This is a genomic window from Acidithiobacillus sp., assembly GCF_023229925.1.
GTDB lineage: Bacteria > Pseudomonadota > Gammaproteobacteria > Acidithiobacillales > Acidithiobacillaceae > Acidithiobacillus.
Genome location: NZ_JALNYM010000003.1, coordinates 56074 through 111423, shown reverse-complemented (window position 1 = coordinate 111423; position 55350 = coordinate 56074). Strand labels below are relative to the sequence as shown.

The 55350-nt window shown below is 59.5% G+C and carries 62 protein-coding genes (3 of these 62 running past the window's edge); 31 read left to right on the top strand and 31 right to left on the bottom strand.

Features of this window, described 5'->3' with window-relative positions:
* The 15 genes in view from rsmH to ftsZ are tightly spaced (at most 58 nt apart) and all read left to right on the top strand, a layout consistent with a single transcriptional unit that may run on beyond the window.
* Window positions 1-623, top strand: partial view of a 16S rRNA (cytosine(1402)-N(4))-methyltransferase RsmH gene (gene rsmH, locus M0P56_RS10585; RefSeq protein WP_291509997.1) — the 3' portion only. The gene continues 343 nt to the left of window position 1, outside the view; 623 of the gene's 966 nt are visible here — the last part of the coding sequence; its start codon lies beyond the left edge, outside the window; it ends in the stop codon at window positions 621-623.
* Entirely contained in the window at window positions 613-876 is a 264-nt protein-coding gene (ftsL, locus tag M0P56_RS10580; protein WP_291509996.1) for a cell division protein FtsL, read from the top strand. Before rsmH ends, ftsL begins: the two co-directional genes overlap by 11 nt.
* Window positions 873-2657, top strand: a complete 1785-nt coding sequence (locus M0P56_RS10575; RefSeq protein WP_291509995.1) for a penicillin-binding protein 2 — start codon at window positions 873-875, stop codon at window positions 2655-2657. The genes ftsL and M0P56_RS10575 overlap by 4 nt, the downstream gene beginning before the upstream one ends.
* The gene (locus tag M0P56_RS10570) at window positions 2644-4092 is read left to right on the top strand and encodes a UDP-N-acetylmuramoyl-L-alanyl-D-glutamate--2,6-diaminopimelate ligase (protein ID WP_291509994.1); all 1449 of its coding nucleotides are present in this window, start codon (window positions 2644-2646) and stop codon (window positions 4090-4092) included. The genes M0P56_RS10575 and M0P56_RS10570 overlap by 14 nt, the downstream gene beginning before the upstream one ends.
* Window positions 4089-5444: a UDP-N-acetylmuramoyl-tripeptide--D-alanyl-D-alanine ligase gene (murF, locus tag M0P56_RS10565; protein WP_291509993.1), complete on the top strand. Its 1356-nt coding sequence runs from the start codon at window positions 4089-4091 to the stop codon at window positions 5442-5444. Before M0P56_RS10570 ends, murF begins: the two co-directional genes overlap by 4 nt.
* Window positions 5444-6526, top strand: a complete 1083-nt coding sequence (gene mraY / locus M0P56_RS10560) for a phospho-N-acetylmuramoyl-pentapeptide-transferase (RefSeq protein WP_291509992.1) — start codon at window positions 5444-5446, stop codon at window positions 6524-6526. The genes murF and mraY overlap by 1 nt, the downstream gene beginning before the upstream one ends.
* Window position 6527: 1 nt before the next feature.
* A complete protein-coding gene (murD, locus tag M0P56_RS10555; RefSeq protein ID WP_291509991.1) occupies window positions 6528-7874 on the top strand; it encodes a UDP-N-acetylmuramoyl-L-alanine--D-glutamate ligase in 1347 nt (448 codons plus the stop codon).
* On the top strand, window positions 7871-9043 hold the full coding sequence (gene ftsW / locus M0P56_RS10550; protein WP_291509990.1) for a putative lipid II flippase FtsW: 1173 nt from the start codon (window positions 7871-7873) through the stop codon (window positions 9041-9043). Before murD ends, ftsW begins: the two co-directional genes overlap by 4 nt.
* Entirely contained in the window at window positions 9036-10118 is a 1083-nt protein-coding gene (gene murG / locus M0P56_RS10545) for an undecaprenyldiphospho-muramoylpentapeptide beta-N-acetylglucosaminyltransferase (RefSeq protein ID WP_291509989.1), read from the top strand. Before ftsW ends, murG begins: the two co-directional genes overlap by 8 nt.
* Entirely contained in the window at window positions 10111-11505 is a 1395-nt protein-coding gene (gene murC / locus M0P56_RS10540; RefSeq protein WP_291509988.1) for a UDP-N-acetylmuramate--L-alanine ligase, read from the top strand. The genes murG and murC overlap by 8 nt, the downstream gene beginning before the upstream one ends.
* On the top strand, window positions 11502-12389 hold the full coding sequence (gene murB / locus M0P56_RS10535; protein WP_291509987.1) for a UDP-N-acetylmuramate dehydrogenase: 888 nt from the start codon (window positions 11502-11504) through the stop codon (window positions 12387-12389). Before murC ends, murB begins: the two co-directional genes overlap by 4 nt.
* A complete protein-coding gene (locus M0P56_RS10530; protein ID WP_291509986.1) occupies window positions 12382-13308 on the top strand; it encodes a D-alanine--D-alanine ligase in 927 nt (308 codons plus the stop codon). Before murB ends, M0P56_RS10530 begins: the two co-directional genes overlap by 8 nt.
* Entirely contained in the window at window positions 13301-14143 is an 843-nt protein-coding gene (locus M0P56_RS10525) for an FtsQ-type POTRA domain-containing protein (RefSeq protein ID WP_291509985.1), read from the top strand. Before M0P56_RS10530 ends, M0P56_RS10525 begins: the two co-directional genes overlap by 8 nt.
* Before the next feature lie 30 nt (window positions 14144-14173).
* Window positions 14174-15442, top strand: a complete 1269-nt coding sequence (ftsA, locus tag M0P56_RS10520; protein WP_291509984.1) for a cell division protein FtsA — start codon at window positions 14174-14176, stop codon at window positions 15440-15442.
* Window positions 15443-15500: 58 nt separating this feature from the next.
* Window positions 15501-16664 carry a cell division protein FtsZ gene (gene ftsZ / locus M0P56_RS10515; protein ID WP_291509983.1) on the top strand — a complete coding sequence of 388 codons (1164 nt, stop codon included), beginning with the start codon at window positions 15501-15503 and terminating at the stop codon, window positions 16662-16664.
* Window positions 16665-16679: 15 nt separating this feature from the next.
* Here ftsZ and M0P56_RS10510 read toward each other — a convergent pair whose 3' ends face one another.
* Window positions 16680-17105 carry a hypothetical protein gene (locus tag M0P56_RS10510; RefSeq protein ID WP_291509982.1) on the bottom strand — a complete coding sequence of 142 codons (426 nt, stop codon included), beginning with the start codon at window positions 17103-17105 and terminating at the stop codon, window positions 16680-16682.
* A gap of 53 nt (window positions 17106-17158) precedes the next feature.
* The gene (locus M0P56_RS10505; protein WP_291509981.1) at window positions 17159-18016 is read right to left on the bottom strand and encodes a ferritin-like domain-containing protein; all 858 of its coding nucleotides are present in this window, start codon (window positions 18014-18016) and stop codon (window positions 17159-17161) included.
* A gap of 235 nt (window positions 18017-18251) precedes the next feature.
* On the opposite strand from M0P56_RS10505, the gene aroQ reads away from it, so the two are divergent.
* From aroQ to M0P56_RS10475, 6 genes are read left to right on the top strand one after another with little or no spacing between them, the layout of a single operon-like run.
* Window positions 18252-18713 (top strand): type II 3-dehydroquinate dehydratase, encoded by a 462-nt coding sequence (gene aroQ / locus M0P56_RS10500; RefSeq protein WP_291509980.1) that lies wholly within the window; start codon window positions 18252-18254, stop codon window positions 18711-18713.
* Window positions 18714-18732: 19 nt separating this feature from the next.
* Window positions 18733-19209: an acetyl-CoA carboxylase biotin carboxyl carrier protein gene (accB, locus tag M0P56_RS10495; RefSeq protein ID WP_291509979.1), complete on the top strand. Its 477-nt coding sequence runs from the start codon at window positions 18733-18735 to the stop codon at window positions 19207-19209.
* A gap of 1 nt (window position 19210) precedes the next feature.
* Entirely contained in the window at window positions 19211-20557 is a 1347-nt protein-coding gene (accC, locus tag M0P56_RS10490; protein WP_291509978.1) for an acetyl-CoA carboxylase biotin carboxylase subunit, read from the top strand.
* The gene (gene prmA / locus M0P56_RS10485; RefSeq protein ID WP_291509977.1) at window positions 20554-21432 is read left to right on the top strand and encodes a 50S ribosomal protein L11 methyltransferase; all 879 of its coding nucleotides are present in this window, start codon (window positions 20554-20556) and stop codon (window positions 21430-21432) included. Before accC ends, prmA begins: the two co-directional genes overlap by 4 nt.
* 2 nt (window positions 21433-21434) lie before the next feature.
* Complete coding sequence (locus tag M0P56_RS10480; RefSeq protein ID WP_291509976.1) at window positions 21435-22067, top strand: zinc-ribbon and DUF3426 domain-containing protein; 633 nt, start codon at window positions 21435-21437, stop codon at window positions 22065-22067.
* 11 nt (window positions 22068-22078) lie between these two features.
* Window positions 22079-22321, top strand: a complete 243-nt coding sequence (locus tag M0P56_RS10475; RefSeq protein ID WP_291509975.1) for a helix-turn-helix domain-containing protein — start codon at window positions 22079-22081, stop codon at window positions 22319-22321.
* On the opposite strand, the gene M0P56_RS10470 is transcribed toward M0P56_RS10475, so the two are convergent.
* The 15 genes from M0P56_RS10470 to M0P56_RS10400 form a co-directional block, all read right to left on the bottom strand.
* Complete coding sequence (locus M0P56_RS10470; RefSeq protein WP_291509974.1) at window positions 22303-22971, bottom strand: transglycosylase SLT domain-containing protein; 669 nt, start codon at window positions 22969-22971, stop codon at window positions 22303-22305. The two genes, M0P56_RS10475 and M0P56_RS10470, sit on opposite strands and share 19 nt — an antisense overlap.
* Window positions 22968-23384: a ClpXP protease specificity-enhancing factor gene (locus tag M0P56_RS10465; RefSeq protein ID WP_291509973.1), complete on the bottom strand. Its 417-nt coding sequence runs from the start codon at window positions 23382-23384 to the stop codon at window positions 22968-22970. The genes M0P56_RS10470 and M0P56_RS10465 overlap by 4 nt, the downstream gene beginning before the upstream one ends.
* A 340-nt stretch (window positions 23385-23724) precedes the next feature.
* Window positions 23725-24729: a class 1 fructose-bisphosphatase gene (locus M0P56_RS10460; protein ID WP_291509972.1), complete on the bottom strand. Its 1005-nt coding sequence runs from the start codon at window positions 24727-24729 to the stop codon at window positions 23725-23727.
* A 33-nt stretch (window positions 24730-24762) separates the two neighbouring features.
* Window positions 24763-25515, bottom strand: a complete 753-nt coding sequence (locus tag M0P56_RS10455; RefSeq protein WP_291509971.1) for a cell division protein ZapD — start codon at window positions 25513-25515, stop codon at window positions 24763-24765.
* Between the two features lie 134 nt (window positions 25516-25649).
* Window positions 25650-26252, bottom strand: a complete 603-nt coding sequence (coaE, locus tag M0P56_RS10450) for a dephospho-CoA kinase (RefSeq protein WP_291509970.1) — start codon at window positions 26250-26252, stop codon at window positions 25650-25652.
* Entirely contained in the window at window positions 26253-27053 is an 801-nt protein-coding gene (locus M0P56_RS10445) for an A24 family peptidase (RefSeq protein WP_291509969.1), read from the bottom strand.
* Window positions 27050-28408: a sigma-54 dependent transcriptional regulator gene (locus M0P56_RS10440; protein ID WP_291509968.1), complete on the bottom strand. Its 1359-nt coding sequence runs from the start codon at window positions 28406-28408 to the stop codon at window positions 27050-27052. Before M0P56_RS10440 ends, M0P56_RS10445 begins: the two co-directional genes overlap by 4 nt.
* A complete protein-coding gene (locus tag M0P56_RS10435) occupies window positions 28405-30003 on the bottom strand; it encodes an ATP-binding protein (protein ID WP_291509967.1) in 1599 nt (532 codons plus the stop codon). Before M0P56_RS10435 ends, M0P56_RS10440 begins: the two co-directional genes overlap by 4 nt.
* 123 nt (window positions 30004-30126) lie before the next feature.
* Entirely contained in the window at window positions 30127-31836 is a 1710-nt protein-coding gene (gene pilB, locus M0P56_RS10430) for a type IV-A pilus assembly ATPase PilB (RefSeq protein WP_291509966.1), read from the bottom strand.
* The gene (gene aroE, locus M0P56_RS10425) at window positions 31806-32705 is read right to left on the bottom strand and encodes a shikimate dehydrogenase (protein ID WP_291509965.1); all 900 of its coding nucleotides are present in this window, start codon (window positions 32703-32705) and stop codon (window positions 31806-31808) included. The genes pilB and aroE overlap by 31 nt, the downstream gene beginning before the upstream one ends.
* Entirely contained in the window at window positions 32683-33846 is a 1164-nt protein-coding gene (locus tag M0P56_RS10420; protein WP_291509964.1) for an anhydro-N-acetylmuramic acid kinase, read from the bottom strand. Before M0P56_RS10420 ends, aroE begins: the two co-directional genes overlap by 23 nt.
* Before the next feature lie 67 nt (window positions 33847-33913).
* Window positions 33914-34402, bottom strand: a complete 489-nt coding sequence (locus M0P56_RS10415) for a peptidylprolyl isomerase (RefSeq protein ID WP_291509963.1) — start codon at window positions 34400-34402, stop codon at window positions 33914-33916.
* Between the two features lie 68 nt (window positions 34403-34470).
* Window positions 34471-35478, bottom strand: a complete 1008-nt coding sequence (gene hemH, locus M0P56_RS10410) for a ferrochelatase (RefSeq protein ID WP_291509962.1) — start codon at window positions 35476-35478, stop codon at window positions 34471-34473.
* On the bottom strand, window positions 35475-36248 hold the full coding sequence (gene xth / locus M0P56_RS10405; protein ID WP_291509961.1) for an exodeoxyribonuclease III: 774 nt from the start codon (window positions 36246-36248) through the stop codon (window positions 35475-35477). Before xth ends, hemH begins: the two co-directional genes overlap by 4 nt.
* Window positions 36249-36253: 5 nt before the next feature.
* A complete protein-coding gene (locus M0P56_RS10400; RefSeq protein ID WP_291509960.1) occupies window positions 36254-36856 on the bottom strand; it encodes a glutathione S-transferase N-terminal domain-containing protein in 603 nt (200 codons plus the stop codon).
* Between the two features lie 92 nt (window positions 36857-36948).
* Here M0P56_RS10400 and M0P56_RS10395 point away from each other — a divergent pair, with 92 nt between their 5' ends.
* From M0P56_RS10395 to M0P56_RS10365, 7 genes are all read left to right on the top strand, one after another.
* Entirely contained in the window at window positions 36949-37785 is an 837-nt protein-coding gene (locus M0P56_RS10395; RefSeq protein WP_291509959.1) for a 23S rRNA (adenine(2030)-N(6))-methyltransferase RlmJ, read from the top strand.
* A gap of 74 nt (window positions 37786-37859) precedes the next feature.
* Window positions 37860-38144 (top strand): DUF2322 family protein, encoded by a 285-nt coding sequence (locus M0P56_RS10390; protein WP_291509958.1) that lies wholly within the window; start codon window positions 37860-37862, stop codon window positions 38142-38144.
* 12 nt (window positions 38145-38156) lie between these two features.
* Window positions 38157-38918 (top strand): exodeoxyribonuclease III, encoded by a 762-nt coding sequence (locus tag M0P56_RS10385; protein WP_291510160.1) that lies wholly within the window; start codon window positions 38157-38159, stop codon window positions 38916-38918.
* Window positions 38919-39830, top strand: coding sequence for a 50S ribosomal protein L3 N(5)-glutamine methyltransferase (prmB, locus tag M0P56_RS10380; protein ID WP_291509957.1), 912 nt, complete (start codon window positions 38919-38921; stop codon window positions 39828-39830).
* A 74-nt stretch (window positions 39831-39904) separates the two neighbouring features.
* Window positions 39905-41524 carry an MFS transporter gene (locus M0P56_RS10375; protein ID WP_291509956.1) on the top strand — a complete coding sequence of 540 codons (1620 nt, stop codon included), beginning with the start codon at window positions 39905-39907 and terminating at the stop codon, window positions 41522-41524.
* A gap of 52 nt (window positions 41525-41576) precedes the next feature.
* Complete coding sequence (gene argS, locus M0P56_RS10370; RefSeq protein WP_291509955.1) at window positions 41577-43316, top strand: arginine--tRNA ligase; 1740 nt, start codon at window positions 41577-41579, stop codon at window positions 43314-43316.
* A gap of 6 nt (window positions 43317-43322) precedes the next feature.
* Window positions 43323-44126 carry an SPOR domain-containing protein gene (locus tag M0P56_RS10365; RefSeq protein WP_291509954.1) on the top strand — a complete coding sequence of 268 codons (804 nt, stop codon included), beginning with the start codon at window positions 43323-43325 and terminating at the stop codon, window positions 44124-44126.
* Here the strand turns inward: M0P56_RS10365 and M0P56_RS10360 are convergent.
* Window positions 44092-44559: a YbjN domain-containing protein gene (locus M0P56_RS10360; RefSeq protein ID WP_291509953.1), complete on the bottom strand. Its 468-nt coding sequence runs from the start codon at window positions 44557-44559 to the stop codon at window positions 44092-44094. The two genes, M0P56_RS10365 and M0P56_RS10360, sit on opposite strands and share 35 nt — an antisense overlap.
* Window positions 44556-45362 (bottom strand): 16S rRNA (adenine(1518)-N(6)/adenine(1519)-N(6))-dimethyltransferase RsmA, encoded by an 807-nt coding sequence (gene rsmA / locus M0P56_RS10355; RefSeq protein WP_291509952.1) that lies wholly within the window; start codon window positions 45360-45362, stop codon window positions 44556-44558. The genes M0P56_RS10360 and rsmA overlap by 4 nt, the downstream gene beginning before the upstream one ends.
* A 62-nt stretch (window positions 45363-45424) precedes the next feature.
* Here rsmA and M0P56_RS10350 point away from each other — a divergent pair, with 62 nt between their 5' ends.
* Entirely contained in the window at window positions 45425-45979 is a 555-nt protein-coding gene (locus M0P56_RS10350) for an HNH endonuclease (RefSeq protein WP_291509951.1), read from the top strand.
* Between the two features lie 26 nt (window positions 45980-46005).
* On the opposite strand, the gene pdxA is transcribed toward M0P56_RS10350, so the two are convergent.
* From pdxA to M0P56_RS10310, 8 genes are read right to left on the bottom strand one after another with little or no spacing between them, the layout of a single operon-like run.
* Window positions 46006-47007: a 4-hydroxythreonine-4-phosphate dehydrogenase PdxA gene (gene pdxA / locus M0P56_RS10345; protein ID WP_291509950.1), complete on the bottom strand. Its 1002-nt coding sequence runs from the start codon at window positions 47005-47007 to the stop codon at window positions 46006-46008.
* Window positions 47004-47267 carry a S4 domain-containing protein gene (locus M0P56_RS10340; protein WP_291509949.1) on the bottom strand — a complete coding sequence of 88 codons (264 nt, stop codon included), beginning with the start codon at window positions 47265-47267 and terminating at the stop codon, window positions 47004-47006. Before M0P56_RS10340 ends, pdxA begins: the two co-directional genes overlap by 4 nt.
* Window positions 47268-47269: 2 nt before the next feature.
* Window positions 47270-48190, bottom strand: coding sequence for an ABC transporter ATP-binding protein (locus M0P56_RS10335; RefSeq protein ID WP_291509948.1), 921 nt, complete (start codon window positions 48188-48190; stop codon window positions 47270-47272).
* Window positions 48183-48500 (bottom strand): STAS domain-containing protein, encoded by a 318-nt coding sequence (locus M0P56_RS10330; RefSeq protein WP_291509947.1) that lies wholly within the window; start codon window positions 48498-48500, stop codon window positions 48183-48185. The genes M0P56_RS10335 and M0P56_RS10330 overlap by 8 nt, the downstream gene beginning before the upstream one ends.
* Window positions 48497-49135, bottom strand: coding sequence for a phospholipid-binding protein MlaC (locus M0P56_RS10325; protein WP_291509946.1), 639 nt, complete (start codon window positions 49133-49135; stop codon window positions 48497-48499). The genes M0P56_RS10330 and M0P56_RS10325 overlap by 4 nt, the downstream gene beginning before the upstream one ends.
* Before the next feature lie 12 nt (window positions 49136-49147).
* On the bottom strand, window positions 49148-49609 hold the full coding sequence (gene mlaD / locus M0P56_RS10320) for an outer membrane lipid asymmetry maintenance protein MlaD (RefSeq protein WP_291509945.1): 462 nt from the start codon (window positions 49607-49609) through the stop codon (window positions 49148-49150).
* 14 nt (window positions 49610-49623) lie between these two features.
* Window positions 49624-50406, bottom strand: coding sequence for a lipid asymmetry maintenance ABC transporter permease subunit MlaE (mlaE, locus tag M0P56_RS10315; RefSeq protein ID WP_291509944.1), 783 nt, complete (start codon window positions 50404-50406; stop codon window positions 49624-49626).
* Window positions 50407-50409: 3 nt separating this feature from the next.
* Window positions 50410-51234, bottom strand: a complete 825-nt coding sequence (locus tag M0P56_RS10310; protein WP_291509943.1) for an ABC transporter ATP-binding protein — start codon at window positions 51232-51234, stop codon at window positions 50410-50412.
* Window positions 51235-51544: 310 nt separating this feature from the next.
* On the opposite strand from M0P56_RS10310, the gene speD reads away from it, so the two are divergent.
* Both speD and speE read left to right on the top strand, forming a co-directional pair.
* Window positions 51545-51946, top strand: coding sequence for an adenosylmethionine decarboxylase (speD, locus tag M0P56_RS10305; protein WP_291509942.1), 402 nt, complete (start codon window positions 51545-51547; stop codon window positions 51944-51946).
* 119 nt (window positions 51947-52065) lie between these two features.
* A complete protein-coding gene (gene speE, locus M0P56_RS10300; protein ID WP_291509941.1) occupies window positions 52066-52902 on the top strand; it encodes a polyamine aminopropyltransferase in 837 nt (278 codons plus the stop codon).
* 15 nt (window positions 52903-52917) lie between these two features.
* Here speE and M0P56_RS10295 read toward each other — a convergent pair whose 3' ends face one another.
* The gene (locus M0P56_RS10295; protein ID WP_291509940.1) at window positions 52918-53523 is read right to left on the bottom strand and encodes a histidine phosphatase family protein; all 606 of its coding nucleotides are present in this window, start codon (window positions 53521-53523) and stop codon (window positions 52918-52920) included.
* A 130-nt stretch (window positions 53524-53653) separates the two neighbouring features.
* Window positions 53654-55033 carry a sigma 54-interacting transcriptional regulator gene (locus tag M0P56_RS10290; protein WP_291509939.1) on the bottom strand — a complete coding sequence of 460 codons (1380 nt, stop codon included), beginning with the start codon at window positions 55031-55033 and terminating at the stop codon, window positions 53654-53656.
* 6 nt (window positions 55034-55039) lie between these two features.
* A protein-coding gene (locus tag M0P56_RS10285) for a hypothetical protein (RefSeq protein WP_291509938.1) crosses the window boundary here: on the bottom strand, window positions 55040-55350 show its 3' portion. Its footprint extends 1 nt past the window's final position; 311 of the gene's 312 nt are visible here — the last part of the coding sequence; its start codon straddles the right edge of the window (only 2 of its three bases are visible, at window positions 55349-55350); it ends in the stop codon at window positions 55040-55042.
* A protein-coding gene (locus M0P56_RS10280; protein WP_291509937.1) for an ATP-binding protein crosses the window boundary here: on the bottom strand, window positions 55341-55350 show its end. 1505 nt of this gene lie beyond the right edge of the window; 10 of the gene's 1515 nt are visible here — the last part of the coding sequence; its start codon lies beyond the right edge, outside the window — the gene reads right to left on this strand; it ends in the stop codon at window positions 55341-55343. The genes M0P56_RS10285 and M0P56_RS10280 overlap by 11 nt, the downstream gene beginning before the upstream one ends.

Sequence of the window (55350 nt, the reverse complement as noted above, 5' to 3'; positions counted from 1 at the left end):
CCCCACAACTGGATGAGGCAGACCGCGGCTTCAGCTTCCTGCGCGACGGCCCTCTCGATATGCGCATGGACCCCGAGGCAGGCATGAGCGCCTCCGAATGGCTGGCCATCGCACCCGAAACGGAAATAACGCAAGTGTTGCGCGAATATGGCGAGGAACGTTTTGCCCGCGCCATTGCCCGCGCCATCCTGCGGGCACGGGAACAATCCCCCATCACCAGAACCTTGCAACTGGCGGACCTGATCGCCGAGATACTGCCCCGTCACGAAATCGGGCAGCATCCGGCCACCCGCAGTTTTCAGGGCATCCGCATTTTCATCAACCGCGAACTGGAGGAACTGGAAACATTTCTCCCCCAGGCCATGAATGCGTTGCGCGCGGGTGGACGACTGGCGGTGATCAGCTTTCACTCTCTGGAAGATCGATTGGTAAAACGTTTTTTCCGCGCTGACGATTATCGTATCAGCACGGATATACCCCTGCGTGCCAGCGAGCTCCCGCCCCTGCCATGGCATCCTGTCGGTAAAGCCCTGCGGGCTGGCATCCGGGAAATTCGCGACAATCCCCGTTCCCGCTCGGCCGTGCTGCGGACTGCCGAAAGGAGTGAACGCCATGCGGCGTAGCACCATTATTTTCGCCCTGCTGATTACCGCCACGCTGTTCGGCATCGTCGCGGCTAGAGAGAATACCCGTAGCCAATTCATCGCTTTACAGAAAGCCCAGGCCAGACATTTCGCCCTTGACAACCGTTGGGGCCAACTCCAACTGGAACAGGCCACGCTCGCTTCCAATGCCCGCGTGGGAGATATCGCGCGCCAAAAACTCGGGCTCTCAGCCCCCAAAAACGATCAAATTGTCATGGTCAGAGCACCATGATCTATCCCGGCGCCTCCTTCCTCTCGCCGCCACCCGCCACGCTTCCCGCATGGCGGGCGACTGCGGTGTGGGCAGTGCTTGCGTTGGGTTTGGCGGCGATCATGGCGCAAGCCTGGCGCGCGCAGGTGGAGCACGGTCCGTTCCTACGCGATCAGGGCGCGCAACGTTATCTGCGACACTTTGCCTTACCGGCGCAGCGCGGCCCCATTCTCGATCGTTCCGGTAAGGCGCTCGCGCTGTCCGTCCCAGTGCAAACCCTCTGGGTAGACCCCCGGTTGTTTAACCCACAGCAGGCACGCTGGCCACAAATTGCCGAAGACCTAGGGATCAGCGCAACCGCCCTTGCCGCACGGATCCATAGCGGTGGCAGTCGGTTCGCGTTCCTCGCCCGCCAGATTGCACCGGAACGCGCCGCGACCATTCTCGCCCTGCATGTGCCCGGTTTATACAGCCTTAACGAAAACAGGCGTTACTATCCCTCCGGCAGCATAGCCGCGCCATTACTCGGTTTTACCAATGTAGACGGGCGCGGCATTGAAGGGCTGGAGATGGCCTATAACCAGTGGCTGCAAGGGAAGGCGGGGGAAGAAACCGGGTTGCGCGATAACCTGGGACATCCGCTGGCGATCCTCGGCACTGCCAGGCTGGCACAGCCCGGTCAGACACTGACCCTGAGTATTGACCGCAACATCCAGTATGTGGCATATACCGCCCTCGCCTCTGCCGTACAGCGTTTTCAGGCGCATTCCGGGGCAGCGGTACTTATGAATGTGCACACTGGCGAAATCCTCGCCATGGTCAGTTATCCCTCTTTCAACCCCAATGAGCGTACGGATTATCAACCCAGTCTTTACAACAACCGTGCCGTCGCCGACACTTTCGAACCAGGCTCGGTGATGAAACCTTTTACCATCGCAGCAGCTTTGGATGACGGCAGCATTCAGCCGAATTCCACGTTTGATGTGAACACCAACTGCTTTCGGGTGGCCCATTACTGCATTCAGGACGATATTCGCCACGGCGTCCTCGACCTCGCTCAGGTGCTCAAGTATTCCAGCAACATTGGCGCGGCGAAGATTTCCTTGCAGACGCCGCCTGCCGATCTATACCAGATGCTGCGCAACGTCGGCTTTGGGCAAGTGAGCGGCTTAGAACTGCCAGGGGAGACGGGCGGCACGGTTCCCGCATGGCGGGGTTGGGATGTGGCGCGGCGTGCCGCCATGGCTTACGGTTATGGTCTCTCCGTCACACCTTTGCAGCTAGCGGCGGCTTATGGCGCCATTGCCAATAACGGCGCCTATGTCCAACCCACCTTACTGCGCAAGATCAGCACCCACCCCCCGCACAGTCAACAGGTTATCCCGGTCGCCACTGCGGCGCGACTGCGCGACTGGCTCGCCGGGGTGACCAGTCGGGGCGGCACCGGTTTCCTTGCTGCGATTCCTGGCTATTCGGTAGCCGGGAAAACCGGCACGTCCATCATGGCTAATGGCAAGGGCGGCTTTCATAAGCATAAGGTGAATACCACCTTTGTCGGCTTCGCGCCCGCTAACCATCCGCAATTCGTCATGGCCGTGGTGGTGCGTGGGCCAACTCAGGGCTGGCGTTATGGCGGGGTAGTCGCCGCCCCGGTATTTCGGGTAACCATGAGCGCTGCCCTGCATCAAATGGGCGTACAACCTGATGTCAGCGTCAGCGCCTGGAATGCTGCGACGGGGAAAGCCATGACTGCAGACCAGGAGCGGCGTTGGGCCGAGGGGGCTGGCGATGCTGCACACTGAGACACTCGCCAGCCTGTTGCCCACCACTCCGGCTGCCATGGCAGGGATTGCCTTGCATGGTATTGAAACCGATACCCGCCGCCTGCGGCCGGGCATGCTCTACGTCGGATTGAACACCAACCATGGTGATGGCCGGCAATTTTTGGCACAGGCTTGGGCGGCAGGTGCAGTCGCAGCTCTGTTAGAGAGCGGTGAAGAGAGCACTTACACTGAACAGAATCACCTCGTCTGGCAAAGCCCGCAGGCACGGGCTCTGCTCGGTAGGTCACTGCGCCGCTGGCATCGCTGGGACGAGGGTCAGGCGCCCGTCATCATTGGTGTTACCGGCACCAATGGCAAGAGCAGCGTCACCCGCCTCATTGCCGAACTCGCGCCGCAGCCCGCAATGGTCATCGGCACCCTCGGCTACGGCCGCGTGGATGCGCTTATCGCCCACGCCAATACCACACCGGACCCAGTCCCTTTGTGGCAGACCCTGGCCACGCTGCGCGATCAGGGTGCCAAGGTCATCGCCATAGAAGTCTCCTCCCATGCGCTCGCACTGGAACGGATTGCAGCAGTACCCTTTGCCGCTGCCGTATTCACCAATCTTAGTCGAGACCATCTTGATTTTCATGGGGACATGGCGCACTACGGCGCAACCAAAGCCCGCCTCTTCCAGACGCCAGGCCTCCAGTTGGCCGTAGTAAACAGCGACGACCCATTCGCTCGACAGGTCGCTGCCGCTGTGGCACCGGAAGTCCGGCAACTGCGCTTCGGGGTAAAGAGCGGAGATTACCAGGCTGTCGAGTTGCATCCCGGTGCCAGCGGTACCCTGCTCGACCTGCATACCCCTACCGGCCCGCGGCGCCTGCGCAGCCCCCTCATCGGCAACAGCAATGTCCAGAATCTGCTGGCCGCGCTGGCCACCGTCGAAGGTATGGGCTGGCCGGTCAGTGACACCGCTATCGCCGGACTCGACTTGCCGGAAGGTCGTTATCAGCGCTTGGCTCCGGTCCCCGGCAGGGCACAGGTGATGATCGACTATGCCCACACCGCCGACGCACTGCAGCGGGTGTTGACCGACCTGCGCGAAATCGCTAAAGGTACCGTGACCGTGGTCTTTGGCTGCGGTGGTAATCGGGATCGCGGCAAACGTCCAGAAATGGGGCGGGTAGCCGAACGCCTTGCCGACCGCGTCATTCTCACCGACGATAACCCACGCAGCGAGGCGCCCGAAGCTATCGTTAACGACATCCTGGGCGGTATGGAATGGCCCGATCGGGCTATCGTGATTCATGACCGCGCGGCGGCCATCCGCACCGCCATCACTGCATCACGGGCAGGAGATTGGGTGCTCATCGCCGGTAAGGGACACGAGCGCATCCAGGAGATATTGGGGCAACGTTTACCCTTTCAGGACCGCAGCGTTGCCGCGGAGGTGCTCCGCACATGATCCGCTATTCACTGAAAGAAATCGCTGAAATAACTGGGGGCAAGCTGTTGCCCGGCAGCAATGGCCGCAAAGAAATTCAGGGCATCGCTACGGACAGCCGTCAGCCGATGACGGGACAACTTTTTGTAGCATTGCGCGGCGACCGCTTCAATGGCGAGGACTTTGTGCCTGATGCTCTTGCTCAGGGCGCCGGTGCCGTGCTGACGGGCACCCCTGTCGCAGCACCCGGCGTCTTGGTAGGGGATGCCCTGATAGCGTTGCAGACACTGACCACTCACTGGCGGCAGCGTTTCAGCCTGCCGCTGTTGGCAGTGACCGGCTCCTGCGGCAAAACAACGGTCAAAGAAATACTCACCGCTATCCTTAACGAGTCAGGCCCGGTACTCGCCACACGCGGTAATCAGAACAATCACGTGGGTGTGCCTCTGACGCTTGCTCGGCTCGGCCCGGAGCATCGCTACGCGGTGCTGGAAATGGGCATGAATCACTCCGGCGAACTCACCCTCCTCAGCAAGCTGGCGCGGCCCACCCTGGCCCTGATCAACAATGCAGCCCCCGCGCATCTGGAAGGCCTTGGCAGCGTTGCCGCCATTGCTGCTGCCAAAGGCGAAATTCTCTCCGGGCTCGACGACCGCGGTCTCACCATCCTCAATGGCGATGATCCCTTTGCGGGTTTCTGGGCGGAACGGGCGCCGGGCGAGGTTTGGCGCTTCAGCTTAGAGCATCGTCCGACGCGAGTGCGCGGGCACTGGCGCGCCCACGAACAGGGTGGCGGACATCTGGAGGTGCATGCTCCACAAGGTCAATTCACACTGGAGATTCCCTTGCCCGGTCAACACAATGGCCGCAATGTCCTGGCGGCCACGACCGCGGCGCTAGCGCTCGACATTCCCATTCCGCAGATTCAACGGGCGGTGGCCGCACTGAAGGCCATCCCTGGACGTTTGCAGTGGTGCTCCGGCCCCCATGGCAGTCGAGTTCTGGATGACACTTACAATGCCAATCCTGCCTCCCTGGAAGCCGCTCTGCGCGTGCTCGCCGCGCAGAGCGGCCAACGCGTTCTGGTCCTCGGTGACATGGGTGAACTGGGTCCCGAAGCGGCACTTTACCACCGGCAGGCGGGGACGCTGGCGCAGCAACTCGGTATTGAGCGGCTTTACGCACTTGGCCCGCTGGCGGCGGAAGCAGCCGATGCCTTTGGCGTCAACGCCGACGCCTTTTCCGAATTGCCCCCTTTACTGGTCGCCCTGCAAAGTCGCCTGGACGAAGACACCGTGGTGCTGATCAAAGGCTCTCGCGCCGCCCGCATGGAGCGTGTTGTCCAGGTCCTAACCGGGGGGGGGGATGCCTGATGCTCTACGCCCTCTTTATTCAACTCGGCAGCCTTTATCACGGATTTTACGTTTTTCAGTATCTGACCCTGCGCGGCGTATTGGCCATCCTGACTGCATTGATACTCTCGTTGCTCATCGGTCCTTTTTTTATCGCCCGCCTGCGCCAGTACAAAATCGGCCAGATGGTCCGCAACGACGGCCCCGAAACCCACCTGAGCAAGCAAGGGACACCCACCATGGGCGGAGCCCTGATCCTGCTGGTAGTCATCCTGACGACGCTGCTCTGGTCAGATTTGAGTAATCCGCTGGTCTGGGTGGCGGTCTTCACTACCCTGGCCTTTGGTGCCATCGGCTTCATCGACGACTGGCGCAAGCTGCGGCGCAAAAACACCAAGGGACTCTCAGCGCGAGCCAAATATGGTTTACAGTCGCTGGTGGCCTTCGCCGCAGCGGGGGTGCTCTACACGCTGGCCAGCAGGCCGGTAGAGACCAGCCTGATCCTGCCTTTCATACCGCATGTGCTGATTCCGCTGGGCATCGGTTTCATCCTGTTCAGCTATTTCGTGATTGTCGGCACCTCCAATGCCGTCAATCTGACCGACGGACTGGATGGCCTAGCCATTGTACCAACAGTCATGGTCTCAGCGGCTTTAGGAATATTTGCTTACGTGTCCGGCAACGCGGTCTTCGCCCACTACCTGGATGTGCCCTGGGTGCCGGGCTCCGGCCAGATGCTGATTTTCTGCGGAGCACTGGTGGGTGCGGGGCTCGGTTTTCTTTGGTTTAACACGTATCCGGCCGAGGTTTTTATGGGCGATACCGGCGCCCTCGCGCTGGGCGCGGCACTGGCCATCGTCGCCATCGTCGCCCGTCAGGAACTCGTGCTGGTCATTATGGGCGGCGTTTTTGTGGTAGAAACCTTATCCGTCATCATCCAGGTGGCCTCCTTCCGGCTCACCGGCAAACGGGTCTTCCGCATGGCGCCCCTGCACCATCATTTTGAGAAAAAAGGCTGGCCCGAACCCCGGGTGGCGGTCCGTTTCTGGATCATCACCGTGATTTTGGTCCTCGTCGGTCTTTCCAGCCTGAAGATACGCTGACATGGACTTCAACGGCAAAGAGGTATGCATCGCTGGCATGGGCAAGACGGGACATTCCCTCCTGCGCACTGCGTTGCGCCTGGGCGCCCATTGCCGGGCCGCGGACACCCGCCTGCTAAAAGACGCCGCCGATATGCGGCAACGATACCCAGACGTCGATTTCCATTTTGGCGGCCTTCCCGAAGACATGTTCCTGGGTGCAGATATCATCCTGCTCAGCCCCGGGCTGACGCCGACATTGCCCGCCCTGCTCCGCGCCAGACAAGCAGGTATAGAGATCATGGGCGATATCGAACTTTTTGGCCGGATCGCCCAAACGCCCATCGTCGCCATCACCGGCAGCAATGGCAAAAGCACGGTCACCACTTTGCTTGGCGAGATGGCACAAGCCGCCGGACTACGCGCCGCCGTCGGTGGCAACCTCGGCACCCCCGCCCTCGACCTTTTGCCGGAAACAGGTCCCGAGCCGGAGCTCTATGTGCTGGAACTGTCCAGCTTTCAGCTCGCGGCCTGCCAGCGCTTTCACCCACGCGTCGCCGCCATCCTCAACCTGAGCCCCGACCATCTCGACTGGCACGGAGACTATACGGCCTATGGTGACGCCAAGGCGCGCATTTTCCAGGCGATGGGGGCGGGAGATACCCTGGTACTGAATGCCGAAGACCCCTTTACCGCCACGCTCCCCGCCCAGGTTCCGGCAGGGTTGCAGCTGCAGTTCTTTGGACAGACAGGCGATCGCGACGCCTATACTGCCGATGATCAGCTCTGCCTGCGCGCCGACGGTCCGTTGCTGGCCTTGGATCAACTCCTGCTACGCGGTGGGCATAACACCGAAAATGTGTTGGCGGCGGCTTTGCTCGCTCGTGCCGTAGATATTCCACTGACCGCCATTCGGCAGGCCTTGCGCAATTTCTCCGGTTTGCCCCACCGCCTCGCCTGGATCGCTGAGGTGAACGGCGTGAACTACTACGACGATTCCAAGGGTACCAATCTGGGCGCCACCCTCAAAGCCATGTCCGGCTTGCCGGGACCCCTGGTGATGATTTTGGGCGGCGATGCCAAGGGAGCCGACCTGAGCCCGCTGCGGGAGGCTTGCATCGGTCAACGGGGGGCCATTGTCATAGGTAAGGATGGCTGGCAAATAGCCGCGCTACTGGCAGACGTGTTACCGGTGCAAGCCGCTGACAGTATGCCAGCAGCGGTGCTGGCGGCCGCAGAGATGGCGCAAAGTGGCGATCAAGTGCTGCTCTCGCCTGCCTGCGCCAGCACGGACATGTTCACCGATTATCAGGATCGCGGCCGCCAGTTTGCCGCGGCCGTGCAGACCGTGACGGGGAGAGTGGCATGACCAGGCCAAGCTGGTGGTTAGCGGAAGACGGACTTGCCGACACGGTTCTCTGGTGGATCATACTGGCCCTGCTCGGCTTCGGCTTCATCATGGTCTACTCCGCCAGCGCTCCGATCGCCCAACACGATACCGGCAATCCCTTCTTTTTTGCCGAGCGGCAGGGCCTCTACGGTATTTTTGCCGCTGCGATACTCTATTACGCCAGCCGCATTGATCTGGATTTCTGGGAGCGCATCACTTTCCCGCTGATGGGCCTTTCCATAATCTCCCTGATCATTGTTTTCATACCATTTATCGGCGTATCGGTGAATGGTTCCCATCGCTGGATCAACTTCCTCATCGTCCGCCTGCAACCTTCTGAGCTGCTGAAATTTGCCTTGCTGCTTTTCCTCGCCCGCTATGTGGTACGTAAGGGGGAGTTGCTGGGCCGCTTCAAAGAGGGGCTCTGGCCGATTTTTGTGGTACTCGGTCTGCTGGGTGTGCTCTTGCTTCTGCAACCCGATTTCGGCTCTTACGCGATGGTGGTGCTCCTCACGGGAGTGATGCTCTTTCTGGGCGGCTTGCCCTTGGGTTACGTCATCCTGGCCGGTGCCGTATCGGTTAGCGCGCTCGGTATTCTGGCCGTATCAGCGCCTTATCGCCTAGCCCGCATCACGACCTTCCAAGACCCCTGGGCAGATCCTTACGGGGCCGGATTCCAGTTGGTGCAATCTCTCATTGCCTTTGGGCGTGGCGGCATCTTCGGCGTCGGTCTGGGAGACGGGGTAATGAAATATTTCTACCTGCCCGAATCCTATACAGACTTCATTCTGGCAGTGATCGGCGAAGAACTCGGCATGATCGGAGTGTGGTCCCTGGCGATTCTCTATGGCATCGCCTGCTGGCGGATCTACCGCATCGGCCACCGTGCTGCTGCCGCCGGTGATGCATTCTTCGCTCTTTTCTGTTACGGCACCCTGACCTGGTTCGGGGGCGAAGCGGTCATGTCCATGGGGGTGAACCTCGGTGCCTTGCCCACCAAGGGCTTTGCCCTACCGCTGATCAGTTACGGTGGCAGCGCCCTGGTCTTTCTCTGCGCAGCCTTGGGTGTCGTCCTCGGCGTCAGTCGCCGTTATCCGGCCGTGCCCAAAAACGAAATCGCCGTCCGGGGGAAACTCCAGAATGGCTGACAGCGTCCTGATCGCAGCAGGCGGCACCGGCGGCCATGTCTTCCCGGCCCTGGCGGTCGCCGACGCACTGCGCGCTCGAGGCGTGGAGGTCGCTTTTGCAGGAACAGCCGCCGGGATGGAAGCACGTCTGGTGCCGGAACGCGGCTATCCACTGCATACCCTGGACATGCAAGGCCTGCGCGGCAAAGGCATCGGGCGCTGGTTGGGTGCACCCTGGCGGGTGAGCAAGGCCATTCTGCAGGCACGGCAGATTTTGCGGCAGACCCGGAGCCACATGGTCCTGGGCATGGGCGGTTACGTCGCCGCGCCCGTCGGCATCGCCGCCTGGACTCTGGGACGCCCACTTTGCCTGCACGAACAAAATGCCATCGCCGGCCTCAGCAATCGTTTTCTCGCTCCGCTGGCCAGGCATATCTTTCTCGGTTTTCCCGACGCCCATCTGGCCCACGGTGAGTGGGTGGGGAATCCGGTGCGCGAGTCTATTCGCGCCTTGCCCACACCGCAAGAACGCTTTCACAACCGTAAAGGGCCGACACATCTGCTCATCATGGGCGGCAGCCAGGGCGCCAAGGTGCTCAATGAAGTCAGTGTCGCCGCGCTGAGTAGCATGACTGCCGCCGAGCGCCCTGTCATCTGGCATCAGGCAGGCAAGAATCACGTGGAAAGCACGCGGGCGGCTTACGCGCAGGCAGGCATTGACGCCCGAGTAGAACCCTTCATAGAGGATATGGCGGCGGCACTGGGTTGGGCCGATCTCGCCCTCTGCCGCGCGGGCGCCGCCACCATCGCCGAGCTCGCCGCTGCAGGTATCGGCGCCGTCCTGATCCCTTTCCCCTTCGCAGTAGACGACCATCAAGCCGCCAACGCCCGTTTCCTGGAAGAGGCGGGTGCAGCCAGGATGCTGCGCCAGGAGGGCCTGGACGCCATACAATTGCGCAACGTGTTGAGTCCCTTGCTCACCGACGCCGCACTCCGCCTGCGCTGGGCAGAAGCCGCGCGCGCTCAGAACAGGGGCGACGCCGCCGCCACCGTTGCGACAGCGTGCATAGAATGTGCGGGAGGTAAAAATGCGTAACTGGGTCCGCCAAATCCACATGGTCGGCATCGGCGGCAGCGGCATGCGCGGCATCGCCGAAGTGCTGCTGAATCTCGGCTATGCCGTCTCCGGTTCCGATTTACGCCCCGGCAGTTCTACCCTGCGCCTGACGGACTTAGGTGCGCGGATCTTCGGCGGCCACGAAGCGGCCAATGTGCGCGGCGCCGATGTGGTCGTGATTTCTTCGGCCATTCCCGAAAGCAATCCAGAGGTGCAAGCCGCCCGCGAACTGCGCATCCCCATCATCCGCCGCGCCGAAATGCTGGCAGAGCTGATGCGCTTCAAGCAGGGCCTCGCCATCGCCGGCACCCACGGCAAGACCACCACCACGAGCCTGGTGGCCAGCATTCTCGGCGCTGGCGGGCTGGACCCCACCTTCGTCATCGGTGGCCGCTTGAAGAGCGCCGGTACCCATGCCGCCCTTGGCAGTGGCGAATATCTGGTGGCAGAAGCGGACGAATCTGATGCATCCTTCCTTTATCTCTCGCCAGTCATGGCCGTCGTCACCAATATCGACGCCGACCACATGGAAACCTACGGTGACAGCCTCGACAATTTGCGTGATGCCTTTCTGCAATTTCTTCAGCGCCTGCCCTTCTACGGCCTCGCCGTCCTCTGCACCGATGAACCCGTTGTCGCTGGCCTCATCCCCGAATTGCGCACCCCCGTACTGCGCTACGGCTTCAGTGACGATGTGGATTTGCAAGCGCGTGACGTCACCGTGCACGGCATCGGTAGTCGCTTCGCCGTATGGCGGCGGGTGGACAGCGACTATGTTCACTGGCTGGACGTAGAACTGGGCATTCCCGGTCGGCACAACGTCCTCAATGCCCTCGCCGCCATCGGCATCGCCAGCAAGGTGGGCATACAGGAATCCACTATTGTTACTGCTCTGGCGGATTTCCGTGGGGTCGGCCGGCGTTTTGAGCTGGTTGGTACATTCAATGGAATTACCGTGGTGGATGATTACGGCCATCACCCCCGGGAAATCGCTGCCACCATCGCCGCAGCCCGTTCCGTATGGCCGGAGCGGCCCCTGGTGGTGGCCTTCCAACCCCACCGCTACAGCCGCACGCAAGCGCTCTTCGATGATTTCGTCAGCAGCCTGGCGACAGCGGATCGGGTGATATTGACGGACATTTACAGTGCTGGCGAAAAGGCCCTGCACGGTATCAGCAGCCGCGCCCTCGCCGACGCCATGGGCACGCAAGGCATAACCGTCCGTTTCCTGCCTGATTTACTCACAGCGCCGCAACAAATCCGCGCCGAACTCCCTGCCGGAGCCGTACTGCTGACCCTGGGCGCGGGCAGCATCGCCAGTCTGGCGGCACAGTGGCCGCAGGTCTTCGGGGAGGATCCCGCATGACGCACGCTATTGGGGGTCGCCTGCGCCTGGGAGAACCCATGCACCGCCACACCAGTTGGCGGGTCGGTGGCCCGGCCGACCGCTTCTATCTGCCCGGCACGCTGGAAGATCTGCAGGCCTTCCTGCAGCGTTTCGCCATCGGCCCGCTCACCTGGCTCGGGCTGGGCAGCAATGTGCTGGTACGCGATGGCGGTCTGCGCGGCACCGTCATTTGCCTGGCCAACGCCCTGGATGAAATCACCATCGACGCATCCGGCCTGATCCGTGCCGGAGCGGGCGCGGGCGCCGTCAAAATCGCCCATTTCGCTGCCAAAGCTGGGCTCGCGGACGCCGAATTTCTGGCTGGCATTCCTGGCACCCTGGGCGGCTGTCTCAGTATGAACGCCGGCGCCCACGGTGGCGACACTTGGAACTTGGTGGAATGGGTCGAGGTATTACATCCTGATGGCCAGGTGCAACGTCTGTCCCGTGCCGAGTTCCAGATTGGCTATCGCGAGGTGCAGGGTCAGGATGATGCCTGCTTCATTGCCGCCGGATTACGCCTGACCCCCGAAGACAGCGACAGCGTCATGCAGCGCCTGCGCGCCGGGCAGGAACGCCGCGCCGCCACCCAGCCTCTGGAATGGCCGAGCTGCGGTTCCGTCTTCCGCAACCCCCCTGGCGATCACGCCGCCCGGCTCATTGAAGCAGCAGCACTCAAGGGCATGCGTTATGGCGATGCCGAAGTTAGCTCTCAGCATGCCAATTTCATTATCAACCGCGGTGCTGCCCGCGCCGAGGAGATTGAAACACTGGTGGCCAACGTACAACGAGAGGTTCTCAGTCGCTTTGGCATCGCACTCCAGCCGGAGATGCGTGTCATCGGGGAGGTGGCCGATGTCTGATTTACCCCGCATAGCCGTACTTTATGGTGGTCCCTCTGGCGAGCGCGAAGTTTCCCTCGACAGCGGTCGCGCCGTATTGCAGGCGCTGCAAGGATTGGGTCTGGATACCGTCGGCATTGATATCCAGCCGGCCATCCTTCAGCAGCAAGTAGCAGACAGCAAGGCGCACATTGTCTTCAACGTCTGCCATGGCGCAATAGGCGAAGACGGCCTGCTGCAGGCCTGTCTGGAGACTCTGAATATCGTTTACACCGGCAGCGGCGTCCTCGCTTCTGCCCTCGCCATGGATAAATGGCGCAGCAAGCAGCTCTGGCGAGCAGCCGGTTTACCGGTGACCGACGGCATCCTGCTGCGCCGCGGCGAGAATGCGCCCGATCTCGGCGCCCGTTTCGGCTGGCCGCTGTACGTCAAGCCCAACCACGGCGGCTCCAGCCTTGGCGTCAGCAAAGTTGCGGGTCCAGCAGAACTGGATGCGGCCTTACAAAACGCCTTTGCGATGGAAGACGAAGTCCTCTGTGAGGGTGCCATCATCGGCCATGAAGCCACCGTCGGCATCCTCGACGGCCATGCACTGCCGCCCATTGTCATCGAAACACCCCGCGCCTTCTACGACTACACCGCAAAGTATCTCGCCGACGATACCCGCTACCTTTTGCCCTCCGGCCTCGGTACCACACTGGATCAGCGGTTACAGACACTTGCGCTCAGAGCCTTTGCCGAGCTGGGCGGCCGCGACTGGGGACGGGTCGACTTCATGATCAGCTACGACGGCCAGGCCCATCTCCTGGAAGTCAACAGTGTACCCGGCATGACCAGCCACAGCCTGGTCCCCATGGCCGCCAAAGCGGTCGGCATGGATTTCCCGGAGTTATGCAACGCCATACTGCGCACTGCGCAGAGGAGAGTGAAACATGGTTAGCGTCATGCGCGATTACCGCCATGGGCAGAACCCGCAGCGGTCTGCCGCCACCATCAAGGAGCCGCCCAAACGCAAAATCGAGGCCGCCCCGCCCAAAGTACGTCGGCCCATTCCGTGGCGACTTTACGGTAATGTGTTGGTCAGCGGTATCGGCCTCGGCGCCCTCGCCTGGGGGGGCTGGATGGGCTGGAACTGGGTGCGCGAGCCGCAACTCATGCCCATCAGCACCCTGGCCATTACCGACACTTCAGCACATATCCCTCTGCCCGAGGTCAACGCTGTCCTCAAACCTTATGCGGATCAGGGCTTTCTCTGGGTCAATCCGGATCAGGTGCGGCACGCTCTCGACACTTTACCCTGGGTGGCTGATGCCGAAGTGCGCCGGGTCTGGCCCGACCGGCTACAAGTCAATATCAAGCCCTACACCCCAGTAGCCCGCTGGTTAGGTGGTGCCGGACAGATGGTGGATGGGCTAGGTCAGGTGTTCAGCGTCCCTTCTAGTCAGGTACCCGCTGATCTGCCAAATCTCGAAGGACCGGCGAACAGTGGCGCCAAGCTGGTTGCACAAATGGCCAACTTCAACCAAATCCTCGCCCCCCTGGGCGTCAAGGTGCTGGATTTGCAGGAGGATCAACGCGGCGGCTGGCGTTGCATTCTCAGCAATAAGGTGCGCCTGGTGTTGGGCAGTGAAGACCTCCTTCCCGCCTTAAAACGCTGGGTGGTTATTGCCCCCCAGGTCAAGGAATACCTCGTGCCGGGGGCCACCATGGACCTGCGCTACACCAACGGCTTTGCGGTCGCCATGCCCGCGGCGGCCACCGTCAGTAGTCAGTAACGGATCACTGATCCGAAGGAGCGAAACAAAATGAAACGCAGCAATCCAGAACTCATCGTCGGTTTGGACATCGGCACCTCCAAGGTCGCCTGCATCGTCGCCCAGTCCAGGGGCGGCCGCGAGGCAGAAATCATTGGCGTCGGTCAACATCCTTCCCGCGGTCTCAAAAAGGGTGTGGTGGTCGACATCGAATCCACCGTTCAGGCCATCACCCGCGCCGTGCAGGAAGCGGAGCTGATGGCCGGCGTGCAAATTCACGGCGCCGTCGTCGGCATTGCCGGCGGCCACATCCGCGGCTATAACAGCCACGGCATCGTCGCCATCAAGAACAAGGAAGTCAGTAATGACGATGTCGGTCGGGTCATGGACGCCGCCCGTGCCATCGTCATTCCCCAGGATCAGAACGTCATCCACATCCTCCCCCAGGAATTCATGATCGACAGCCAGGAAGGCGTCCGTGAACCCGTCGGCATGTCCGGCGTGCGCCTGGAGGCACGGGTGCACATCGTCACCGGTGCCGTCAGCGCCGCGCAAAACATCACCAAGTGCGTCGAACGCTGCGGCTTGCAGGTACAGGATCTGGTCCTCGAACAACTGGCTTCCGCCGATGCCGTCCTCACCGCTGATGAGAAAGAACTTGGTGTCTGTTTGGTAGACATCGGCGGTGGCACCACGGACATCGCCATCTTCCGCGATGGCGCCGTTCGCCATACCGCCGTCATCCCCATTGCCGGCGACCAAGTCACCAACGACATCGCCCTTGGCCTGCGCACTCCGCCCGTCGAGGCCGAACAGATCAAAAAGCTCTATGGCTGCGCCCTCGGCGACCTGATCGAGCAGGACGACGAAATACCCGTCCCCAGTGTCGGCACTCGCCCGCCCCGGACCATTTCCCGGCGTATTCTCGGCGACATCATCGAGCCCCGTATCAAAGAACTCTTTGAACTGATCCAGGCCGAACTGCGCCGCACCGGCTACGAAGATCTGGTCGCGGCAGGGGTGGTCGTTACTGGCGGCTCCAGCAAGCTGGAAGGCATGGCCGAGCTGGCGGAAGAAATCCTCCACCTGCCGGTGCGCGTTGGCGAACCCATGCATTTACCCGGCATGGAAACCGTCGTCCGCACTCCGGGCCATGCCACGGGTGTCGGCCTGGTTATGTATGGCCTCCACAATCAAGTGGCGAGTCAGGCCGAGCCACTTCAAAACCCGGCCATCGCGGCCCGGGAAAATCATATGGATACCAGCTTCGGCGGCGTTTTCCGCAAGATGCGCTCCTGGGTACAGACGAGCTTTGGCTGACTCCTGCTTGCAGGGCCGAAGCACACCATTTTGCAGGACTTCAAGAAGGGGAAAGACCATGTTTGAACTCAATGAATGTGAACAGGACGGCGCTGTCATCAAGGTTATCGGCGTCGGTGGCGGTGGCGGCAACGCCATCAACAACATGTGCGCGGCGGGCCTGGAAGGCGTGGAATTCATCACCGCCAATACCGATGCCCAGGCTCTGCGCCATTCCCAGGCCAGCCACACCATCCAACTCGGCGCCCAGATCACCCGCGGCCTCGGTGCGGGCGCGGATCCCGAAGTCGGCCGCAAGGCTGCCGAAGAAGGCCGTGACGAAATCCGCGCGGCACTGGAAAAAGCCGACATGGTCTTCATCACCACCGGCATGGGCGGCGGCACCGGCACCGGTGCCGCCCCCGTGGTGGCGGCCATTGCCCGCGACATGGGCATCCTCACCGTCGGCGTGGTCACTAAGCCCTTCAACTTTGAAGGCAAGAAGCGCCAGCAACACGCCCTCTCCGGCATCGACGAACTCTCCCAGTATGTGGACTCGCTGGTCATCATCCCGAACGAAAAGCTGTTGTCCGTCCTCGGCAAGAACATCAGCCTCAAGGACGCCTATCAGGCCGCCGACAACATCCTCCTCGGCGCCGTGCAGGGTATTTCCGAGCTGGTCACCCGTCCCGGCCTGATGAACCTGGATTTTGCCGACGTCCGCACCGTCATGTCCGGCATGGGCCTAGCGATGATGGGTGCCGCCAGCGGTCGCGGCGAAAACCGCGCCAAGGACGCCGCCACGCGTGCTGCTTCCAGCCCGCTGCTGGACGACATCAACCTCGCGGGTGCCCGCGGCATTCTGGTCAACATCACCGCCGGCATGGACCTGACTTTGGGCGAGTTTGAAGAAGTCGGCGAACTGATCCGCGGTTATGCGGCGGATGACGCCAACGTCAAGGTCGGCACCGTGCTGGATCCGGAACTGGAAGGGGAACTGCGGGTTACGGTGGTCGCTACTGGATTACAACGGGAACCCGTGCGTCTGGCGGTCGAAAATATTCGCACCCGCCCGGCAGCGACACCAGCCACTGCCGCAGACTGGCGCAATCTCGACAAGCCCACCGGTATGCGTCAGGCCGAACGCTCCGCCGCCTCGGTTGCCCCCGCCCGCGGCGGCAATAACACCCCGAACTACGCCGATCTGGACATCCCCGCCTTCTTGCGCCGCCAGGCGGACTAAGGCCGGTAAACCGGGTCAGCGCAATAACGGCGCTTGACCTGGACGGCAGCGTTCTTTGCTCGGCCGCGGCCCCTTAGCCGCTGCCTGTCGCACCAGCTCGTCTGCATCCGTCAGCAACTGCATACGCTGAACTTGCGTCAGCAATGGATTGCGGGCGATGGCATAGCGCACGTTAGGGGCGTGATCCTGACAAAAAACCCCCACCTGTTCTGCCGTTAAATCCGGCCTTTTCGCAATACACAGGCGGATAACGTAGTCCCCATCCGCTGCCAGCACCGCTACCTCATCCAACCGCAGGTCCGCACGGCGGGCAAAATAGCAGCGGGTCTGCATCCACTGCTCCGTCAACAGAAACGGCCGGTACACTTCTGGCAATTCCGGACTCAATGCCCACTGCAACCGGGCATCCAGGGTAAGGGTCCACCATGGATCTTCCGTCATTTTTCTCTTATACCTGGTAACACAGCCCTCGTCGCCAAAGCGCTACAGCGTGATCAGCCCACAACCAGATGCCCAGAAGCATCACGGTCGGCGGCGCTTATCACCTTGCGGTAACGGCTGAGGTCCCTGACACTCTGAATGGGTGTTTCGAGCAAAGCAGAAAGGTTGCGCAAAATGCCATTGACCACCTTGCCCTCCCAAATCGCGTCGAAATGAATCTGGGTATCCAGCCATTGCTCCAGCCAACCTGGGTCCGGAAGATGACTCTGCACGCTATCCTCGGGATACATCGCCTTGTTCACATGGAGATTGGTGGGATGCAATGCCTTCGCCGTCTTGGTGTTAGCCATGAGCACACCGATCTTGGCAAAAGCCAGACGCGCACTATCTCCAAGGCGGTCAATGGCGCGCCGCATATATTTCAGATAAATACCCGCGTGCCGCGCCTCGTCCTTGGATAGCACCTCATAAATCGAGCGGATCACCGGCTCGCTATGCCACTGCGCCGCACATTTATACCAGTGTGTCAGGCGGATTTCGCCGCAAAAATGGAGCATGAGGGTTTCCATCGCCGGTGCTGGATCAAACTCAAAGCGCACATTGTGCAGTTCTTCTTCCGTCGGCAGATATTCCGGGGCGAAGCGGCGCAAGTATTCCATGAGCACCAGGGCGTGCTTCTGTTCTTCGTAGAACCAGATGGACATGAAGGCCGAAAAATCGGAGTCATTCCGGTTGTCGCGGAGAAACATCTCCGTCGCCGGGAGTGCCGACCACTCGGTGACCGCATTCATCTTGATCGTGCGCAACTGCTCATCACTAACCAGGGTACGGTCAAACCGCTCCCAGGGAATATCCGTGGCCATGTTCCAGCGCGCGGCCTCCAGCAATTTGAACAACTCGGGGTATAACATGGCGAACCAACCTCTCTCTGGCGTGCTCAATAACGAGTGCCTGGACGCATCAAACCTTGCGGCGACACCGGCGAAGCTTTCGTATATAAACTTTTGCTATTCTACGCCAAATCACCGCGTTGGGCGATGGCCCCGTTTTATTTCCCCTGGCATCTGCCCCAGGCACGAATGACCTGGATTTATCCGGCCATTTGCGGCAAACTTTATCAGATATACCTAGTGTCGCGCGGAATCTATGGCTGCCTCTTCTCCCCATATCCTTGTACTGCATGGACCGAATCTGAATCTGCTGGGTAGCCGAGAGCCTGGTCATTACGGGCAAACCACCCTCGCTGAAATCGATGCGGGGATGCACGCGCACGCGCAGGGATGGGGCTGGCGGCTGCACAGCCTGCAGAGTAACGCCGAACACATCCTGATCGACGCGGTTCAGGAAGCGCCCCGGCAGGGCTTTGCATACATCATCATCAACCCCGCGGCCTTCACCCATACCAGTGTCGCCCTGCGTGATGCGCTCGCAGCCGTCCAGATCCCCTTTATTGAAGTCCATTTGTCCAACATCCATGCCCGGGAACCGTTCCGCCGTCACTCCTATTTCTCCGATCTCGCCCAGGGTGTCATCGCGGGGCTGGGTGCGGACGGATATTTTCTGGCGCTGGATGCCATTCATCGGCGTCTGAAGCGCCATAATCCATAACTGATACCAAGGAAAGAGCATGGATATTCAATTCATCCGCCGCCTGGCTGAACTGCTTGAAAAGAGCGCCATTGATGAAATAGAAGTGGTAGAGGGTGAGAGCAAAGTCCGCATCACCCGGCACATCGCACCAACCCACACAGCACCCAGCGTCACCTATACCCAACCCATAGCGGTGGCCGCTGCAGCTCCGACCCCGGCCATTGCACCGGTCGCAGCACCTTCTGCAACCGCCGTTGAGCAACCGCCCCAAGGCTACATGATCAAATCCCCGATGGTCGGCACCTTTTACCGCGCCGCCTCCCCCGAAGCCGCGCCTTTTGTGGAAGAAGGCAGCGCCATTAAGGCAGGCCAAACCCTCTGCATCATCGAAGCCATGAAGTTGCTCAACGAGATTGAGGCCGACATCTCTGGAAAAGTGATCAAGGTTCTGGCTGGCAATGGCCAGCCCGTCGAGTATGGTGAACCTCTGTTCATCATTGCTCCCGAGAATTGAGATGTTCGAAAAAATCCTCATCGCCAACCGCGGCGAGATCGCCCTGCGCATTCAGCGCGCCTGCCGCGAACTAGGCATTCGCACCGTCGCCGTCCACTCCGAGCCCGATCGCGATCTTCTGCATGTCAAGCTCGCCGACGAATCGGTGTGCATAGGTCCAGCGCCGAGCGACAAGAGTTATCTGAATATTCCCGCCGTGATTGCAGCCGCCGAAGTAACCGATGCCGAAGCGATTCATCCTGGCTACGGCTTCCTTTCGGAAAATGCCGACTTCGCCGAGCGGGTTGAAAAAAGCGGTTTTGCCTTCATTGGGCCACGTGCCGAAACCATCCGCCTGATGGGCGACAAAATTGCCGCGAAGACGGCGATGAAGAAGGCTGGTGTACCCTGTGTGCCAGGCTCCGAAGGACCGCTACCTGACGATAACGAGACCCTCAAAGCCCTCGCCCGCGAGATCGGTTATCCCGTCATTCTCAAGGCCGCTGGTGGTGGTGGTGGTCGCGGTATGCGGGTCGTGCATACGGAAGCGCACCTCATCAACGCCGCCAATCTGACCCGCGCCGAGGCGGGCAAGGCCTTCGGCAACCCCACCCTGTACATGGAAAAGTTTCTGGAGACGCCGCGCCATATCGAGTTTCAGGTACTCTGCGATGCCCATGGTCATTGCGTCCATCTGGGTGAGCGGGACTGCTCGGTACAGCGCCGCCATCAGAAAGTGATAGAAGAAGCGCCAGCTCCCGGTATCAGCGCCATCCAGCGGGCTGAAATCGGTGCATCGGTAGTCAAAGCCTGCCAGGATATGGGCTATCGGGGCGCCGGCACGATCGAATTTCTCTACGATCCCGGCAGCCAGACCTTCTATTTCATTGAAATGAATACTCGCGTGCAAGTCGAGCACCCGGTCACGGAGCTGATTACCGGTATCGATATCGTCAAGGCGCAAATCCGTATTGCAGCGGGCCTGCCTCTCGGGATTCGGCAGGAAGACGTTGTACTCAGTGGTCACGCCATCGAATGCCGCATCAATGCCGAAGACCCGGAGCGTTTCGTGCCCTCTCCGGGACAAATCACCGCCTGGCACCCACCCGGCGGGCCGGGCATACGGGTCGACAGTCATATTTATGCGGGTTATCGAGTGCCACCCTTCTACGACTCCATGATCGGCAAAATCATCGCTTTCGGAGGCGACCGTGAGGAAGCCAACATGCGTATGCGCAGTGCCCTGCGCGAGACCACCATTGAGGGTATTCAGACCAACATTCTCCTGCACCGGCGCGTCCTGGAAGAGGCACAGTACGCCGCAGGCGGAGTGCATATCCATTATCTGGAGGCCTTGCTCGCCCTATGAAAATCGCCTGGTGGCAGCTCGACATGCGCGTCCCCGCGACAGCCGCGACAGCCATCGAGGCGCAATTGCTGGATGCTGGCGCAGAAGCCGTCACCTTTCTTGAAGGCGATGACAGTGAAGCCGTGTTCAATGAAGGCCAGATCTGGCAGAACAGCCAGTGCCAGGCTTTGTTTGCTGCCGACGACCATACTGAAGCAGCCCTGCGAAGGTTGGTCAGAGACCATGATTGGCAGCAATTCGCAGCACAGTTCACCCCGCTGGAGGAACAAGACTGGGTAGCGGCAACGCAGGCCGCCTTCCCGGCCCGATGCTTCGGTCGCCTCTGGGTAGCCCCCAGTTGGGATGCAGCGCCCGCCGATGCCACTCGCGTGTTGCATCTCGACCCCGGCCAGGCTTTTGGCACCGGTGCCCACGCCACCACGGCCCTGTGCCTGCGTTTTCTGGACACGCAGATCCAGGGGGGCGAAAGCCTTATCGATTACGGCTGTGGCTCCGGCATCCTGGCTATCGCCGGACTGCTGCTGGGTGTCGACCACGCGTTCGGCATCGATACAGACCCCGTTGCTTTGCAGGTAGCCGCCGCCAATGCTGAAGGCAACAGCGTCAGTGCTGGCCTACAGCTCGCGCTACCGGAAAACGCCAGCTTGCCCATGGCCGACATCTTGATCGCCAACATTCTGGCGACCCCCTTGTTGGCCCTCGCGTCCACCTTGGCCGACGCTGTCCGGCCAGGGGGTTGGATCGCACTCTCCGGCATTCTGCACCATCAGGAAGCGGAGATTAACGCCGCCTATCAACCCTATTTCGATCTCGCCGCCCCGCAACACGAAGAAGACTGGTCGCTCCTCTATGGCCAGCGCAAAATCGGAGTATGACCATGGAAATCACCTGCCCCCGCTGTGAATCGACCTTTGCCACGGATGGTAAAGCCCTGCGCGAGCATCACTATCGGGTGAAATGCAGCGTCTGCCAACAAATCTTCCCTATTGATGTCACCGCAGAGCACACGCGTGCCGGTAACAGCCTGGGGCGCCGTCTGGGTAGACTTCTGCTCATCCTGGCCATCATCCTACTGATTATCGCCCTGATTGGACAGGCACTTTGGTGGACACGCAGCTACAGTTACGCCGCCACCAGCGCGCCCGTACGCCGTATCCTGCTGAATGGCGCAGAACAGCTGGATATCACCATTCCGTGGCCAGGCCCTAATAAAGACATCCGTATTTTAAACAGTCAGGTTACGCCTGTTGGGAATCACCTGGCGCGCATCACCGGCCGCATCGAAAATGTAGCCAACCGGGTCCAGGCCTACCCGATGATCGAAGTCACCCTCAGTAATGCTTATGGCGCACCCATTGCCCACCTGCATTTTACCGCAGATCAATACCTGAGCGGAGAATTTCATGCCAGCGCCGGATTTGTTCCTGGCACTGCGGTACCATTTACCCTCAGTAGTCCTACCTTAACGGCGGCAGCCGGTTACCAAGTCACTCTCCTCAGTCGTTCCTGAGGAGGCTGGTCATGGAAACCACCGACATGTCTCTGAGCGATTGTGTGACGTTCGTTATGGACCGCTATCTGGCGGATTTGCAAGGCGAAGTGCCCAGCAACTTGCATGCACTGATAATAGACGAAGTGGAACGTGCCCTGCTCGCCAACACCATGCAGCATTGTAACGGACAACGCGGCCTGGCCGCCCAGTGGCTAGGCATCAATCGCAACACCCTGCGCAAGAAACTGCAAGCCTACGGATTAGATATCTGAATCAACTGCGGAGTGGCGTTCGCCACCGATTGCGGGTGCGCACCGACGACTACATTGCCGCGGCCATTCAGGTACTGTTGATAATAGGCAAGTACCCGCGGCACATAAGCCTGGGTTTCTGCAAAAGGCGGAATATGATATCCCGCCTGGATCACTGCTTTCGATCCCGCGTTGTAGGCGGCTACGGCCAGTTTCAGGTCACCACTAAATACGTGCAGCAAATGGGCCAGATACGCCGTGCCACCGTTGATGTTGTCAGCCGGGCTGAATGCATTCGCCACCCCGAAACGATCAGCCGTCGCCGGGATGAGTTGCATCAGCCCGATCGCACCCTTGGGTGAAACCGCCCCCGCATTATAACCGGACTCCGCGCTAATCACGGCGTTAATCAGCGCCGAACTGACCCCGTAATGGCTAGCCGCCGCCCGAATCAGCGCCTGATAATGCGCCCTGGCCACCCTGTTAAAATCCGCGCGCGCCACGGCTACCGCCATTTTCGGCGTCCGCATCACCATCCGGTACCTGTCGTTCCCGGCAGGCACGTTGGTCAGATGCACCACCCCGCTGCTATCGGTATAAGCATAAATATTGGCCTCGGCCGTGCTTCCGCAAAGGAGCAGCAGCGCACCGAGCACCAGGCCAACCCTCACTTCACCACCCGCAGTGAAGGGCGCTCGGGCTTACTGGAGGGGGTATTCGCGTTCTCGACACCGCCTCCCTCTGGAGACGACGGCGGTGTGGTAGGGATTTCGGGATCGGCAAAGCCCATCCCCTCCTGCGTCTCCGCAGCGTAAATCGCCGCCACAGCCGCCATCGGTACATCTACCGTGCGGGCGACCCCACCAAAGCGGGCGTTAAAGGAAATCCAGTCGTCCGCCATGCGGAGACTGTGGCAAGCACGCGGCGAGACATCAAGAATCATCCGTCCATCCTTCTCGTAGCCGCTCGGGACAGAAACTCCCGGATACGCCACGACCACCAGAATATACGGCGTATGTCCCTGGTCCACGCACCACTGATAGACGGCATTGAGCAGATAGGGCTTAGCACTTTCAGGTAACAATTTTTGTTCTCCATCATCATTAAGGCCTGGCAACAACTCACGCACCGGAGCTCGCCATTGCTGCTTTGAAACTCCTTCGTATTCACGTTTATAGACGATTTCTCAGAATTCTCAAGACAACACGCTGGCATAAGGCATATCCATAGGCTCCAAAAACTGGTTCAAAAGCGCAATATGCATTTATTGATATCTGCCTGTTAAGGCCCACCTATGTGGGCCTTAAGTCAAAAAGCCCCGCCCAAAGTATCGGGCGGGGCTTTGAATAACATACCTGTTGTTGGCCCGTGCCAGAGGAGGCCACGCTACCGGATGGCCTCCATCTTCGGATTAACGATCGGGCCTAGTCACGGTGGTAAGCCACCACCCGCTCTACCTCATTTTTGGCACCCAGGATAACGGGGACGCGCTCATGCAAGCCCTGGGGATCGATGTCCAGGATGCGCGTCGTGCCGGTACTGGCGGCACCGCCCGCCTGCTCTACGAGATAGGACATGGGATTGGCCTCATACAGCAGACGCAGCTTGCCCGGTTTCTTCGGATCACGCTGATCAAAGGGATACAGGAAAACACCACCCCGACAAAGGATGCGATGCACATCCGCCACCATGGATCCGATCCAGCGCATGTTGAAGTCGCGCTGCCGGGGCCCATCTGCGCCTTGACCGAGCTCATCAATATAACGTTGCACCGGTTTCTGCCAGTGACGATGGTTGCTCATGTTGATGGCATATTCACTGGTGTCCTCGGGAATACGCATCTGGCTGTGCGTCAGGATATACTCGCCGATGGAAGGATCGAGGGTGAAGCCATTGACTCCATAGCCAGTGCTATAGACCAGCATATTACTGGAGCCGTACAACGCGTAGCCGGCGCAGACCTGCTCCACGCCAGGCTGGAGGAAATCGGCGAGCTCCGCATCACGCCCGGCCACGGGTGCCTTGAGGATGCTGAAAATGGTCCCGACAGTGATGCCGACATCAATATTGCTGGAACCATCCAATGGATCAAAAAGCAGCAGATACTTGCCACGCGGAATATTGTTGGGGATGACGTAGGGATCATCCATCTCCTCGGAGGCCATGCCGGCAAGATGGCCCGTCCAGTCCATAGACTTGAGGATGGCTTCGTTGGAAATGATATCCAGCTTTTTCTGCACCTCGCCCTGCACGTTATCTGTCCCCGCACTGCCCAATGCCCCCACCAGCGCACCGCGATACACCTGCGCCCCAATGAATTTGCAGGAAATGGTGAGATCATTGAGCAGGCCGGCAAAGTCGCCAGAGGCACCGGGATAGAGGCGCGTTTCTTCAATAATAAATTGGCTGAGGGTGGTGCCGATATGCATGGTACGGTCCTTTACTGAAAGATGAGTGATCGTCTAGAGGGCGCTGAGGCCCAATTTAAATTCTACTGTGGATTCTATCGCGCGCGCCGTTCCCTGGTCCAACCATTGCAGTAACTGAATATGAAAGCGATGGATACCTCCACTGATTTTCGGATAGTAATCGGCGCGATCTGTCAATTCCAGGCGGATCATGGAGGGTGGACGGCGGGCATCCAAAGACGCTCCATAACGCCCCTCTCGGGCTTCCACGGTCGACCACGCACAGGAGTCGCGCAACAACGCAAGAATCAGATCAGTACTAACCTGCAGAATTTCCAGACTTTTTTTCCACCCATCCAGAAGCCTATGAATGCGCTCGGGGGCTTGCTGGTTCCAGAACGCCAGTAGGGGCAGATCACAGTCCGCGAGGCCTCCAGCTACCCCCATCCTGCCGCGCGCGAGCTGGATGATTTCCTGATGGCGCAATAATTGCCCGAAAGGCTCACGGTGCGCGCGCAGCGCTTTGACTTGTTGGTCTATGCGAAATTGCCAAGCGCGCAAAGGGTCTTCATTCGCCTCGGGGCTTCGCGCCCATATGGCAAGGCTCTGAGCAAGACGTTCCAGCTCCAGAATGAGATCAAGGCGCAACTCCGGGCGGCTGCAAAAATCGAGCAGCTCATTGTAAGGGCGCAGGGCATCGCGCAGACTGGTGGTGCCCGCTACCTCTCGCTGTAACTGTGTGAAGACGCCCTCCAGGCGCAGCAAAAGGCGCGTGCGCTCATGGAGCGGGTGTTCATAAACGGCCATGCCGTAACCTCATTCAAGAGTCACTGCCACTGCACGGAGCCACAGCACCTCAAAACAGGGAATGGCAGCGTACACCATTTCATTACTGGGCGGCGCCCCACAGGTTGCCACAGGCGCTTTCCCTAAGCAAATCGTTAGGTTCCCCGCAAATGACGAAGATAGAGGGTAACCTGAGCTTGCAACTCGGCCAATGACCCTTCATTGGAAACCATCCAGTCGGCGGTGGCATTACGTGTGACACGATCACATTGCGCCGCGAGCACTGCAGAGATTTGCTTTTCTGTCCAGCCAGGGCGGGCACGCAGGCGCTCTATTTGCAAGGAGCGGGAACAATCGACGACCAAGACCTGATCCAACAAAGGGCGATAGCCATTTTCGACCAGCAACGGCACCATCCAGACTATGAGCGCTTGCGGATGCGATGTGGTCCATGCATCGCTGGCAGCTATAAAGCATGCACGAATAAGCGGATGGAGAAGGCCTTCCAGCCAGGTTTTCGCCGCTGGATCAGCAAAAATCCGGGCACGCAATGCGGCGCGATCGAGGCAGCCATTTTCGTTTAAAAAAGTCGGGCCAAAATGCGCGATTATGGTTTGCAGGGCTGGGCTGCCAGGCGCCACCAGTTCGCGGGCTATGACATCGGCATCCAGCACATGGGCGCCTGCCGCCTTGAGCATCCCGGCGACCGTGCTTTTGCCGCAACCCGCCCCCCCCGTCAGGCCAATCCGCAGCGCCATTCAGGAACCCAGCAGATGCAGGTAACCAGAAATAATAGTTTGTGGCCACAGTAGCATGAGCCAGCCCCCTAGCGCCAAGTAAGGACCGAAGGGCATGGCATAGTCCCGGCCCTTACCACGCAGCAGGAAGCCCAAGGCCACCAGGCCACCGCTCAGGGCGGCGATGAACAGGGTCAAAAAAACGGCCTGCCAGCCCAGCCACGCACCAATCACACCGAGCAATTTGAGATCACCGCCGCCCATTCCGTGCCGCCCGGTCGCCCGATAATACACCGTGGCCAGCAACCATAGACTGCCGTAGCCGATGAGTACGCCGAGCAAAGCATCCAGAGGCGTCACCAGCGCTATTCCCGGCCAGAAAAGTGCCGACCCATTCAGTAGCAGCCCGATCAGCATGCCTGGCTTGGTAATGCGATCGGGCAACAGTTGCGTCTCCAGATCAATCATGGTCAGCGCCAGCAATGCCCAGGTGAATATCAAGGCAGGGGCGAGTGACCAGGTGAGGCCCAGTTGCCAGACAACCACGAGGCTGAGCAAGCTGGTCAGGAGCTCCAGCGCCGGATAACGCCAGGCAATGGGGCTGCCACATTCGTGGCAGCGACCGCGCAACAAGATCCAGCTCAGGACCGGGATATTTTCCCAGGAATGCAGCACGTGGCCGCAGTGCGGGCAGTGGGAGGCGGGATGAATGACGGATTCGTGGCGAGGCACCCGATGTACCACCACGTTCAGGAAACTGCCGACGAGCAGACCGAGCAGGGCGCTTAAGATAGTGATCACGCCCATTGCGCCTTGTGTCATATCCTTTCTCCCGGAGACAATCTGCTGAGTCGCAACTCCAGCGACTGCAAACTGACACCCAGCAAATCTGCGGCATGATGCCGGTCGCCTCCGGCCTGTTCCAGCATCTGTCGCAGGAATACGGCCTCCGCCATGTCTAAACTGGTCGGCGCAGCACTTACCGTTACCGAGGCAAGCATGCCGCTTTCTGGCGCCACACCGCCAGAGGAGACGAATGCTTCTTCAGGTAGAATATCGTCCCGCTGTAATGCAAGACGACGCTCCAGCAAATTTTCCAACTCGCGGACATTGCCGGGGAAAGCGTAACTACCCAGCCGCTCCAGAGTCCCCGCGGGCAGCCGCGCCGACACATCATGCTGTGCACCCCCGATACGTTGTAGGATCACCTCCACCAACTGAGGAATATCTTCCGGATGCTCGCGCAAGGGCGGCATGTGGAGCCGCACGACATCCAGGCGATACAGGAGATCCTGACGAAAGTCACCGGCAACGACCATCTCTTGCAGATCGCGGTGAGTAGCGGAGATGAAACGCAGATCCAGGGGAATTTCCCGCGATGCACCCAGCGGGCGAATGGTCCGCTCCTGAATGGCACGCAAGAGTTTGACCTGCACTATCATCGGTAGTTCACCAATCTCATCCAGGAAAATGGTGCCGCCGTTGGCCGCCACGAAGAGTCCTTCGCGGCGCTGCACAGCACCAGAATAAGCTCCCTTTTCAGCACCAAAAAGCTCGCTTTCCACCAGCCCCTCGGGAATGGCACCGCAGTTGACAGCCACGAAAGGCTTGTCGTGACGGGGTCCCGAGGCGTGAACAGCACGCGCTGCCAACTCCTTACCGGTACCAGACTCACCGGTAATGTGTACGGGCGCATTACTTCGCGCAATGCGTCGGATATCGTCACGCAAGCGCTGCATGACCGGAGAGTCGCCCACCAGCCGTTGTGCGCCGTCCGAACCCGCCGGTGACAAGCGACTGAGATCAACGGCTTGCGATATCAGTCGCCGCAGACGCGCAAGTTCGATGGGCTTGGCCATGTAATCAAAGGCCCCCGCCTGCATCGCCTCGACGGCGCCATCGGCGGAGGAGTAGGCCGTAATCACGGCCACTGGCACTTGCGGATGCAACGCGTGCAAACGACGTACCAAATCAATACCGGAACCATCCGGTAAACGCAGATCACTCAGACATAAAGAAGGGACACTTTCGGCGAGGCGCGCGTAGGCTTCTGCGAGGGAATGGGCACCAGTGACAGCGATTCCCATACCTTGCAGCGTAATACCCAGCAATTCAACGATATTCGGCTCGTCATCCACGATCAGAGCAGGTGGCAATACGGAAAAATCAGCCATCATTCCTCCGCCTCCAGATACCAGCAGGGGAGAAAAATCCGGAATAATACACCACCCTGTGGATGGTTTTCACAATCAATGCGCCCCCCATTGATGCGCAACAGCTCGCGCACCATAGACAAACCCAGTCCGGTACCCCGTGAATTGGTCGTAAAAAACGGCTCAAAAATGCGCTCCATCACCTCCGGCTTTACGCCCGGTCCAAAATCCCGCAGCGTCACCATGATGGTCTCCTTGTCCGCACGTACCGTCTCGATCTCGACGCGCATCGTAGCATCTTCTGCCATACCATACTGCGCGCTATTATGCAGCAGATTCCAGAACACCTGCCGTAGCTGCGCAGGGTCGGCATAGACCGTAAGCTGCGCGGAAATTTCGCGGATAATGATCGTCATGGATGCAAGCAGCGGATCCGCTTGCAACTGGGCGGTGAGCGTCGGCAACCAGCTCAATAACGCGATGGGTTCAGAATGCGCAGGACTCGGGCGGGCCATTTCCAGTACCGATTCAACGATGGCGTTGATGCGCACCGTCTCCCGTTCCAGTATCTCAAAAAGATGCCGCGAACTCGGGGTTTCCACACTCTCGCCGAGCAGGTTGCCCGCGTGGCGAATCACACTGAGCGGATTACGAATTTCATGGGCAATATTAGCCGCCAGACGACCCAGCGCCGCCAGGCGAGCCTCACGTTCGCGGGCACGCAGTGCTGATGCATCCCGGAGGAGCAACAAGCGGTAAGGGCTGCGGGGCAGGGCGATTTTACGTACCAGCAAGGTCTGTGCACTGCCCTGCAAAGTCGAGGAACGCCCGCTTGGCGGAATCACCATCTCGCTGTCATTGTGCGCCGCCTGTCGCAGCATGGTGGCCAGACGCGGCTGTACCAAATCGATGGCGACAGGCGCGGAAGTCCATAGCCGATACCCCGAAAGCGTCCGCGCAACGGGATTGCTGAGAACAACGCGGTTTTGCCGATCCAGCACAAAAACGCCCACATCCATATGCTGCACAATTTCCTGGTTCAGGGCGTTGAGATTGACAACCTCGGCATCCCTTTGCAGTGCCAGACGGTTGCCGCGCTCCAGGCTGATAACCAGACTGTCGGCCAACACCGCCACTGCCACCAGCGCCAGAACATAGATAAAAAGCGGGCCAAGGGGCGGATGCATGGTAGTCATTCCACCCAGGAGTGACTCCGCGACCAGCAGTGCAAGCAGTATCCACACAAAAACAAATGCGCTTTTGCCGCGCAAGAGGCTTGCCGTGGACACTAGCAGCAGAAAAGGAAGGATACTAAAAGGACCGCTGACCCCTCCCCCGAAATGCAATAGCAGCAGCACCAGCAGGGTATCAGTCGACACCTGAATCCAGGCGTGGCCGCGCGGTTGCACGGGCCGCCGCAACAAAAGCGCCAACAGGTAACCGAGACTGACCATGGCGGCCACCAGGGTCAGAACACGCAACAGTCTTGCATGCCCCCCCAGATCAATAATGGCCTCACTGGCCGGTAAGTGTACCAAGATACCAATAACCGCTGCGATGAGCACGCGGTAGGCAGAAATCCCCCAAAGGCGCCGCCAGTCACCCACCATCTCCGGCATATTATGCGCCCCGCCACAAAGCGCTGCCGGACATTACAACGCCATAATTCATCGCGCAACCACTATCCATCGTCATATTTGTGATGCTCTGCACAAAATATCTGGGTATATGGGGAGACAAAATCAAAGATTGGTCACCCGCAGAACCTCCTCAAGGCTAGTGACACCCTCACTGATCCGCTTCAATCCGTTTTGCCGCATGGTCAGCACCCCCTCCTGTGCCGCCTGCCGCGCCAAGTCCATGGAGGTGCCACCACGCATAATGATTTCGCGCATAGCATCGCTCACCGGCATCACCTGATAGAGTCCCATCCGGCCTTTGTATCCAGTGTGATTGCACTGATCACAGCCCGCCGCGCCCAAAGGACGCCAGCCCTGCAGATCCTCAGGCGCGAATCCCGCCTCAATCAGGGCCTGTTCTGGAATACGCAGGGGCTTTTTGCAGTGCGGACAAAGTTTGCGTACCAGTCGTTGTGCCATTACCAGGTGCACACCACCGGCAATGTTATAAGTAGGAATACCCATGTTTTCCAAGCGGGTTAGGCTCTGTGGTGCATCATTGGTATGCAGGGTGGCCAGCACCAGATGGCCCGTCTGGGCAGCCTTGATGGCAGTCTCCGCAGTTTCCAAATCGCGCACCTCACCGACCATGATAATGTCGGGGTCCTGGCGCAGAAAAGAACGCAAGGCGGCGGCAAAATTGAGACCGATGCGCTCGTTGATATTCACCTGATTGATCCCATACACCGGGATCTCCACGGGGTCCTCTGCGGTACTGATGTTGCAGTCGCCGGTGTTGAGGATATTCAGAGCGGTGTAGAGGGTCGTCGTTTTACCGGAACCCGTGGGGCCGGTGACCAGGATCATACCGTAAGGTCGGTGAATGGCCTCTTCAAAGGCCTTATGCTGCTCGGGTAAAAAGCCTAATTGCTCAATGGGCACCTTGGAACTGGCCGGATCCAGCAAGCGCAGCACAATCGTTTCGCCAAAACTGGTGGGCAAAAAAGAGACACGGAAATCAATGACCCGGGCGGGAGGTACCCTTACTCGCAGACGGCCATCCTGGGGCAGGCGTCGTTCAGAAATATCCAGGCGACAGAGAATTTTCAGGCGCGAGGTGACCCCGTCGCGCAACGCCACGGGTGGGTGCAGCGCGTCCTGCAACACGCCATCGAGGCGGTAACGCACCCGAAAATCCTTCTCATAGGGTTCCAGATGAATATCGGAAACCCCGCGCTGAATGGCATCCAGCAGCAATTGCTGGACAAAACGCACCACGGGCGCATCCTCGACCGTACTATCATTTTTCTGCGCAAGATCGAATTCTTCCTGCTCTTCTTCGTCGCGTGGCTTATCTATGAAAACATCATCGATCCCGCCCTGCATACTGTTGGCCGCAGCGTTCACTGCCTTCGCCAGCTTATTGGCCTCGACCAGTATCGGCATCACCTGCAGACCGGTGTTAAACTTCACATCTTCCACCGCCTTAAAATCCGTAGGATCAGCCATGGCGAGGTAGAGGGTGTCTCCATGCTTCGACAAGGGCAGCACCAGGTAGCGGATCATCAGCCCTTTGTCGAGTTTCCGAATAAGCAAGTCATCCATCGCGACCGCATCCAGATCGAGCATGGGCATGTTATAGCGAGCGGAAAGATGTGCCATGAGCACTGCGGCAGGAACAGCGCCTTTCTCGACCACATAAAACAGAAGCGGCGTCTTACCCCGCGCCGGATCGGTGGCAAGGCTCTGTAACTGCGCCTCGTCGCTTAACCCGTTGCTGACTAATGCCCGCAATACGGGTGTCAACGCGATGTGTTCTGGATTTGTAGCCATCGGCGTAAGGTCTCCTCCACGGCGGCGGTTTGCGGCAAAGTTCCCGTCCATATTCGAAAACTCTCCGCGCCTTGCTCTACCAACATGCCCAGCCCATCCATCGCGCCCAGCCCAGCCTGCCGGGCGGCGTGTAGCAGAGGCGTTTCCAATGGGTTATAGACGATATCGTATACGCTGCCATTTCTGGGCATGCAGGCGAGATCCAACTCCGGGTGGCACTCCCCGTGCAGCCCGCGCGCGCTGGTATTGACCAGTAATGCACTGTAGGGCAATACCGCAGACAATGCCGCCGAGTCCAACGGGAGGGGGTGCACCGGGAGATCGGGGAATTGTGCAGCCAGGGCTTCGGCACGCGGCAGATGGCGATTCGCCAAATAAATAGCCGGACATCCAGCATGACCGAGGGCATAGACGATGGCCCGGGCCGCCCCTCCAGCGCCAATCACCGTCGCCGGACATTGCTGCCAGCCAACCCCCGCCGCACGCTCCAGCGCCCGCTGAAAACCGAGTGCATCCGTATTGTGTCCTTCTATATCCGAGGGCGTAAAACATATGGTGTTCACCGCACCGATGGCACGCGCCGCAGCGCTGAGTCGCTGCATCAGCGGCAACACGGCCTCTTTATGGGGGACCGTAACATTCACGCCGCGCACGCCAAGCGCCGCCAGTCCGGCCAGCGCCGTGGCGATCGCCTCTTCATGCACCGGAAAGGGCACATAAACCAGGTCCCGATCCTGCTGCGCTGCAAAGAGGCGATGCATCCACGGCGAGAGGCTGTGTGAGACCGGATGGCCGAGAATGCCATAAACGGCCGTTCCGCCGCCGGGATGCCAACAATTGCCGATGTCAGGCAGTGGGGAGAGCACCATGCGATCTTTCCTTTGCGGTAATTTCCATCCTTTTCGAGAGATGGACAAGCAGTTCTGGCCAGTTATCTCCGGGCAGAATAGTACCCAGGGTCATGGGGCGCTGCGCCCCGGTAACGTGCGCCAAGGGCAGGCGCTGCCCCAGTAAGCACTTTCCACCCAGCCAGGCAAAGGCCAACGCCTCCAAAGCCTGACTGGGAATGCCGCTGTACTGCCCACCGTGCAAAATTCGGGTCTCTGCCAAGACCCCCTGCAAAACGTGCATCAGGGTCGGGTTTTCGGCACCGCCGCCGAACACCAGCATTTCTGCGGCGCCCGGTGTCCAGGTCCTTATCGCTTGCGCCACGGAAACCGCGGTCAATGCCGTCAGTGTCGCCAGAAAATCCGCTGCAGAGCCCTGCCAGAATGACCACCATTGCGTCACCAGTGGCAACCCGAAAACCTCCCGCCCGGTGCTTTTCGGAGGCGGCTGCCGGAAGAACGGGTGCGCCAGCCATGCCTCTAACTGCACAGCATCGCAAAGTCCGTCGGCTGCCATTTGGCCATCCACATCACAGGTCGATTGCCCATCACTGCACAAATGTATGGCCGCATCCATAAGCACATTGCCCGGCCCGCAGTCGAAGGCCAGGAGTGGACGGGGGTCATCCATACCTGGCAACCAGGTCACGTTGGCCATACCGCCGAGATTAAGTACCAGACGGGGTTGTTTATCCTGAAAGCAGTATTGATGGAAGGGCGGAACCAGCGGCGCCCCCTCCCCTCCGGCCGCCACATCGGTACGCCGGAAATCGTGGATCACGGTCAGACCTGTGGCCACGGCGATATCTGCTGCGGCACCAATTTGCAGCGTAAAGCCAGGATCCCCCCGCGGCTGATGACGAATGGTCTGCCCGTGCAAGGCGATAAAGTCTACCGGACCAAGATGGGCGATGGCAGTACGCGCCAATTGCGCATAGCGGGCGCCCAGGCGCCGATCGAGCTGCGCCACCGCCTCGACACTCAATGGCCCATTGGCAGCCAGCACTTCTGCGCGCAACGCCGGATCAAAAGGGTAACTGAAGGTACCCCGGTAACCCGCACAGCCTGCGACATCAAAATCCAGCACCGCGGCATCCACACCGTCGGCGCTGGTTCCAGACATTAAACCCAGGCCACGCAAGGCGACTTACTTGGTCAGAATACGTGTCAACCGGCGCAGCACCGACGCATCAATGAGCCTCGTCATGTGCTCCGTGCCCATGGACATGACCATGGGCCAGTTCCTCGGCGGTGGCATCCCGTACTTCCAGCACCGTCACATCGAAATTCAGGGTCATCCCGGCCAGAGGGTGATTGAGGTCGACGGTAATTTCGTCGCCTTCTATATCGATTACCGTGGCAAGGCGCGTGCCTTCTTCGGTCATTGTCTCAAACTGAGTGCCGATCTCCAGTTCTTCTGGATCGTCAAAGTCCTCAACACCCACCACTTCCACCAGATCTTCGTCCCAATCGCCATAGCCTTCTTCAGGAGGAATGGAGACCTCTAGCTTATCACCGACACGACGCCCCGCCAGAGCCTGCTCCAGGCCGGGGATGATGCCATGGTGGCCATGGAGATAGACGAGGGGCTCTTCACCCACGGAGCTGTCAATCAGCTCCCCCTCTTCATCGGTCAGGGAATAGTCGATAGTGACGACTTTGTCTTTGCTGATCATCATGGCGCGAGTCCTGTAGGTAAAGGGCCAGGGAAAGATACTGCTATAGTAGTCTCGAGCCGATTTTAGCCTTACTGCGCAGAAACGGCAAAATTTTCCGGGCACTCCCAATGAAGCCAATGGGGCTCAAGAATTTGGCTGAACGCCGCTATCCAGAGGGGGTTATCGTTGAGTGCCGGGATATAGCGCAGTTCCCGGCCGCCCGCCCTAAGAAAAGTGTCTTTGCCCTCCATGGCGATTTCCTGCAGTGTTTCCACGCAATCTGCACTAAACCCAGGGCAGATGGCGTCTACGCGGGACACTCCTGAACGCGCCAACTCGACGAGCGTTTTATTGGTATCGGGCCCCAGCCATTGGGCGGTGCCGAAGCGGCTTTGAAAGGTCTGTACCCACTGATCACCAGACAAACCGAGTTCCTTTATGAGTAGTGCGGTAGTCTTTTCGCACTGAGCGCGATAGGGATCGCCCTTTTCAATGCACATCTCCGGCAAGCCGTGAAAAGAAATCAGCAACCGCTCTGCCTGCCCGTGTTCGTGCCACCAGACACGGACACTATCCGCCAGAGCACGAATATAGGCAGGGTGTTCATACCAGTCCCGAATCATGCGAATTTCCGGGATTTCGCGCCATTTCCGCAATTCTCTGGCCACCGCGTCAAAAGCGGAGGCGGTGGTGGCTGCCGCATATTGGGGATAAAGTGGGACCATCAGTATTTTGCTGCAGCCGGCGGCACGCAAAGCGGTCATGCCTTTCGCAACTGACGGGTTGCCGTAGCGCATCGCCAGCTCCACCCGGACCAGGCCGGGAAACTGCTGATCCCAATGGGCCTGCAGTGCGTCGCACTGGCGCTGGCTATAGACCATCAGGGGTGAGCCATCGGGAAGCCAAATACTCGCATAATTGCGCGCCGAGCGGGTGGGGCGAAACAGCAGAATAGGCCCATGCAGGATGGGCCACCAGAGTATCCGCGGAAGTTCTACTACCCGGCTATCACTAAGAAACTCGCGCAGGTAGCGGCGCACTGCCGGCGCGGTAGGCGCATCGGGGGTGCCAAGATTGACGACCAGAAGTCCAATCATGCCTCGTTCTCCAGCGTGATATAGACCGGCGCGTGATCTGACGGGCGCTCCACCGCTCGCGCGGCGCGGTCGATGACGACATCCTGAGTGCGCGCAAGCAGTGGACTCGAGGCCAGGATCAGGTCGATGCGCAGTCCCTGATTGCGCCGGAACGCTGCCGCACGGTAATCCCACCAACTCCACGCCTGCGCGTCCGGGTACAGGCTACGGTAGCTGTCATGCAGTCCGAGGCTTAACAAGGCGTCCAGCGCCTCCCGTTCGGGAGCTGAGCAGAGTATGCCATCCCCCCAGACCGTAACGTCGCAAACATCACGGACGTCAGGGGCCACATTGAAATCCCCTGCCAGCAGCAGTTGCGGCCAGCGCTGCAACTCCTCGGCAATCAGCGCACGCAGACGCCCAAGCCATTGTAATTTATATGGATACTTGTCACTACCCAAGGCCTGCCCGTTGGGCACATAAACATTGATGACGCGTAAGTCACCGAAGCTGGCGGCGCACAGTCGTGCCTGTCCGTCACCGCCGCCTGGCCAGTCGCAACGGGCGTCGTCAGGTGCTGTCCGGCTCAGTATGGCAACACCGTTATAAGTCGGCTGACCGTGATAGAGCGACTGATAGCCTGCGTCCGCCAGTTCGGCCACCGGGAAACGCGCATCGACCAGCTTGGTCTCCTGCAGACAAAGAACATCGGGCTGCTCACTACCCAGCCATTCCAGCACTTGGGGGAGACGCACCTTCAGGGAGTTGACGTTCCAGGTCGCAATTTTCATGAAAATTACTGGGGCGCAGTGGCGCTGATGGCGGAACGTTGATGCAGGGAGTGCATCCAGGTCGTCAAATCCGGGAATTGCAGCAAGAAATCCGGTGCGCGCAGATCGACATAACCGACTGCGGCGATGGTCGCAATCTGCGCCAGATTCAACACTGGCGCTGCGGCCAGATCTTGCCACGCGCACGCCTCTTCCTGCAGCACAGCCAGTGCGGCAAGCACCTTGTTACGGGCACGCTGCAACACACCGGCATCCTGGCAATCTTTACTGTGGCGTTGCTCCAACACCCAGGCAACCGTGGTATCCATAATGCCGCCAGCCAGCGCCTCAATCCGCAATGTCTCAATGCGGGCCTCCGGATCATGAGGGATGATGGCGGGTTCGGGGTGCAGAATTTCCAGATATTGGATAATCACTGCTGAGTCATATACGGCCGAGCCGTCATTACGCACCAGCACGGGGATCTTGCCCAGAGGATTGTGCTCCAGTGCCCCATGGTCGGCGGCGCGGAGATCCACCCACTCCAAAGCGCAGGGGATGTTTTTTTCCAGCAGTGCGATACGCACCTTCCGGGCATAGGGGCTGGTCTGCGTAGCATAAAGTCGCATCTTCATCTCTCCTTTTCCGCTGAGTCTGGGTCACTATCTGTTATCATGACGAAAGCGTCGCCCCAAGCCAACCCCAGAAAGATAAACAAGCCATGAATTACGACCATCATTATCACGCCGGCAATGCTGCCGACTGCATCAAGCATCTGGCCCTGAGTCTCACTTTGCAAGCCCTGATCCGTAAGGACACGCCGCTCGCTTACATCGACACCCACGCGGGCGCAGGACGATATACACTAAGCGCGCAAGGAGAACACTTGCTGGGCATTGCGCACCTCTGGGTGGATCGGCGTAGCTTGCCGCATGCGGGTGCTTGGCTAAAAATCATCGGCAACGAGAACAGCGACGGTGTGTTGCGCCACTATCCCGGCTCACCCGCCCTCGCCGCCGCCCTGCTCCGGCCTGCTGACCGGATGGTGCTCTGCGAACAGCAGCCCGAAGTAGCGACGCATCTGCGCAGGGCGATGGGCAAGCGAGCGCACACCAGTGTCATCGGTGAAGACGGTTATCGCGCCCTCTTCGGGCTGATTCCCCCGCCTGAAAAACGCGGTCTGGTCCTGATCGACCCACCCTTTGAACGCAGAGATGAATGGGAACGCCTCGCGGACGCCCTGATCCGCGCTTATCAGCGCTGGCCGCAAGGGGTGTATCTCGTCTGGTACCCGATAAAAATCCGCGGTACGATCACCAGATTGCGGCAGGCCTTGCGCGAGCGCCTTCCGGCTTTTGCCTGCGAACTGTTGCAGATGCCGGAGGAAGGCCGCGAACAGCTTTTCGGCAGCGGACTGATCATAGTGAATCCACCCTGGGGTCTGCGCGAGGCACTGACCGCCGCCCTGACGGAACTGGGTCCACAGCTCAGCGTGCCACAAAGTGGTGGGCTGTGGTCCCTGCATTGCCAGGGCTGGCCAGGTCCAGAGAAGAGTTAGCCGGTGTAGCCGACACCGCCACCTGGGCCCGCCAGCGCGGGCTTTAACAGATGATTCATCAACAAGGAACCACCATGAGCACCCCGACACTGCCCAATATCGACCATGTGCGCAAACTGCTTCTCTACGGCGGCCCCCTCGCGCAGCTTCAGGGGGAACTGGTCAAACAACCCGGCCAGGAAATCAGTGTTGCCGTACTTTATCAACTGGCACTACGCCATGGCGTCATCAGTCCGACGGCGGCGCGGGAGGGACTCGCCCTGCTCGCTGCAGCCAGTACCGCCGGCGATGCCGGGCGTATCATTCTGGAACGGGTGCTGGCCGAGGGGGATTTTCTGGCCGTGCGGGTGATCCGTTGAGCGGTCGTGACCATGCGCCTGTATAGCTGGAACGTGAATGGCTGGCGCGCCGCCTGTCGTAAGGGGTTGCGCGAATGGGTCGCAGCGACGCAACCGGGTGTGCTCTGCATCCAGGAAAGCAAAGCCGACCCGGACCGCCTGCCGACCGCAGAAATCGTACTGGAGGGCTATGATGGCCGCTGGGCAGTCGCCGAGCGCTCCGGTTACAGCGGCGTTATCACTTTCAGCAAAGCACCCTGCCGACCACTGGCCACAGGGCTAGGCATCCCACGTTTCGATCGAGAAGGCCGCGTGGTCATCACCGACTGTGGAGATTTCGACTTGTATAATGTCTACTTCCCCAATGGCAAAAAAGATACGGAACGCCTCGCCTTCAAACTGGATTTCTATGCCGCCTTCCTGGATATGGTCAACGCACGGGTTGCCGCCGGGCGAGCGGTGGTATTCTGTGGCGACGTCAACACCGCCCACCGGGCCATCGACCTCGCCCGCCCCAAAGAGAATGCGAAAATATCCGGCTTTCTCCCCGAGGAACGGGCCTGCCTGGACCAGTGGGTAGCGGCAGGCTGGGTGGACAGCTTCCGTCACCTACACCCGGACGCGACGGACTATTCCTGGTGGAGCCAGCGCACTAACGCCCGAGCCCGCAATATCGGCTGGCGCCTCGATTATTTCTGGATACATGAGAGCCTGTTGCCGCGCCTGCGCGGAGCAGGGATTGCCACTGATGTGACGGGCTCCGATCATTGCCCGGTCTGGCTGGAGTTGGATTGAATGGACCTCGAACAATATGCCGCCTTCGCTATCACCACACTGCATACGGTAACCGATTACCGGCGTTGGGGAGCCAGCCGTTTTGCCGCTGCCGGGCTCGACTTCAGCCAGGGCCAGCAGCAACCCCGCGCCGAAGCGGACACCCTTATCGCGCGGGCGCTGCACCTGGAGCCAGAAGACCTTGCAGATCTGGGCGCAGCCCGTCTGCTGGACAACGAGAAGACCACGATTCTCAACTACTTTTATCAGCGGGAAATGCTCCGCCGTCCTGCCGCCTACATCACCGGCGAAGCCTGGTTTGCTGGACTGCGTTTTAGCGTCGATGAACGGGTCCTCATTCCCCGCAGCCTGCTTGAACCGTTTATTGAAGAGGGCTTCGCACCCTGGGTAGAGGAATCGCAGGTACAGCGCATTTTGGAGGTCGGCACGGGCTCCGGCTGTATGGCCATCACCCTGGCCCTGCGTTTTCCAGACTCCGAAGTGGACGCAGTAGACATTTCCGCCGAGGCCCTCGCCGTAGCCCGCACGAATGTACGACGCTATGGCTTGGAGGACCGCGTGCATCTGCATCAGTCCGACCTCTTCGCCGCATTGGATGGACAGCGCTACGACCTGATCCTCAGCAACCCGCCCTATGTGGACGCAGCGACCATGACGGAACTACCCCCCGAATATCGGCACGAGCCCCGTCTCGCCTTGGCCGCCGGCGATGATGGCCTGGATTGCCTGCTCCCCCTGTTGGAGCAGGCGCCGCACCACCTGCAGGCCGGTGGCATCCTGGTAGTGGAAACCGGCGATGCCGAAGAAGCCCTCACCCGCCGCCGTCCCGACCTGCCCCTGATCTGGCTGGAGCATCCGGCAGGCGGCTCCGGTGCCTTTTTGTTGGTAGCAACGGCCGACGGTGGTTTCTAAAGCAGCACAAGACCGACGTTATGCCGTCGTGACGACCAGCTCCAGATCAAGACAATCTCCAAGGATTCCGCCTCGTGGAAACATCGCCGTCCCTTTCTAGAATCTGGCCCCTCTTTGCGGGGGTAGGTCTCGCCCTCGGTATGGGCTCCTTCGATGGCGCCTCGGTGCAGGGTATTTTTCCTTACGTCGCAGGTGGTCTGTCCACCAGCAGCGATCATGCCCTCTGGACCCTGACCTACTTCATTGTCCACTGGTCACTGGGGATTACCCTGATGCCCTGGACGACCGCCCGCTTCGGGATGCGTCGCGTTTTTCAAGTGGCGGTTGCCGTGGCCGTACTGGGAACCGTCATCAGCGCGGTAACCAACAATCTCTGGATTATGCTGTTGTCTCGTGCTCTGGAAGGTATCGCCGCAGGGCTCCTCGTCCCCCTGGGTCAGAGTCTTTTTCTGCACCACAGCCCCCTCAAGCGCCATGGTCTGGTGACCATTTTCTGGAGCAATGCCATGCTCGTGCCTTTCTTCTTCGGGCCAACCATCGGCGGTCTGCTGGCGACGGAACTGGGCTATCGCAGCATTTTCCTACTTTCCCTGCCGATATGGGGCGTCGCCCTGTTTTTGGGCAGTCTGGGCATCCCCAAAGAGCAGGGCAATCCCCTAACCCCACCCTTCGATAGCTGGGGCTTCGGCCTGCTCTATGGCGGACTGATGAGCATGCAAATTGTGCTGGATCAGGGTGAGCAGTACGGTTGGTGGCATTCCACCTTCATTCTCAAAATGACCTTAGTTGCCTTTATTTTTTTGCTGCTCTTTGCCTGGCGGGAAAGCGAAACTCAGCATCCCCTGCTCCCGTTACACTTTCTGCGCCGACGCAATTACTGGCTGGGTTTGCTGTTGCTTTGCCTGGGCTGGGCCATGTTCATGGGCTGGGCCTCCATACTGCCCCTCTGGGCAGAGGAAACCCTTGGTTTCAATGGGTTTTGGGGGAGCTCCGTACTTATTCCCATCGGCATCGGCGCCATCCCTTTGTCGACGCTGATGGACCGTCTGCGCGGGTTACTCGGACTGCGACTACTGGCGACCCTCTGCTTTGCCATTTTTGCCTTCGCCTATGGCAGCGCTTATCTCAGCCCCATCAGCAATCTAGGCGACCTGTTCTGGTCGGTGCTGTTCATCGGCATGGGGGTGGGCATGCTCTTCGTACCGCTGACCATGATCATCCTCTCTGGCCTTAGCGCCCAGGAAATCCCGTCAGCAGCCACCACCAGCAATTTCATTCGCGTCTTCAGCGCCAACATCGGGGTGAGCCTGCTGAGCGTCTACTGGACCCGCTACAGCGCCCTTGCCGGCGACCATCTACGCGGCCACATCAGTCGTTTCAACCCGGAAACGACGCTCTCCGCCCAACACCTGCACACCCTGATCAGCGTGCAGGCCGATACCCTGAGCATCGACAACCTGCTGCGCCTGTCCATGTGGATCTGCCTGATAGCGGCCATCGGCGCCTACTTCTTTATCATCCCGCCCAGCACTCTGCGCAGCGCCGATGGTCCGCGCAATTATGTGGAGGAGGAAGAGGACGAGTTTTCCGCAGCAGCCAGCGCCGGAAGCGCTCCTTATAACCACTCTGTTTCGCGCTCCCCGCTGCGTGGACATGTCGGCAGGATGTCCAGGATACAACAACCTCTGCCGTAAAACGTTTGCTTCGGTTACACTAAAGTAAACATTTCGTGCATAAGGTAGCCCTGTGAAAGCATTTGTCAGCCAAGCCCTGCAAGGGGCGCTTCAACAACTCCACGCCCAGGGCAGCATTCCAGGGGTTCCCGCCACTCTGGAGTTGGATCGCCCCAAGCAGGTGGAACACGGCCATCTCGCCAGCAACGTCGCCCTGCTCCTCGCCAGAGTCGTCGGACGCAAACCGCGCGATCTCGCCGCCGACATCGTCGCCGCCTTGCCCGCCTCGGAGTGGATTGCCCGCACCGAAATTGCCGGCCCCGGCTTCATCAACTTCTTTTTGCAGCCAGCCGCCTTTCATGCAGTGATCCGCCAGGTTAGTGCCGAAAAGGAGCACTTCGGCGCCAACCAAAATGGTGCGGGTCAACGGCTGCAACTGGAATTCGTCTCGGCCAACCCTACCGGCCCCCTGCACGTCGGGCACGGGCGCGGTGCCGCCTATGGCGCCAGCCTCGCCAACATCCTCCGCTTTAGCGGCTTCGACATCTTTTGCGAATACTATGTCAACGATGCCGGGCGCCAAATGGATATTCTCGCCGCTAGCGTCTACCTGCGTTATCTCGAAGCCGCCGGGGCGCTGCCCTGGCCCTTCCCTGAGAACAGTTATCGGGGCGACTATGTGCGCGAAATAGCGACCCATCTCCGGGAGCAGGTCGGCAACCGCTTACAGCACGCAGCGGCCGGATTGCCGAACCTCCCCGAGATGAGCGACGGTGATATCGCCATCGACACCCTCATCGCCTATCTGAAGCAGTCTCTCGGCGAAAACTATCGCACCCTGCACAGCGCCGGACTGGACGAGATTCTCGCCGACATCCGCGATGATCTGGAGGGCTTTGGCATACATTACGATCGCTGGTATTCCGAGCGCAGCCTGGTGGATACGGGTGCAGTCGATGCCGCCATCGCTGCCCTCGAAAAAGCGGGACACTGTTACACCCAGGAAGGTGCCCTCTGGTTCCGCGCCACCGCCTTTGATGATGACAAGGACCGGGTTTTGCGTCGTGACAACGGCGCCTATACCTACTTTGCCTCCGATGTGGCTTACCATGCCGAAAAATTTGCTCGCGGCTTCACCCACGTCATCGACATGTGGGGTGCGGACCATCACGGCTATGTGCCCAGAGTCAAGGCCGCCCTGCGCGCCCTTGGCCTCGATGACCAGCAACTGGAAGTCGTCCTCGTCCAGTTCGCCATCCTCTATCGCGGTACAGAAAAGGTCTCCATGTCTACCCGCGCTGGCGAGTTTGTCACCCTCCGTGAACTGCGCGAGGAAGTGGGCAATGATGCGGCACGTTTCTTTTATGTACTGCGCCGCGCCGACCAACATCTGGACTTCGATCTGGAACTGGCAAAAAAGCACTCCGAAGAAAACCCGGTATTTTATATCCAGTATGCTCATGCTCGGGTCTATTCCCTGCTGCGTCAGGCGGCAGAAAAAGGGCTCAGCCTGCCGTCAACAGACGGCGTTGACCTGGAAATTCTGCAGGAACCCCGCGAAATCGCACTTGCCGACGCCATCTGGCGCTTCCCGGAAGTAGTAGCCACGGCGGCACGTGATCGCGAACCGCACCAGATTGCCTTCTATCTTAGGGAATTGGCTGCAGCCTTCCACACCTACTACAATTCGACCCGAATTTTAGTGGAGGAGACGCCGCTGCGCCACGCCCGTCTGACGCTCTGTCTGAGCGTCGCACAGAGCATTGCCAATGGGTTACGACTGCTTGGCGTCAGCGCACCGGAACAGATGTAAGGATTCATGCGCGATTACAAAAATCAAACCAGTCGCCCGCGAGCGCAAGAGCCGCGCCCGGCCGTCACGCCACGGCAGCAGACAAAGCTGGAAGACGACTCCGAAAAAACACCGCCCCATCCCCCACGGTACTGGCCATGGGTGTTGCTGCTTCTGGTGGTCGCGCTCAGTGCGGGGATCTGGTCGTGGATAGCACAGCTCCCCATCACCACAGGAAAACTCGGTCTCATTAGTAGCGGGACGGGACTATCGGCAGCGACGGCTTCCGGCCGTAGCGCACTGACAGCCAATCAGAAACAGCCCGGTAATCTGCTGGCCACCCATACCCCAGCCATTACACAAACTCCGGTGAGCAACTCACTTGCCGTCGCTGCAGATAACAGTGCCACAGCCGCCAACCGCAGCGGCGTCAATTTCAATTTTTACCAGATACTGCCCCATATGCATGTGGACATTCCAGCCGACATCCTCGGTAGCGGCCCCGGTATCCCCAGTGCGGCGACCGCCAGCAATATCAGTGTCGTTCACCAGCCGGTAACTATTCAGGTGGGCGCTTTCACCAACCGCGCCGCCGCCGTCGTCCTGCGCGATCGCCTCGCCCTGCTGGGGGTCAGCACCCGGATGGAAAAAGTAGAAGCCGGTAATAACAACACCCTCTACCGGCTCCGCACCAGCATCTTCGATTCTCTGGCAGCGGCCCAGCCCACCCTTGCCAAAATCCGCGGCATGGGCATCACCCCATTGCTGCTGGGCAGCGGAATCATCGGCTCCGGGGTCAATGCACCGCTGTCGCAATCTCCAACGCCCTAATCGCGGCGACCGGGGTTTCCTGACCACTCAGCACCCGGTCCAACCCTGGCAGATAGTGGTTGATGGTCTCTACACCAACCAGCAGGTATGGGCGCAGCAGAGCAGTGCTCAGCACCGTGGCAGGTGCCTGGAGGATCGTCTTGAAGTTGATTTCTCCATCCTCCATATCGAGTTCAAAGTTACCCAGGGCTAGTCCATAGTTGGCACGGGTCAGAAACTCCGCCACTGCCGGGCGTTTTCCCATGGTTATCTCCAGATTCTGGGGACGCAGGTAAAACAGGATACGCTCCCGTTCGCCATGCACGTGGCAAAAAATGTCCAGAACACCATGAGGTACCTGCAACCCACAAGTGAGGACCGGATAATCGGGCAGCGTCTTCGCTTCCCATTCCAGTTCGGCAAAAAGTTTCTCGGCAACTTCCAAATGATTCATGATCGGTTTCCTTGTTCAACTGTTGCCTCGGCGAGGCGAAAAAAGGCGGCCTGGTCCAGCATCTCGGCGCGGCAGCCTGGATCAATCTGCAAACCCTGCAAGTCATCCGCACTCAAAATGCCGCGCAGATTATTGGCGAGTGTCTTGCGGCGATGGGCAAAGCTAGCAGCTACCATTCGCGCAAAAGACGTCTGCAGGTGGCGTGGTAGCAACCCTGGACGATGCGGTACCAGGCGCATGAAGGCCGAATCCACCTTCGGCACCGGAAAGAAATTCCCGGGCGCCACCGTGAACAGGGATTCCACCGCGCAGTGCGCCTGTATCATCACCGAAAGCCGGCCGTAGGCCTTGGTTCCCGGCACCGCCACCATGCGCTCCACCACCTCTTTTTGCAGCATGAAATGCATATCCCGCACCTGTTCTGCGTGTTCCAGTATATGAAAAATCAGCGGCGTCGCCACGTTGTAAGGCAGGTTACCGACTACCCGCAGGACATTCCCGGCACCAGCCTGTGCCGCAAAGTCGACCTCCAGCGCGTCGGCCTGCATGACTTTTAGCCGCTCCGGCGGCGCGAGCGCGCGCAAACCGGCAATCATATCCCGATCCAGCTCCACCACCGTCAACTGCGGCAAGAGGCGCAGCAAAGCTTTGGTCAGCGCCCCCGGCCCCGGCCCGATTTCCACCAGTTGATCGCCGGGCACAGGGCGAATAGCCGCCACAATACGCTCAACGATCTGCGGCTGAACCAGAAAATTCTGCCCGAAACGCTTTTTGGCACGCGGCAGGCGCCCCTCTTGCATCATTAGCGCACCTTCATGCTATATTCGGTCGACGCCTCTAGCAGGCGATGCGAAACGGAAAGTCTATGCACCTCGTGCTGCGCCTTGACGTCGGTGGTCGTCCCATGGCCTGGGAAACCTGGGAAGAAGCCGCGGCCCATTATGTCCGAGGTAATGTTGCCTGGACACTGGGGAGTCCTTTCTTTACCGCACATGGCGGCATCTGCCGCCGCAGTGGTACCCTCTCGCAACTTGATATTCATCCGGTCATCGCCGTCCGCGGTCGCCATCAGGGTAAAATTCGACCCCCGGCCCTGTCCAATCAGACCTTGTTTCATCGCGATCATCATCTCTGCATGTACTGTGGTAAACATTTTCCTATCCGCGAACTCACCCGTGACCATATCATTCCTATCTCCCGCAGGGGCAGGGATATCTGGACCAACGTGGTGACCGCCTGCCGCAGTTGCAACAGCCGCAAGGACAACCGCACCCCCGACGAGGCGCGCATGCCGTTGCTCGCGGTGCCCTTCACCCCGACCTGGGCCGAGTATCTGCTGCTCAGCAATCGGCGCATTCTCGCCGATCAGATGGAGTTTTTAATTGCCCAGGTGCCGGAAGGGCGCAACCGCATTTTTTGAGTATGCAGACCGACCTGCGACAGACATCAGCAGCCTGCAAGGCACCGGTTACGAACAATTTCCGCAGCCGTATCCAATGCCCGAAGCAGACTGCCCCCTTCTGCCCGGCCGGTGCCCGCCACGTCCAGCGCCGTGCCATGGTCCACACTGGTGCGCACGATGGGCAAGCCCAAAGTAATATTTACTGCCTCGCCAAAGGCATGGTACTTCAGCACCGGCAGTCCCTGGTCGTGATACATGGCCAGCACCGCATCAGCATCTTCCAGCAGGCGCGGAGTAAACAGGGTGTCGGCCGGCCATGGGCCGCTGATCCGCAGCCCCTCTCCCTGCAAGGCGGCTATCACTGGCGCGATGATATCCTGCTCCTCATGCCCCAAGTGCCCCCCCTCCCCGGCATGGGGGTTCAGTCCGGCAACCAGAATACGGGGTGCCGAAAGGGCGAAGTCTTCACGCATGGCCCGGTGCAGGATACGCAGCGTACCCTCCAAGCCTTCCGGGGTAATGGCTGCCGCTACCTGGGCTAAAGGCAGATGAGTCGTCGCCAGCGCCACCCGCAGGCCGCGACCGGCCAGCAGCATGACCACCTCTGGACTGCCACAGGCCTCCGCAAGATATTCTGTATGCCCGGTGAAGGGAATCCCCGCGTCGTTGATGATGCCCTTGTGCACCGGTGCCGTCACCAGCGCATCCGCAACACCTGCACGTAATAGGTGCATCGCTTTATCCAGAGTAGACAATATCGCCGGTGCATTAGCCACATCCAGATGGCCTGGACGACAAGGCCTGGCCAGCGCCATGTCCAGCACGTGCAACACACCATTTCCGGGCGCCGGCCAGGGATTGCCCTCCTGCCAGGGCTCCAGTCGCAGCGATAAACCCAGAGTCAGGGCGCGACTGCGCAGACAGTGCAGGTCGCCAATGAGCAGGACCCCTGAGGGCAGGGCGTGCCTGGCCAGCTGCAGGCATATATCCGGGCCGATACCTGCGGGTTCCCCCACCGTCAGCAACAAACGTGGCTCTGTGATCATTCCTCAACCTCCTCGGGCAGTACTTCCACCACCCCTTCCGGTCCTTCAATCCGTTGCGGAATACGCAAAACCCGCACCCGCATCAATCGATCCCGAATATCGATGGTGAGCATATCACCCACCTGCACCATCGCCCCCGCCTTAGCCATCCGACCATTGATCTGCACACACCCGGCATCGCAGATATCTTTAGCCACACTACGGCGTTTGATCAGACGTGACGTCTTGAGAAATAGATCGAGACGCAAGAGGTCTGCCAAGCTTAGCGCCCTTGTCCGAGGATGTCCGTAAAGGCATCTTCCAGGCGCGGTTCCTGCAGATGCAAATCCAGGATTTGGGCGGGCAGCGTTTGCAATTGTGCCAAGACGTCCCCCAACGGGTTCTTCTGCGCATCAATCCTGAGGACACGGGTATTTTCTGCCGCACCAGTCATCAACTCCGCCAGTTCAGGAGGGAGCATGCCGGGATCGTGGTCGAAGGTCACCGTCAGCACCCGCCAACTGGAGGCGCGCAATAATTCATCCTTGCTGTCCAAGGCAACGATTCGCCCCTGCTGAAGAATGGCGATTCGCTGGCAGAGTTCTTCGGCCTCTTCCAGATAGTGGGTGGTGAGAATGACCGTATGACCCTCTTCATTATAGCGCCGCATAAAACGCCAGAGGCCCTGGCGCAGTTCCACATCAACCCCGGCGGTCGGCTCATCCAGTACCACCACCGGGGGCCTGTGCACCAAAGCCTGGGCGATGAGCACCCGCCGCTTCATGCCGCCGGATAACGCGCGCAAATTGGCGTTGGCCTTGTCCGTCAGATCCAGCTCTGCCATCAGCTCATCAAGCCAGTCATCATTATGACGCAAGCCAAAATAGCCGGATTGCATGCGCAGAAACTCCCGCACGGTAAAAAATGGGTCATAGGCCAGCTCCTGGGGCACGACCCCAAGCAACTGACGGCTCCGGCGAAAATCTCGCTCCACATCAAAGCCGAAAATTTCTGCGACCCCGCTTGAACGGCACACAGTCCCGGCCAGGATATTGATGAGCGAAGACTTGCCCGCGCCATTGGGACCCAGCAGACCAAAAAATTCTCCGGCATGCACATCCAGATCTACGTCAGCCAAGACCAGGTGGCCGCTGCCGTAGGCTTTGCGCAACCCGGCGATGTGAATAGCCAGGGAATCAGTCATGGCACAACGGCAAAATATCCTGCAGATGATACAAACTCGCCAGTTCTTGCAGCTTGGGCGAGGCCCCGTGAATACGTAGTGCAGTTCCACGCTGTCTGGCCTGCTGCACCCACTCCATCAACATGGCAAGTGTCGCACTGTCCGCAGCCTCTAGCTTCACGACGGAAACTTCTGTGCAATCCTGCCCGTCCTTCACCCATGCAAAGGACCGCAGTGCCTTATCCATCGGTGCCACCCGCCAGTCCCCTTGCAGGAAAAGCCATGGGGTACCATCAACCATCTGTCGTTCCCAGGAGGTCGCTGTGCTCAAGCGGCCGCCGCCGTTTTGCCTGCTGTGCTACCCATGCCATCCCTGGCCTTCATGTCCTGGAGCAGCGCGGGTATTCCGCGGCTTGCAGCAATCTGGCCAAAGCTCTGCCGGTAATTCAGCACCATGCTGACCCCGTCAATATAGGTGTTGTAAATCCGCCAGGAGTTGTTGGTGTAGAGCAAGGCATAAATCACCGGAACATCTGGAGCACCACCGTTCTGACGAATAACCATGTTCACTTGTGCCACAGGCGGATTCTGGGAGATCTGCTGGCTGCCAGTGATTTTCACCGTCTGTCCGTGATAATGATTGAGTGAATTGCTGTAGGTACGCACCAGCAGATCCTTGAACAGCACCACAAATTCCTGCTGCTGGGCTGGGTCCATCTGCCGCCAGTACCGCGCCATCACATATTGCGACATGGTGGTGAAATCCATGTGCGGCAAGACAATATCCGCCACCTCTTTCTTCACGGCTGGCGTGATAGGCCTACCGTCATTGGAGCGCAGCACCTTGAGTACGCTATTGGTAAGCTGCTGAACCACCGCTACCGCCCCCTGCGTGTCCTCTGCCGCGGCAGGCAACGTCCAGGCCAGAACAAAAAATGCCAGTGAAATCAAAGAAAATTGACGCATACCAAATCCTCCCTATTTGCTACCCGAGGCCTTATCGAAGACCATCTGGCCGATTAGCTGATCCATATTGACCGCGCTTTGCGTCATGGTAATGGTGCCGCCCGGCTTCAGATCCTGTGGCATTCCACCCGGCTGAACGGCCACATATTGCTCGCCCAGCAAACCCTCGGTGTAAATGGATGCGCCCGTATCCGTCGGCAATTTCACCTTCGGTTCGATACGCATCGTCACATTCGCCATGAAGGTCTTGGGGTCCATGCCGATGTGGGTCACCTCACCGATCGTGACTCCGCCCAGTCTGACCGGGCTGCGCACCTTGAGACTGCCCACGTTGGTGAAATCTGCATGCAGTACGTAACCGTCGTTGTAGGCGAAGCCGGAGAGGTTCCCTACGCGCAGTGCCAGCACCACCAAAGCGGCGATGCCGAGAAGCACAAAGACGCCCACCCACCAGTCTATCGCCCGTTTTTCCATGCGCCGTCTACCCCTTAGGTGAATAACAAAGCTGTGAGAATGAAATCGAGACCCAGCACCGCCAGCGACGCCGTCACCACGCTCCGGGTCGTGGCGTTACCCACGCCTTCCGCAGTCGGCTGTGCCGCGTAACCTTGCCAGGCGGCGATCCAGGTCACCACCAACCCAAAGCAAAGGGCCTTGAACAGACCCGTCAGGATATCGCCGGAAAACGTCACATTGGACTGCATCTGCGCCCAAAAAGTGCCGCCATCCACGCCGAGCACCGGCACCGAAATAAGATACCCGCCGAAAATACCGACCAGATCAAAAACAGCACAGAGTATGGGCACGACGATGATCCCCGCCCAGAGGCGGGGCGCCACGACCCAGGCAAATGGGTTGACCGCCATCATTTCCATGGCGCTTAACTGTTCCGTCGCCTTCATGGAACTGATTTCGGCGGTCAGTGCCGACCCCGCCCGCCCAGCGAAGAGCAGCGCGGTCAGCACCGGCCCCAGCTCGCGCAGGAGTGACAGGGCGACCAGGGTACCCAATGCCGAAGTGGCACCAAAGCGCACCAGCGCGTAATACCCCTGAAAACCCAGCACCATGCCCGTGAAGAAAGCGGCGACTGTCATCAGGAGCAGCGACCGCACCCCAAAGCCATACACCTGCTTGAGCAGTTGTTGAATGCTAAAATGGCGGTGGATCACCGCCACCAAACTCCGTAGCAGAAAACGGGCCGCGGACCCCAGGTTGGGGATCGTCAGCAATACCTGCCGCCCCAGATTCGGCACAAAATCCAGAAAGGCCATGGTCTAAATCACCTCACCCGCAGCGGCTGAATCCGTCAAAGCGGTGGCATAATTATCTCTCGCGGGGTAATGAAAGGGCACCGGCCCATCCGGCTGCCCACCAAGAAACTGCCTGGCCAGTTCTGAATTACTGGCGCGCAAGGCCTCTGGCGAACCTTCCGCAATGATTTTACCGCCCGCGAGGATATAGCCATAATCCGCGATAGAAAAAGTCTCCTGCACGTCGTGACTGACGAGAATACTGGTCGCTCCCAAGGCATCATTGAGGCGGCGAATCAGGGTCGCAATAATCCCCACACTGATGGGGTCCAAGCCGGTAAAAGGCTCATCATAAAAAATCAGCATCGGATCCATCACCACCGCACGGGCCAGCGCCACCCTCCGCCCCATGCCACCGGAGAGCTCGGCGGGCATCAATCCAGCCGCACCCCGCAAACCCACCGCTTCCAGCTTCATCAGCACCAGTTTACGCAAAATACCCTCGTCCAACCGGAAATGGCGGCGCAGAGGAAAAGCGACATTCTCAAAGGCGCTAAAATCGGTAAACAGAGCGCTGTGCTGAAAAAGCATGCCCATGCGGCGCCGTAACTGGTATACCCCCTCAAAATCCAGGGTTTGCAGATCCTGCCCCGCCACCCGTATACGCCCGGACTGGGGCGCCAGCGTGCCGGCCATCAGATTCAGCATGGTCGTCTTGCCACCACCGCTCGCTCCCATGAGGGAGACTATAGCCCCTCGGGGAATACGCATATCCACCCCCGTCAGGACCGGATGCGCCCCTCGTGAAAAGTGCACATTTTCCAGTTCGACAAGGGCCTCAGCGGCCATGGGCACTCTCTGCGTTTGCGATCATGGCGCACAGTATAAACCGAACGGTCAGCATGGGGCCAGAACACGGCGCAGAAGCGATGAGAATCACACCTCGTTAACCGCTAAAAACCCTTGCATCCTCAGCGCATAGGCGTATAGTTCGTCGTCTGTTTCCACGGCACCGAAAGCAGTTACTAAGGGGGTCAGTCCTTAAGAGACTTGGAGCAAGGCATCGTTCCAGCAAGGTAGGGCATAAAACCAAGTACTGTCTGGGGGTGCACGGGAGCTACTTCTTAACCGTTTATTAACTTTGGTAAGGGGGGCACCTATGCGCTCATTGGGACATCAAATCGTCGCAGATTTTTACCACTGTGACGGCAGTACCTTGTCTGATGTTGATTATGTTACAGATGCCATGCTCGAGGCCGCCCGGCGTGCCAATTGCACCATCGTGACGCAAACTTTTCACCACTTCTCGCCCTACGGGGTGAGCGGCGCCGTTATCGTCGCCGAGTCGCATCTGGCCATTCACACCTGGCCGGAATATGGTTACGCAGCGGTGGATATTTTCACCTGCGGCGATGTCATCCAGCCCGAGGATGCCTTGAATTATCTCAAGGAAGCCTTTGGCGCCGGGCAAGTCTCCACCATGGAGATGAAGCGCGGACAAGTGGATATGATGGGCGTTCCTGCCCATGAGTTGCGCGTCAAGCCGGTTCTCTGCGCTTGAAATGACTCACAGCGGTAACGGGTGGACCTGGGTAACCGGTCCGCCCTTTTCTTTTGCCTGTTTCTTCCGCAAAATCCCCCGCAAGCACCCCACCATCCCCAGCGTTGAGAGAGGCGGATATGAGCACAGAATTGTGGTACACCGAGCGCTATGAAGAGCACGGCGCAGCGTTGAGTCTGAAAATCCGCGAAGTGCTGCATCGCGAGCAGAGTCCTTATCAGACCATTGAGATCTTCGAAACCGAGCAGTTCGGCACCCTCATGACGCTGGACGGGTTGGTGATGGTCACCGACCGCGACAACTTTCTCTATCACGAAATGATGAGCCATCCGGCCCTCTTTACCCACCCGGCGCCCAAACGGGTACTGATTATCGGCGGCGGTGACTGCGGCACCCTGCGCGAGGTACTGCGCCACCAGGAAGTGGAAGAAGCCACGCAGGTTGAGCTGGATGAGCGGGTCACCCGCGTCGCCGAACGTTTCTTCCCGGAGCTCTGTGAGAAAAATAAGGACCCCCGCGCCCATTTTCACTTTACGGACGGCATCGTCTGGATCAAAGAGGCGGAGGCGGGGCGCTATGATGTGATCATTGTCGACTCTACCGACCCGGTCGGACCGGCGGCAGGGCTTTTCGCCACGGACTTTTACGCGGCATGTCACCATGCGCTGGCCGACCAGGGTGTACTAATCGCCCAGTCTGAGTCGCCACTTCTGCACGCCGACCTCATCCGCCAGTGTCAGAATCGTATGACCGAAGCGGGCTTTGACGGAGTGAACAGTGTGTACTTCCCGCAGTTCTGCTACCCCTCCGGCTGGTGGAGCGGGACACTGGGACGCAAGGGCTTGGCCATGGATGCTTTCCGTGCTGATGATGCCCGGGTCTTTACCGGCACTCATTACTACCACGCGGGGATGCAGCAGGCCGCACAGGTCGCCCCAGCCTTTCTTCTGCCCTGAACGGCCACTTCAGAGTCAGCCAGCGCGCGGTCCGATAACCGAGCGCTGCGGACAGTAATTCCACAGACGCAGGGCGGGGACTTCATGTTCCCAACCCAGGCAGGAAATGCTGCCCGGATCCAGGTGCAGATGATCACCAAAACGCAAATCCAGCCCCAGCCAACGGGTAGCCAGCGCCCGCAGAATGTGACCATGGGCAAAACACAGCACATGGCGGTGGCCTTTCGCATCCCACTCCTTAAGCAGCTCGTCGCAACGACCACTGACGGCTTCCGGGCTCTCACCCTCAGGGCCACCACAACGGAAGATGCTCCATTCTGGATCTTCCTGGCGAATTTCGGCCGTCGTCATGCCCTCGTAACGACCATAGCGCCACTCACAGAGCCCCCGATGCAATTCTGGATCGCTGAAACCCGCAAGAATGGCGGTATGATGGGCGCGCAGCATGGGGCTGGAGTAAATGCCATCAAAATGCCCCTGTTCCACAAAGCATTTCCAGAGCGCTTGCGCGTCTGCGCGCCCTTCCGCCGTCAACGCCACCTCGGTCACCGAGGTATGTTTGCCGCGATCTGTCCACTCCGTCGTGCCGTGCCGCACCAGGGTGATGGATTCTATATTCATGCGGAGCCTCCAGAAGGTGATGCACGTCCTTCTTAACTATACGACCCCGACCATTCCGTGAACCAGCAATTTTTCCGATCGCTATGGGCCAAAAGCGGATCACCCATTCTTCAGCGCATCGTGTGATTTATTATACTTCTGTTTCGTCTTCATCGCTGCCCGTTTCTTTGAAGGCAGCGGGGTCCAGGTGGTAACGACGTAGCAGGCGATAAAACTCCGTCCGGTTGCGCTGCGCCAATTGTGCCGCCTGACTCACGTTGCCCCGGGTCATGCGCATAATCTGGATCAGATAATTCATCTCGAAACGACCCTTGGCATCGGCCAGGGGCATGACTTCACCCTCTCTGTCCCGCAAGGCGTGACGGATGAGGGGCGCACCGATTCGCGGGGTAGTAGACAGCACCACCGCCTGTTCAATGACGTTGGCCAGTTGCCGGACGTTACCTGGCCAGGGCGCTCCCACCAGCAGTTCCATGGCCTCCGGCGCGATACCGCGGACATCCTTGCGATTCTTGGCTGCCGTATCGCGTAAAAAAAACTCGGCCAGCAGCGGGATATCCTCGGGCCGCTCAGCCAGGGCAGGCAGCTCCAGAGTCACCACGCAAAGGCGATAGTAGAGATCATCCCGAAAACGCCGGGCAGCCATCTCCTGCTCCAAATCCCGATGACTGGCGGAGATGATTCGCACATCCACGGCGATGCTCTCGGTGGAGCCGACAGGGCGGATCACTCGTTCCTGCAAGGCGCGTAACAGTTTGACCTGTAAGGAGAGGGGCATATCGCCAATTTCGTCGAGAAACAGCGTGCCACCCTCAGCGGCCTGAAACAGCCCCTGATGACTATTGGCCGCCCCGGTGAAGGCGCCTTTTTTGTGCCCGAAGAGTTCCGACTCCAGGAGTTGCTCGGGAAAGGCCGCGCAGTTGAGCGCAATAAAGGCGTGATTGCGGCGTGGGCTCGCCTGATGGATGGCCTGGGCCAGCAATTCTTTACCGGTACCACTGGCACCATGAATGAAGACACTGGCATCAGAAGCAGCCACCAGACGCGCCTGATCCAGCACCGTCTGCATTTTTGGACTGCGGGTCAGGATACGGTCCCAACTGGAATCCCTGCCCTTCTTGCCCGAACCCGGCAGAACCGCCGCTGTCAGGTTGAAGGCGCGCTCCACCTGCGCCATCAGATCCTTGCCATCAAAAGGCTTGGTGAGGAAGGCAAAGACACCTTGATCTGCCGCCAGCAAGGCATCGGGGATAGACCCGTGGGCGGTGAGGATGATGACGGGCAAAGTCGGGTAGTCACGGCGAATGGCGTCCAGCAGCGCCATCCCGTCCATCTCGTCCATCTTGAGATCGGTGATGACCAAGGACGGATGTTCCATTGCCAGTACCGACAGCGCCTCGTTACCACTGGCCGCGGTACTGACGGCATAACCGGCCGTCTTCATACGCAAGGACAACAGACGCAGGAGATCAGCGTCATCATCTACCAGTAAGATTCTGCCCTTTTCCATTTCGGTTTAGTGCCCCTGGGGTAAGCGCGCGTTTTTCTCGATCTGTACCAGCTCATTGAGTTTCTTGCGCAAATCCATCTCGCGTTGCTGAGATTGCAGGAGGCGGTTCTGCAGGTCATTGACCCTCGCCTCCAACTTTTGGTAGCCGGGATCACCAGCCCGAGCATCAGCAAGCTGCTTAGTCAGGCTGGCGGCTTCCGCTTTTTCGGAAACACAACTTGCGCTGACTGGGGTGACTTTTTCCAACACGCCAATACGCGCCTGCAAGGCCGCCAACTTGCTGGTCTGTATAACCTGTTCACCCGACTTAAGAATCA

What these genes read in the sequence shown, in the direction of transcription:
- ftsL (WP_291509996.1), top strand. Translation starts at nt 613, where the DNA reads ATGCGGCGTAGCACCATTATTTTCGCCCTGCTGATTACCGCCACGCTG.
- M0P56_RS10575 (WP_291509995.1), top strand. Translation starts at nt 873, where the DNA reads ATGATCTATCCCGGCGCCTCCTTCCTCTCGCCGCCACCCGCCACGCTT.
- M0P56_RS10570 (WP_291509994.1), top strand. Translation starts at nt 2,644, where the DNA reads ATGCTGCACACTGAGACACTCGCCAGCCTGTTGCCCACCACTCCGGCT.
- murF (WP_291509993.1), top strand. Translation starts at nt 4,089, where the DNA reads ATGATCCGCTATTCACTGAAAGAAATCGCTGAAATAACTGGGGGCAAG.
- mraY (WP_291509992.1), top strand. Translation starts at nt 5,444, where the DNA reads ATGCTCTACGCCCTCTTTATTCAACTCGGCAGCCTTTATCACGGATTT.
- murD (WP_291509991.1), top strand. Translation starts at nt 6,528, where the DNA reads ATGGACTTCAACGGCAAAGAGGTATGCATCGCTGGCATGGGCAAGACG.
- ftsW (WP_291509990.1), top strand. Translation starts at nt 7,871, where the DNA reads ATGACCAGGCCAAGCTGGTGGTTAGCGGAAGACGGACTTGCCGACACG.
- murG (WP_291509989.1), top strand. Translation starts at nt 9,036, where the DNA reads ATGGCTGACAGCGTCCTGATCGCAGCAGGCGGCACCGGCGGCCATGTC.
- murC (WP_291509988.1), top strand. Translation starts at nt 10,111, where the DNA reads ATGCGTAACTGGGTCCGCCAAATCCACATGGTCGGCATCGGCGGCAGC.
- murB (WP_291509987.1), top strand. Translation starts at nt 11,502, where the DNA reads ATGACGCACGCTATTGGGGGTCGCCTGCGCCTGGGAGAACCCATGCAC.
- M0P56_RS10530 (WP_291509986.1), top strand. Translation starts at nt 12,382, where the DNA reads ATGTCTGATTTACCCCGCATAGCCGTACTTTATGGTGGTCCCTCTGGC.
- M0P56_RS10525 (WP_291509985.1), top strand. Translation starts at nt 13,301, where the DNA reads ATGGTTAGCGTCATGCGCGATTACCGCCATGGGCAGAACCCGCAGCGG.
- ftsA (WP_291509984.1), top strand. Translation starts at nt 14,174, where the DNA reads ATGAAACGCAGCAATCCAGAACTCATCGTCGGTTTGGACATCGGCACC.
- ftsZ (WP_291509983.1), top strand. Translation starts at nt 15,501, where the DNA reads ATGTTTGAACTCAATGAATGTGAACAGGACGGCGCTGTCATCAAGGTT.
- M0P56_RS10510 (WP_291509982.1), bottom strand. Translation starts at nt 17,105, where the DNA reads ATGACGGAAGATCCATGGTGGACCCTTACCCTGGATGCCCGGTTGCAG.
- M0P56_RS10505 (WP_291509981.1), bottom strand. Translation starts at nt 18,016, where the DNA reads ATGTTATACCCCGAGTTGTTCAAATTGCTGGAGGCCGCGCGCTGGAAC.
- aroQ (WP_291509980.1), top strand. Translation starts at nt 18,252, where the DNA reads ATGGCTGCCTCTTCTCCCCATATCCTTGTACTGCATGGACCGAATCTG.
- accB (WP_291509979.1), top strand. Translation starts at nt 18,733, where the DNA reads ATGGATATTCAATTCATCCGCCGCCTGGCTGAACTGCTTGAAAAGAGC.
- accC (WP_291509978.1), top strand. Translation starts at nt 19,211, where the DNA reads ATGTTCGAAAAAATCCTCATCGCCAACCGCGGCGAGATCGCCCTGCGC.
- prmA (WP_291509977.1), top strand. Translation starts at nt 20,554, where the DNA reads ATGAAAATCGCCTGGTGGCAGCTCGACATGCGCGTCCCCGCGACAGCC.
- M0P56_RS10480 (WP_291509976.1), top strand. Translation starts at nt 21,435, where the DNA reads ATGGAAATCACCTGCCCCCGCTGTGAATCGACCTTTGCCACGGATGGT.
- M0P56_RS10475 (WP_291509975.1), top strand. Translation starts at nt 22,079, where the DNA reads ATGGAAACCACCGACATGTCTCTGAGCGATTGTGTGACGTTCGTTATG.
- M0P56_RS10460 (WP_291509972.1), bottom strand. Translation starts at nt 24,729, where the DNA reads ATGCATATCGGCACCACCCTCAGCCAATTTATTATTGAAGAAACGCGC.
- M0P56_RS10455 (WP_291509971.1), bottom strand. Translation starts at nt 25,515, where the DNA reads ATGGCCGTTTATGAACACCCGCTCCATGAGCGCACGCGCCTTTTGCTG.
- coaE (WP_291509970.1), bottom strand. Translation starts at nt 26,252, where the DNA reads ATGGCGCTGCGGATTGGCCTGACGGGGGGGGCGGGTTGCGGCAAAAGC.
- M0P56_RS10445 (WP_291509969.1), bottom strand. Translation starts at nt 27,053, where the DNA reads ATGACACAAGGCGCAATGGGCGTGATCACTATCTTAAGCGCCCTGCTC.
- M0P56_RS10440 (WP_291509968.1), bottom strand. Translation starts at nt 28,408, where the DNA reads ATGATGGCTGATTTTTCCGTATTGCCACCTGCTCTGATCGTGGATGAC.
- M0P56_RS10435 (WP_291509967.1), bottom strand. Translation starts at nt 30,003, where the DNA reads ATGCCGGAGATGGTGGGTGACTGGCGGCGCCTTTGGGGGATTTCTGCC.
- pilB (WP_291509966.1), bottom strand. Translation starts at nt 31,836, where the DNA reads ATGGCTACAAATCCAGAACACATCGCGTTGACACCCGTATTGCGGGCA.
- aroE (WP_291509965.1), bottom strand. Translation starts at nt 32,705, where the DNA reads ATGGTGCTCTCCCCACTGCCTGACATCGGCAATTGTTGGCATCCCGGC.
- M0P56_RS10420 (WP_291509964.1), bottom strand. Translation starts at nt 33,846, where the DNA reads ATGTCTGGAACCAGCGCCGACGGTGTGGATGCCGCGGTGCTGGATTTT.
- M0P56_RS10415 (WP_291509963.1), bottom strand. Translation starts at nt 34,402, where the DNA reads ATGATGATCAGCAAAGACAAAGTCGTCACTATCGACTATTCCCTGACC.
- hemH (WP_291509962.1), bottom strand. Translation starts at nt 35,478, where the DNA reads ATGATTGGACTTCTGGTCGTCAATCTTGGCACCCCCGATGCGCCTACC.
- xth (WP_291509961.1), bottom strand. Translation starts at nt 36,248, where the DNA reads ATGAAAATTGCGACCTGGAACGTCAACTCCCTGAAGGTGCGTCTCCCC.
- M0P56_RS10400 (WP_291509960.1), bottom strand. Translation starts at nt 36,856, where the DNA reads ATGCGACTTTATGCTACGCAGACCAGCCCCTATGCCCGGAAGGTGCGT.
- M0P56_RS10395 (WP_291509959.1), top strand. Translation starts at nt 36,949, where the DNA reads ATGAATTACGACCATCATTATCACGCCGGCAATGCTGCCGACTGCATC.
- M0P56_RS10390 (WP_291509958.1), top strand. Translation starts at nt 37,860, where the DNA reads ATGAGCACCCCGACACTGCCCAATATCGACCATGTGCGCAAACTGCTT.
- M0P56_RS10385 (WP_291510160.1), top strand. Translation starts at nt 38,157, where the DNA reads ATGCGCCTGTATAGCTGGAACGTGAATGGCTGGCGCGCCGCCTGTCGT.
- prmB (WP_291509957.1), top strand. Translation starts at nt 38,919, where the DNA reads ATGGACCTCGAACAATATGCCGCCTTCGCTATCACCACACTGCATACG.
- M0P56_RS10365 (WP_291509954.1), top strand. Translation starts at nt 43,323, where the DNA reads ATGCGCGATTACAAAAATCAAACCAGTCGCCCGCGAGCGCAAGAGCCG.
- M0P56_RS10360 (WP_291509953.1), bottom strand. Translation starts at nt 44,559, where the DNA reads ATGAATCATTTGGAAGTTGCCGAGAAACTTTTTGCCGAACTGGAATGG.
- rsmA (WP_291509952.1), bottom strand. Translation starts at nt 45,362, where the DNA reads ATGATGCAAGAGGGGCGCCTGCCGCGTGCCAAAAAGCGTTTCGGGCAG.
- M0P56_RS10350 (WP_291509951.1), top strand. Translation starts at nt 45,425, where the DNA reads ATGCACCTCGTGCTGCGCCTTGACGTCGGTGGTCGTCCCATGGCCTGG.
- pdxA (WP_291509950.1), bottom strand. Translation starts at nt 47,007, where the DNA reads ATGATCACAGAGCCACGTTTGTTGCTGACGGTGGGGGAACCCGCAGGT.
- M0P56_RS10335 (WP_291509948.1), bottom strand. Translation starts at nt 48,190, where the DNA reads ATGACTGATTCCCTGGCTATTCACATCGCCGGGTTGCGCAAAGCCTAC.
- M0P56_RS10325 (WP_291509946.1), bottom strand. Translation starts at nt 49,135, where the DNA reads ATGCGTCAATTTTCTTTGATTTCACTGGCATTTTTTGTTCTGGCCTGG.
- mlaD (WP_291509945.1), bottom strand. Translation starts at nt 49,609, where the DNA reads ATGGAAAAACGGGCGATAGACTGGTGGGTGGGCGTCTTTGTGCTTCTC.
- mlaE (WP_291509944.1), bottom strand. Translation starts at nt 50,406, where the DNA reads ATGGCCTTTCTGGATTTTGTGCCGAATCTGGGGCGGCAGGTATTGCTG.
- M0P56_RS10310 (WP_291509943.1), bottom strand. Translation starts at nt 51,234, where the DNA reads ATGGCCGCTGAGGCCCTTGTCGAACTGGAAAATGTGCACTTTTCACGA.
- speD (WP_291509942.1), top strand. Translation starts at nt 51,545, where the DNA reads ATGCGCTCATTGGGACATCAAATCGTCGCAGATTTTTACCACTGTGAC.
- speE (WP_291509941.1), top strand. Translation starts at nt 52,066, where the DNA reads ATGAGCACAGAATTGTGGTACACCGAGCGCTATGAAGAGCACGGCGCA.
- M0P56_RS10295 (WP_291509940.1), bottom strand. Translation starts at nt 53,523, where the DNA reads ATGAATATAGAATCCATCACCCTGGTGCGGCACGGCACGACGGAGTGG.
- M0P56_RS10290 (WP_291509939.1), bottom strand. Translation starts at nt 55,033, where the DNA reads ATGGAAAAGGGCAGAATCTTACTGGTAGATGATGACGCTGATCTCCTG.